The sequence below is a fragment of the Haladaptatus marinus genome (genome assembly GCF_051194195.1).
The window spans coordinates 223319-278833 of record NZ_JBLZNK010000005.1; the positions used below are offsets into that span (position 1 = coordinate 223319).

At 53.8% G+C, this 55515-nt stretch carries 61 protein-coding genes and 3 pseudogenes (2 of these 64 only partly in view); 27 read left to right on the forward strand and 37 right to left on the reverse strand.

Annotation, left to right across the window (positions count from 1 at the left end):
* The 6 genes in view from ACN2TU_RS18360 to ACN2TU_RS18385 are tightly spaced (at most 48 nt apart) and all read right to left on the reverse strand, a layout consistent with a single transcriptional unit that may run on beyond the window.
* On the reverse strand, positions 1-265 hold the 5' portion of the coding sequence (locus ACN2TU_RS18360) for a gluconate 2-dehydrogenase subunit 3 family protein (protein ID WP_435157386.1). It extends 257 nt beyond the left edge of the window; 265 of the gene's 522 nt are visible here — the first part of the coding sequence; its start codon is at positions 263-265; its stop codon lies beyond the left edge, outside the window.
* Between the two features lie 20 nt (positions 266-285).
* Positions 286-2346, reverse strand: a complete 2061-nt coding sequence (locus ACN2TU_RS18365; RefSeq protein ID WP_435157388.1) for an ArnT family glycosyltransferase — start codon at positions 2344-2346, stop codon at positions 286-288.
* 3 nt (positions 2347-2349) lie between these two features.
* On the reverse strand, positions 2350-3480 hold the full coding sequence (locus ACN2TU_RS18370) for an ABC transporter ATP-binding protein (protein WP_435157390.1): 1131 nt from the start codon (positions 3478-3480) through the stop codon (positions 2350-2352).
* Positions 3470-5077, reverse strand: a complete 1608-nt coding sequence (locus ACN2TU_RS18375) for an ABC transporter permease (RefSeq protein ID WP_435157392.1) — start codon at positions 5075-5077, stop codon at positions 3470-3472. The genes ACN2TU_RS18370 and ACN2TU_RS18375 overlap by 11 nt, the downstream gene beginning before the upstream one ends.
* The gene (locus tag ACN2TU_RS18380) at positions 5077-6225 is read right to left on the reverse strand and encodes an extracellular solute-binding protein (protein WP_435157394.1); all 1149 of its coding nucleotides are present in this window, start codon (positions 6223-6225) and stop codon (positions 5077-5079) included. The genes ACN2TU_RS18375 and ACN2TU_RS18380 overlap by 1 nt, the downstream gene beginning before the upstream one ends.
* Positions 6226-6273: 48 nt before the next feature.
* The gene (locus ACN2TU_RS18385; protein ID WP_435157396.1) at positions 6274-7428 is read right to left on the reverse strand and encodes an alpha-1 4-glucan-protein synthase; all 1155 of its coding nucleotides are present in this window, start codon (positions 7426-7428) and stop codon (positions 6274-6276) included.
* Between the two features lie 348 nt (positions 7429-7776).
* On the opposite strand from ACN2TU_RS18385, the gene ACN2TU_RS18390 reads away from it, so the two are divergent.
* Entirely contained in the window at positions 7777-8076 is a 300-nt protein-coding gene (locus ACN2TU_RS18390; protein ID WP_435157826.1) for an SWIM zinc finger family protein, read from the forward strand.
* Between the two features lie 227 nt (positions 8077-8303).
* Positions 8304-9032, forward strand: a complete 729-nt coding sequence (locus ACN2TU_RS18395; RefSeq protein ID WP_435157398.1) for a cupin domain-containing protein — start codon at positions 8304-8306, stop codon at positions 9030-9032.
* A 221-nt stretch (positions 9033-9253) separates the two neighbouring features.
* Here ACN2TU_RS18395 and ACN2TU_RS18400 read toward each other — a convergent pair whose 3' ends face one another.
* The 3 genes from ACN2TU_RS18400 to ACN2TU_RS18410 all read right to left on the reverse strand — a co-directional run bounded on the left by ACN2TU_RS18400 (position 9254) and on the right by ACN2TU_RS18410 (position 10443).
* Positions 9254-9628: a DUF411 domain-containing protein gene (locus tag ACN2TU_RS18400; protein WP_435157399.1), complete on the reverse strand. Its 375-nt coding sequence runs from the start codon at positions 9626-9628 to the stop codon at positions 9254-9256.
* Positions 9629-9813: 185 nt separating this feature from the next.
* Positions 9814-10089 (reverse strand): DUF7521 family protein, encoded by a 276-nt coding sequence (locus tag ACN2TU_RS18405; protein ID WP_435157400.1) that lies wholly within the window; start codon positions 10087-10089, stop codon positions 9814-9816.
* A gap of 3 nt (positions 10090-10092) precedes the next feature.
* Positions 10093-10443 carry an ArsR/SmtB family transcription factor gene (locus tag ACN2TU_RS18410; RefSeq protein WP_435157402.1) on the reverse strand — a complete coding sequence of 117 codons (351 nt, stop codon included), beginning with the start codon at positions 10441-10443 and terminating at the stop codon, positions 10093-10095.
* Positions 10444-10557: 114 nt separating this feature from the next.
* Between ACN2TU_RS18410 and ACN2TU_RS18415 the strand changes: the two genes are divergently transcribed.
* A complete protein-coding gene (locus ACN2TU_RS18415) occupies positions 10558-11124 on the forward strand; it encodes a DoxX family protein (RefSeq protein WP_435157404.1) in 567 nt (188 codons plus the stop codon).
* 37 nt (positions 11125-11161) lie between these two features.
* Positions 11162-11554, forward strand: a complete 393-nt coding sequence (locus ACN2TU_RS18420) for an SHOCT domain-containing protein (protein WP_435157405.1) — start codon at positions 11162-11164, stop codon at positions 11552-11554.
* A 389-nt stretch (positions 11555-11943) separates the two neighbouring features.
* Here the strand turns inward: ACN2TU_RS18420 and ACN2TU_RS18425 are convergent, their stop codons facing one another.
* On the reverse strand, positions 11944-12723 hold the full coding sequence (locus ACN2TU_RS18425) for an enoyl-CoA hydratase-related protein (RefSeq protein ID WP_435157407.1): 780 nt from the start codon (positions 12721-12723) through the stop codon (positions 11944-11946).
* 79 nt (positions 12724-12802) lie between these two features.
* Here ACN2TU_RS18425 and ACN2TU_RS18430 point away from each other — a divergent pair, with 79 nt between their 5' ends.
* Positions 12803-13069 carry a hypothetical protein gene (locus ACN2TU_RS18430; RefSeq protein ID WP_435157409.1) on the forward strand — a complete coding sequence of 89 codons (267 nt, stop codon included), beginning with the start codon at positions 12803-12805 and terminating at the stop codon, positions 13067-13069.
* A gap of 240 nt (positions 13070-13309) precedes the next feature.
* On the opposite strand, the gene ACN2TU_RS18435 is transcribed toward ACN2TU_RS18430, so the two are convergent.
* The 9 genes and pseudogenes from ACN2TU_RS18435 to ACN2TU_RS18475 all read right to left on the reverse strand — a co-directional run.
* Positions 13310-13768: an SRPBCC family protein gene (locus ACN2TU_RS18435; protein ID WP_435157410.1), complete on the reverse strand. Its 459-nt coding sequence runs from the start codon at positions 13766-13768 to the stop codon at positions 13310-13312.
* Positions 13769-14161: 393 nt separating this feature from the next.
* On the reverse strand, positions 14162-14437 hold the full coding sequence (locus tag ACN2TU_RS18440) for a hypothetical protein (protein ID WP_435157411.1): 276 nt from the start codon (positions 14435-14437) through the stop codon (positions 14162-14164).
* Positions 14438-14720: 283 nt separating this feature from the next.
* Positions 14721-16220: a multicopper oxidase family protein gene (locus tag ACN2TU_RS18445; protein WP_435157413.1), complete on the reverse strand. Its 1500-nt coding sequence runs from the start codon at positions 16218-16220 to the stop codon at positions 14721-14723.
* Positions 16221-16485: 265 nt separating this feature from the next.
* Complete coding sequence (locus ACN2TU_RS18450; protein ID WP_435157414.1) at positions 16486-17682, reverse strand: LVIVD repeat-containing protein; 1197 nt, start codon at positions 17680-17682, stop codon at positions 16486-16488.
* 2 nt (positions 17683-17684) lie between these two features.
* Positions 17685-18914 (reverse strand): LVIVD repeat-containing protein, encoded by a 1230-nt coding sequence (locus tag ACN2TU_RS18455; protein ID WP_435157415.1) that lies wholly within the window; start codon positions 18912-18914, stop codon positions 17685-17687.
* Positions 18915-18979: 65 nt separating this feature from the next.
* Positions 18980-20227, reverse strand: a complete 1248-nt coding sequence (locus tag ACN2TU_RS18460; RefSeq protein ID WP_435157416.1) for an LVIVD repeat-containing protein — start codon at positions 20225-20227, stop codon at positions 18980-18982.
* A 522-nt stretch (positions 20228-20749) separates the two neighbouring features.
* A complete protein-coding gene (locus tag ACN2TU_RS18465; protein ID WP_435157418.1) occupies positions 20750-21298 on the reverse strand; it encodes a DUF2238 domain-containing protein in 549 nt (182 codons plus the stop codon).
* 557 nt (positions 21299-21855) lie between these two features.
* Positions 21856-22278, reverse strand: coding sequence for a DUF8008 family protein (locus tag ACN2TU_RS18470; protein ID WP_435157420.1), 423 nt, complete (start codon positions 22276-22278; stop codon positions 21856-21858).
* A 712-nt stretch (positions 22279-22990) separates the two neighbouring features.
* A pseudogene (locus tag ACN2TU_RS18475) lies at positions 22991-23074 on the reverse strand (FAD-dependent thymidylate synthase); the annotation flags it as partial.
* A 381-nt stretch (positions 23075-23455) separates the two neighbouring features.
* Between ACN2TU_RS18475 and ACN2TU_RS18480 the strand changes: the two are divergent.
* Positions 23456-23674: a zinc ribbon domain-containing protein gene (locus tag ACN2TU_RS18480; RefSeq protein WP_435157422.1), complete on the forward strand. Its 219-nt coding sequence runs from the start codon at positions 23456-23458 to the stop codon at positions 23672-23674.
* Positions 23675-24335: 661 nt separating this feature from the next.
* On the opposite strand, the gene ACN2TU_RS18485 is transcribed toward ACN2TU_RS18480, so the two are convergent.
* Entirely contained in the window at positions 24336-24587 is a 252-nt protein-coding gene (locus tag ACN2TU_RS18485) for a hypothetical protein (RefSeq protein WP_435157423.1), read from the reverse strand.
* A 384-nt stretch (positions 24588-24971) separates the two neighbouring features.
* Between ACN2TU_RS18485 and ACN2TU_RS18490 the strand changes: the two genes are divergently transcribed.
* The 4 genes and pseudogenes from ACN2TU_RS18490 (at position 24972) to ACN2TU_RS18505 (ending at position 26601) form a co-directional block, all read left to right on the forward strand.
* Complete coding sequence (locus ACN2TU_RS18490) at positions 24972-25220, forward strand: DUF8118 domain-containing protein (RefSeq protein WP_435157424.1); 249 nt, start codon at positions 24972-24974, stop codon at positions 25218-25220.
* Between the two features lie 20 nt (positions 25221-25240).
* Positions 25241-25369 (forward strand): hypothetical protein, encoded by a 129-nt coding sequence (locus ACN2TU_RS18495; RefSeq protein ID WP_435157426.1) that lies wholly within the window; start codon positions 25241-25243, stop codon positions 25367-25369.
* A pseudogene (locus ACN2TU_RS18500) lies at positions 25342-25617 on the forward strand (PD-(D/E)XK nuclease family protein); the annotation flags it as partial. The gene ACN2TU_RS18495 and the pseudogene ACN2TU_RS18500, both read left to right, overlap by 28 nt.
* A gap of 342 nt (positions 25618-25959) precedes the next feature.
* The gene (locus ACN2TU_RS18505; protein ID WP_435157428.1) at positions 25960-26601 is read left to right on the forward strand and encodes a DUF7344 domain-containing protein; all 642 of its coding nucleotides are present in this window, start codon (positions 25960-25962) and stop codon (positions 26599-26601) included.
* A 118-nt stretch (positions 26602-26719) separates the two neighbouring features.
* On the opposite strand, the gene ACN2TU_RS18510 is transcribed toward ACN2TU_RS18505, so the two are convergent.
* On the reverse strand, positions 26720-27250 hold the full coding sequence (locus ACN2TU_RS18510) for a CPBP family glutamic-type intramembrane protease (RefSeq protein ID WP_435157430.1): 531 nt from the start codon (positions 27248-27250) through the stop codon (positions 26720-26722).
* 556 nt (positions 27251-27806) lie between these two features.
* On the opposite strand from ACN2TU_RS18510, the gene ACN2TU_RS18515 reads away from it, so the two are divergent.
* Complete coding sequence (locus tag ACN2TU_RS18515) at positions 27807-28328, forward strand: IS6 family transposase (RefSeq protein WP_435157431.1); 522 nt, start codon at positions 27807-27809, stop codon at positions 28326-28328.
* A gap of 108 nt (positions 28329-28436) precedes the next feature.
* Positions 28437-28991 (forward strand): amidase family protein, encoded by a 555-nt coding sequence (locus tag ACN2TU_RS18520; protein ID WP_435157432.1) that lies wholly within the window; start codon positions 28437-28439, stop codon positions 28989-28991.
* Between the two features lie 64 nt (positions 28992-29055).
* On the opposite strand, the gene ACN2TU_RS18525 is transcribed toward ACN2TU_RS18520, so the two are convergent.
* Complete coding sequence (locus ACN2TU_RS18525) at positions 29056-29931, reverse strand: glycerophosphodiester phosphodiesterase (protein ID WP_435157433.1); 876 nt, start codon at positions 29929-29931, stop codon at positions 29056-29058.
* A 479-nt stretch (positions 29932-30410) separates the two neighbouring features.
* Here ACN2TU_RS18525 and ACN2TU_RS18530 point away from each other — a divergent pair, with 479 nt between their 5' ends.
* Positions 30411-30713 (forward strand): DUF7344 domain-containing protein, encoded by a 303-nt coding sequence (locus ACN2TU_RS18530; protein ID WP_435157434.1) that lies wholly within the window; start codon positions 30411-30413, stop codon positions 30711-30713.
* An 81-nt stretch (positions 30714-30794) separates the two neighbouring features.
* Positions 30795-31184 (forward strand): SprT-like domain-containing protein, encoded by a 390-nt coding sequence (locus ACN2TU_RS18535; protein ID WP_435157827.1) that lies wholly within the window; start codon positions 30795-30797, stop codon positions 31182-31184.
* 224 nt (positions 31185-31408) lie between these two features.
* Here ACN2TU_RS18535 and psmA read toward each other — a convergent pair whose 3' ends face one another.
* Positions 31409-32143, reverse strand: a complete 735-nt coding sequence (gene psmA, locus ACN2TU_RS18540; protein ID WP_435157435.1) for an archaeal proteasome endopeptidase complex subunit alpha — start codon at positions 32141-32143, stop codon at positions 31409-31411.
* Positions 32144-34149: 2006 nt separating this feature from the next.
* On the opposite strand from psmA, the gene ACN2TU_RS18545 reads away from it, so the two are divergent.
* Positions 34150-34446, forward strand: coding sequence for a hypothetical protein (locus tag ACN2TU_RS18545; RefSeq protein ID WP_435157437.1), 297 nt, complete (start codon positions 34150-34152; stop codon positions 34444-34446).
* Between the two features lie 26 nt (positions 34447-34472).
* Here ACN2TU_RS18545 and ACN2TU_RS18550 read toward each other — a convergent pair whose 3' ends face one another.
* Together ACN2TU_RS18550 and ACN2TU_RS18555 are read right to left on the reverse strand one after the other, a co-directional pair.
* A complete protein-coding gene (locus tag ACN2TU_RS18550; protein ID WP_435157439.1) occupies positions 34473-35012 on the reverse strand; it encodes a hypothetical protein in 540 nt (179 codons plus the stop codon).
* A gap of 148 nt (positions 35013-35160) precedes the next feature.
* Complete coding sequence (locus ACN2TU_RS18555) at positions 35161-35940, reverse strand: SDR family oxidoreductase (RefSeq protein ID WP_435157441.1); 780 nt, start codon at positions 35938-35940, stop codon at positions 35161-35163.
* 252 nt (positions 35941-36192) lie between these two features.
* Here ACN2TU_RS18555 and ACN2TU_RS18560 point away from each other — a divergent pair, with 252 nt between their 5' ends.
* On the forward strand, positions 36193-36642 hold the full coding sequence (locus tag ACN2TU_RS18560) for a pyridoxamine 5'-phosphate oxidase family protein (protein ID WP_435157443.1): 450 nt from the start codon (positions 36193-36195) through the stop codon (positions 36640-36642).
* 38 nt (positions 36643-36680) lie between these two features.
* Here ACN2TU_RS18560 and ACN2TU_RS18565 read toward each other — a convergent pair.
* Positions 36681-37094, reverse strand: a pseudogene (locus tag ACN2TU_RS18565) (nitric-oxide reductase large subunit); the annotation flags it as partial.
* A gap of 61 nt (positions 37095-37155) precedes the next feature.
* Complete coding sequence (locus tag ACN2TU_RS18570; RefSeq protein ID WP_435157444.1) at positions 37156-37593, reverse strand: pyridoxamine 5'-phosphate oxidase family protein; 438 nt, start codon at positions 37591-37593, stop codon at positions 37156-37158.
* Between the two features lie 147 nt (positions 37594-37740).
* Here ACN2TU_RS18570 and ACN2TU_RS18575 point away from each other — a divergent pair, with 147 nt between their 5' ends.
* Positions 37741-38046 (forward strand): VIT1/CCC1 transporter family protein, encoded by a 306-nt coding sequence (locus ACN2TU_RS18575; RefSeq protein WP_435157445.1) that lies wholly within the window; start codon positions 37741-37743, stop codon positions 38044-38046.
* A 95-nt stretch (positions 38047-38141) separates the two neighbouring features.
* Here the strand turns inward: ACN2TU_RS18575 and ACN2TU_RS18580 are convergent, their stop codons facing one another.
* From ACN2TU_RS18580 to ACN2TU_RS18595, 4 genes are all read right to left on the reverse strand, one after another.
* Complete coding sequence (locus tag ACN2TU_RS18580) at positions 38142-39620, reverse strand: AMP phosphorylase (protein ID WP_435157446.1); 1479 nt, start codon at positions 39618-39620, stop codon at positions 38142-38144.
* Positions 39621-40099: 479 nt separating this feature from the next.
* Positions 40100-40966: a DUF6920 family protein gene (locus tag ACN2TU_RS18585; protein ID WP_435157447.1), complete on the reverse strand. Its 867-nt coding sequence runs from the start codon at positions 40964-40966 to the stop codon at positions 40100-40102.
* Positions 40963-41625 (reverse strand): DUF998 domain-containing protein, encoded by a 663-nt coding sequence (locus tag ACN2TU_RS18590; RefSeq protein WP_435157448.1) that lies wholly within the window; start codon positions 41623-41625, stop codon positions 40963-40965. The genes ACN2TU_RS18585 and ACN2TU_RS18590 overlap by 4 nt, the downstream gene beginning before the upstream one ends.
* Positions 41626-41860: 235 nt before the next feature.
* Positions 41861-42454, reverse strand: a complete 594-nt coding sequence (locus ACN2TU_RS18595; protein ID WP_435157449.1) for a DUF998 domain-containing protein — start codon at positions 42452-42454, stop codon at positions 41861-41863.
* Between the two features lie 310 nt (positions 42455-42764).
* Between ACN2TU_RS18595 and fdhF the strand changes: the two genes are divergently transcribed.
* Positions 42765-44819, forward strand: a complete 2055-nt coding sequence (gene fdhF / locus ACN2TU_RS18600) for a formate dehydrogenase subunit alpha (RefSeq protein ID WP_435157450.1) — start codon at positions 42765-42767, stop codon at positions 44817-44819.
* A gap of 231 nt (positions 44820-45050) precedes the next feature.
* On the opposite strand, the gene ACN2TU_RS18605 is transcribed toward fdhF, so the two are convergent.
* From ACN2TU_RS18605 to ACN2TU_RS18615, 3 genes are read right to left on the reverse strand one after another with little or no spacing between them, the layout of a single operon-like run.
* A complete protein-coding gene (locus tag ACN2TU_RS18605) occupies positions 45051-45611 on the reverse strand; it encodes a DsrE/DsrF/DrsH-like family protein (protein ID WP_435157451.1) in 561 nt (186 codons plus the stop codon).
* A gap of 2 nt (positions 45612-45613) precedes the next feature.
* Entirely contained in the window at positions 45614-45997 is a 384-nt protein-coding gene (locus ACN2TU_RS18610) for a DsrE family protein (RefSeq protein WP_435157452.1), read from the reverse strand.
* 6 nt (positions 45998-46003) lie between these two features.
* Entirely contained in the window at positions 46004-46246 is a 243-nt protein-coding gene (locus ACN2TU_RS18615) for a sulfurtransferase TusA family protein (RefSeq protein WP_435157453.1), read from the reverse strand.
* Between the two features lie 198 nt (positions 46247-46444).
* Between ACN2TU_RS18615 and ACN2TU_RS18620 the strand changes: the two genes are divergently transcribed.
* The 9 genes from ACN2TU_RS18620 (at position 46445) to trxA (ending at position 53855) form a co-directional block, all read left to right on the forward strand.
* Positions 46445-47635, forward strand: a complete 1191-nt coding sequence (locus ACN2TU_RS18620) for an MBL fold metallo-hydrolase (protein WP_435157455.1) — start codon at positions 46445-46447, stop codon at positions 47633-47635.
* Positions 47632-48129: a YeeE/YedE family protein gene (locus ACN2TU_RS18625; RefSeq protein ID WP_435157457.1), complete on the forward strand. Its 498-nt coding sequence runs from the start codon at positions 47632-47634 to the stop codon at positions 48127-48129. The genes ACN2TU_RS18620 and ACN2TU_RS18625 overlap by 4 nt, the downstream gene beginning before the upstream one ends.
* On the forward strand, positions 48126-48596 hold the full coding sequence (locus ACN2TU_RS18630; protein WP_435157458.1) for a DUF6691 family protein: 471 nt from the start codon (positions 48126-48128) through the stop codon (positions 48594-48596). The genes ACN2TU_RS18625 and ACN2TU_RS18630 overlap by 4 nt, the downstream gene beginning before the upstream one ends.
* A gap of 93 nt (positions 48597-48689) precedes the next feature.
* Positions 48690-48842 (forward strand): DUF7512 family protein, encoded by a 153-nt coding sequence (locus ACN2TU_RS18635; RefSeq protein ID WP_435157459.1) that lies wholly within the window; start codon positions 48690-48692, stop codon positions 48840-48842.
* Entirely contained in the window at positions 48842-49852 is a 1011-nt protein-coding gene (locus ACN2TU_RS18640; RefSeq protein ID WP_435157461.1) for a sulfite exporter TauE/SafE family protein, read from the forward strand. Before ACN2TU_RS18635 ends, ACN2TU_RS18640 begins: the two co-directional genes overlap by 1 nt.
* 392 nt (positions 49853-50244) lie before the next feature.
* On the forward strand, positions 50245-51366 hold the full coding sequence (locus tag ACN2TU_RS18645; RefSeq protein ID WP_435157463.1) for an MBL fold metallo-hydrolase: 1122 nt from the start codon (positions 50245-50247) through the stop codon (positions 51364-51366).
* Positions 51367-51386: 20 nt separating this feature from the next.
* The gene (locus ACN2TU_RS18650) at positions 51387-52664 is read left to right on the forward strand and encodes an MFS transporter (RefSeq protein ID WP_435157465.1); all 1278 of its coding nucleotides are present in this window, start codon (positions 51387-51389) and stop codon (positions 52662-52664) included.
* Positions 52665-52808: 144 nt separating this feature from the next.
* Positions 52809-53210: a helix-turn-helix domain-containing protein gene (locus ACN2TU_RS18655; protein ID WP_435157466.1), complete on the forward strand. Its 402-nt coding sequence runs from the start codon at positions 52809-52811 to the stop codon at positions 53208-53210.
* 285 nt (positions 53211-53495) lie between these two features.
* On the forward strand, positions 53496-53855 hold the full coding sequence (trxA, locus tag ACN2TU_RS18660) for a thioredoxin (RefSeq protein ID WP_435157829.1): 360 nt from the start codon (positions 53496-53498) through the stop codon (positions 53853-53855).
* Between the two features lie 122 nt (positions 53856-53977).
* Here the strand turns inward: trxA and ACN2TU_RS18665 are convergent, their stop codons facing one another.
* The 3 genes from ACN2TU_RS18665 to ACN2TU_RS18675 all read right to left on the reverse strand — a co-directional run.
* Positions 53978-54103: a CcmD family protein gene (locus ACN2TU_RS18665; protein ID WP_435157467.1), complete on the reverse strand. Its 126-nt coding sequence runs from the start codon at positions 54101-54103 to the stop codon at positions 53978-53980.
* A gap of 24 nt (positions 54104-54127) precedes the next feature.
* On the reverse strand, positions 54128-54934 hold the full coding sequence (locus ACN2TU_RS18670) for a DsbA family protein (RefSeq protein WP_435157468.1): 807 nt from the start codon (positions 54932-54934) through the stop codon (positions 54128-54130).
* Positions 54935-55015: 81 nt separating this feature from the next.
* Positions 55016-55515, reverse strand: partial view of a hypothetical protein gene (locus ACN2TU_RS18675; protein ID WP_435157469.1) — the 3' portion only. 37 nt of this gene lie beyond the right edge of the window; the window shows 500 of its 537 coding nt (coding positions 38-537); its start codon lies beyond the right edge, outside the window; it ends in the stop codon at positions 55016-55018.

The following is a 55515-nucleotide window of genomic DNA, read 5'->3' on the forward strand; positions in this document are numbered from 1 at the left end:
CGTCGAGCGTGTCGATCGCTTCGACGACCCCCCGTTCGTACTCCTTTCGTCCGTGAAATCGACCGACGACATACGTTTCGACGAACTCCGAAACACCCGAAACTCCGGACGGATAGAGCACCCGAGCGACGGCTTCGAGCGTAGCTGCATCGCGCCGTTCGAAGCCACCGTCATCCATCTCGGTCCACCGAAGCACCGCAGTGCCGCCGAGAACCGTCCCACTGGCCGCGAGCGCTGCGAGTGCGTCGCGTCGCGTGAGTTCCATCGGGAAGAGGTTAGGAAAACCTAAACTAATGGTTTTCCATCCCCCCTCTTCGCGTGAGTCGCGTTCGTCACGAATCGCGTTTCCACCGACATATCGGATCCCGTTTCGTTGGGGATGAACATCGCTTCGCCGCCACAACGTCGCGGGTCTCGACAGATTTCGACGTAGGGAGTCAGCGCGCGCACCGTTCCGTTCGAGCGTTCGACGGGCATACGTATCCGGTAATCGAATCCAGAGTCGCCGCCGTAGTGGACAAACGCCGTCACTCGAACGCTGTCTCGCATTCCCACCGGCAGAGACGTGTTTCCGACCGGTTCGACTTCGCCCTCGAGATGAGCACTTCGTCCGGTAGTGACGATTTGGAAAGCCAGCGTATCGCCGGGGTCGTCCGCTACATAATAGGCGTACCCTCGGTCGGTAGCGACGCGGAGGGAGACGTGCGTGGCACCGGGGGGAATCCCCAATTGGTTTTCGAGAGCGACCTGTCCTCCGTGGACGACTCGAACCCGTTGAAGCTTCGCGTCGACCGGAGATCCGGAATACGGATTCCATTGTCCTCGGTACCCGTATCGATAGAGTGTCCGGTCGGGAAACGAGTCGATGACCGCGAACTGGTTTTCCTGTAACGCGTAAACGACGCGACCGTCGAAGTTTGGGTTATTGCGAAGGGTTTGAAACGGGTGGTTCATCCAATCGCCGTACGGCGTCGGGAGAAACACGAGTGCATCGTCGAACGAACGGTTTTCGAACGGTTGGTAGCCACTCCCGAGTCGCGCCGAGACGGCAGTGTTCTCTCGAAGCGGGTCCGCGACGGTGACCGCCGCCGTTCCGCCGACCACTGTCGCCGAGACGAGGAGAGCGGCCGCACCGATTTGGCTGGCCCGGCGGGGATCGAATCGCTCGGAAATGAGCCTGTCGAGTACTTTCATTCCCGCGATGACCCCGTACGCGGCAAACGCTGCCGTCGGAACGAGGAGGTCGAAGTGATAGTGTGGCCCGTAATATTCGATGAGTCCGTCGTCCGGGACCGCGAGAGCGCCGAGAATGTTGAGGTTCCCCCAAAAGAAGACGTTCCCCGCGATCACAGAGCAGACCAGTCCCGCGAGTACCGCCTTTCTAGCGTCCCAGTTGCGAGAAACGAACAAAGAGGAGACTCCTCCGACGGCGAGTACGGTCCCAAGCGGCCCCGCGACGACCCACTCTCTAAACAGTGAAGCGACGACCCGCGCGTTGGCTTCGAGTGCGAGTGTCGGCGTGTACATTCGTTCGTAACCGCGAATCGCGCGATGACCGAAACCGAGGCCGTCGTGGGGAGCAAATGCCTGATAGGGGAACAGCCAGGGGGTGCCGGTTATCAGTGCGTTGTAGCCGACGGCCACCACGACCCCGCAGAGGCCGAACGTGGCAGTCGTCATCTGTCGCACTACCACGGATCGGTCTCTGCCCCTAAGCGTCCAAAGCGCGTGAACGACGAACGGCGTAGCGAAGAGCACGGCGGTATAGGGCCGCGAGAAGAAGGCGGTACCGACGCAGACGCCTGCGAGTGCGCCGTAGTCGAGACGGCCGGTGCGATCGGCCCGAAGATACGCGAACGCGAAGGCGAGGTTCCAAACGGCCGTGGGCGCATACGGGAGGAACAACGCGGATTGAATCAGAAAGAGCGGGGAGAGGGCGAAAAAGAGGGCTCCGAGAACGGCCGTCCGACGGTCGAAGACCTCGGCGACGACGCCGTAGGTCAATCCGACATTCGCGGCGGCGATGAGTGGAAGAGAGAAACGGTAGTTCCCGAGCGCTTTTCCGAGGGCGAACATCGCGGCCGGGACGGGCGCGTACTTCGGGACGAGCACCGATCCGCTCGGGGAAGCTCCGTTCGACTCGATGAAAAACCACGGCTGGAACGACGTCTCGACGGGCGGCCGAAGGGCGAGCGTGCCGTGGAGCAACATTCCTGCCTGCTGGAGATACACAGCTTCATCGTGGTTGGTCGAGTGAAACGGGAACACACTGACGACAATGGCGAAGACAGCGACGGCGACGAGGACGGAGAGCGCGCCAGCGAGACAGGTGTGCCGGTGGACCATGACTTACTCAGCGGGATACCAAGCAAGCGTGTGGTCGGCGGTGAGATCCACGTTGACACGGTTGTCGAGACTGAACTCGGTTGCGTGGTTGTGCTGACAGTGGACGATCTCGCCGGTATCGAGTTCGACCTCGTAAACGAACGACGGGCCGGTATACTGTCGATTGATTATCGTCCCATCGCCGATTCCCTCGGTTGGAACCGCCTTCAGGTCGTCCGGTCTGACGAGGACGTCGAGTCGGGCGCCGTCGTACTCGTCGGAGAGGCCGTTCAGCATCGACCCGGTGAGTCGGCCGATTCCGGTCTCAATGGTGCCGTCCTCGAAACGACCGGAGACGAACCCGGCCTGGCCGAGGAACTCGGCGACGAATCGTGATTCGGGGTGTTCGAACACGACTTCGGGACGACCAATCTGTTCGATGCATCCGTCGTGCATGACGGCGACACGGTCGCTCATCGACAACGCCTCCTCCTGGTCGTGAGTGACCGAGATGGCCGTCACACCCGCCTTCTTCAGGATGCGGCGGACCTCTTCGCGCATCTCAGTTCGCAGACGGATGTCGAGGTTCGAGAACGGTTCGTCGAGCAGTAACACCGCGGGCTCCGGGGCCAGCGAGCGAGCGAGCGCAACCCGTTGCTTTTGCCCGCCGGAGAGTTGGTCGGGCGTACGGTCCGCGTACCCGGCGAGGCTCACTAGATCGAGCAAATCGGCGATTCGTTCGTGTCGCTGATCCTCGCTGGCGTCAGTGAGGCCGAACGCGATGTTCTCCGCCACGGTGAGGTGCGGGAAGAGGGCGAAGTTCTGGAAGACGAGGCCGATGTCACGGTTCTCGGGTGCGAGAAATTGCCTCTCGTCCGCGACGGTTTCGTCATCCACACGAACCGTTCCGGCGGTCGGGCGTTCGAGACCCGCGATCAGACGCAGGGTCGTCGTCTTCCCACATCCGGACGGCCCGAGCAGCGTGAGCAACTCACCGTCCCGAACGGACAGTGAGATGCCATCGACGGCGGTTTCCGAACGGTACGACTTCGAAACATCGCCGAGTTCCAAAACCGAGGGTGGCGTCGGGTCCGCACGGTTCGAATCCCCGGTCGTCGTGACATTCGACTTCGTGTATTGTTGCTCATTCGACATTGTATCGCTCCTTTGCGAGGATTACCACCATGGAGAGGCCGGAGATGGCGACGAGAACGAGCGCCGGTATCGCTGCTTGCCCATAGTACCCTGCACCCCTGACGAGCCAAATGTAGGTTACGATCGTATCAAAGTCCGTCGGGTGGAGCATCAGCGTGGCGGGGAGTTCGCGCATCGTCGTGAGGAAGACGAGCGCGGCCCCGGCGGCGATACCCGGCGCGATCAGCGGCAGCGTCACGCGACAGAAAGCGACTGACGGTGGGTGGTCGAGCGTCCGTGCCGCCTCGATCAGCCTCGGATCGACCTGCAGTACCGACGATCGGACGGTGCCGACCGCTTGCGGCAGAAACCGGACGACGTAGGCGAACAGGAGTACTGGAATCGACTGATATAACGCTGAAACTTCCTGTGAAGCTGAAACGAGCGCGAATCCCAGGACGATACCCGGAACGGCGTACCCGACGTACGTCGCACGGTTCGCCAATTTGGCGATTCGGGCGTCGCTCCGTGCGGAGAGATATCCCACGGGCAGCGCCCCGACGACACAGGCGATCGCGGCCGCACCCGCAACGACCACCGTATTGAATGCGAACGTCCACTCGAAGGTGAAGCCACCGCCGTAAGTCGACTCCGGACGGAACAGCCACATGACGAGGATTCCCAGCGGCACGACGAGCGTCATGAAGGCAACCGCCGCACAGAAGACGACTGCGGGCAATTTCCAGACGCCGAGTTCGAAGGTTCCCGATCGGCCACCACTTCCGATTCTCGTTTCACCGGCGTCGCCGAGCTGCGATTCGAGCGCGAGCACCGCGACGGTGACGACGACCAACTGCAACGACAGCAGTGCAGCAACCTCCGGGTTGAAGGCGTTCGACTCGACGAAGATAGCCTGCGTGAACACCTCGAATCGCATTATAGCGGGCGTTCCGAAGTCGGAGAGCGCGTACAGGGCGACCAGCAACGCACCTGCGCTGATGCCCGGGACGAGCTGCGGAAGAACGACCCGTCGAAACGCCGACAGACGTCCATGATTTAACGTCCGGGCTGCCTCCACGAGTTGGCCGTCTAGTGACATCAACGCCGCCCGTGTCGTCAGGAAAACGTACGGATAGACGAACAGCGTGAGCACGAGCGTCGCCCCCGGGAATCCGTATATCTCCGTAATTCGGGTGACGCCGAGCGGTGCGAGGACGTTCTTGAGAACTCCGTGAGGTCCGAACGCAGAGACGAACGCGAACGCGCCGATGTAGCTCGGAATCACAAGCGGAAGTGCCGCGGTTACAGTCCAAAAGCGACGGAACGGGAGGTCGCTTCCCGCTGTTAGAACCGCGAGTGGAACTCCGAGGAGGAGCGAACCGGCGGTGACGCTCGCGACGAGCGCAACACTGTTGAGGAGGATATCTAGATTTCCTCCGCTCACGAGCGTCGAAACGGCTTCGTTCGCCCCGACACGGCTCGCTCGAGCGAACACCCAGAGCATTGGGGAGAGAACGGCCGCGGCGATGGCACCGGCGACGAGGACGAGCGCAGTCGAGGGACCCTCCTCGTCGTCCTCGAACCCGTCGGTCGCCGCGATGTACTCTCGAATCGCCATCAGAGAACGCCGACCTCCCGCATGAGTCCGAGCGTCGGCTCGAGATCCGAAAGTTTCCGGAGGTCGATGCTGGGGGGTGCCAGTTCGTCGATACCGGGAAGGCCACCGACAGGCGGGACGCCCGGAATCATCGGATAGGCGTACGTTCTCGTCGCGAAGAACTCCTGTGCTTCGACCGAGAGCAAGTGGCGTACGAAGTCGATAGCCAACTGCTTTTTCTCGGTTCCTTGAAGGATTTCAGCACCGGCGACGTTGACGAGTGCTCCCGCGTCGTTCTTCGTGAACGCGAGATCGACGGACGCGTTCTTTCGGGACGCTTTCGCGCGAAGGACATAGTAGTGGTTGGCGAATCCGACGTCGACCTCCCCGTCCGCAACCGCGTTGGAGACGAACCACTCGTCTCGATATCTGCTCACGCCCTGATTTTTCACCCCTCTGAGCCACTGCTTCGTCTTTTTCGGCCCGTCGATGAGACGCATCGCGGTGACGAACGCCTGAAACGCCTCGTATGTCGGTGCCCATCCGAGCGTGTTTTTGAACCGCTCGTCGCGGGCGAACGCAAAGATGTCGTCCGGCAACTCCGACGCGGAATACTTCTTCGTATTGTACGGAACGCTCCGGGCTCGGCCAGCGACGCCGACCCACGTGTCGTTCTGACCGTGGAACTCCTTCGGAACCGCCTTCGTCGCCTCGTTCGGCAGCTTCACCGTGGCACCCTTATCGGCGACGAAGCCGAGCGACCCGGCATCGACGGCGAGGAACACGTCCGCGGGGCTACTGCCTCCATCTGATTCCTCCGCGATGCGCTGGGCGAGGTCACTCGACGATTCGATACGGTGGTCGACCTCGAAATCTGGATAATGAGACTCGAGTAGTTCGATAAGTTTGAGATACAACCCACCTTCGCCACCGCCGAGATACAGCGTAAGCGTCCCCGAAAGATCGGGGAGGTCTTTTATCGTGGTACCCGATAGTTCGGGACGGCTCTCGACGAGCGGACCAGAACCCCGGAAGTCGGATAGCGACACTTGTTTGGGCTTCTTGGATTCGCTACCGGAGAGAAATCCTGTACATCCAGTAAGGGATCCGAGCGCCGTCACCCCACTCAATTGCAAGAAATGTCGACGTTCGACGGCGGGTCGTTTCATATAGTAGTTTAGGTAGGCCTAAATAGTATATAGCTGTCGATTTTCGGTTTAATCGTCCGCGAGGAGGCGACGTCGATCGTCGGCGAGTTCGGCGAGACAGTCGAGCCAATCCAACATAAACTCCCCGATCTGATTGAGGAATGCACCGTTATTGTACGTGCTCCAATCGCCGTCCGCAAGCACACCCGCCATCGCGGCAAACACCTCGGCGTAACTGTCCGCACCGGTGCCGACGTCGTCGATGAGGCGCCAGAGGTGTTCGTTGAGTTCGAGGCCGGGAGCCTCGTTTACGAGGTCGTCGAACGTCGGGCGTGATGCCTTGTTGTGCTCGCATAAGGGGTATCCGGTAAGTATCTCCTTGTCGAGAACGCTTGCCGCGTGCTTCAGAAAGACACCGCTCCAGATATCGTCAAACCGACCGACGTTCCACGGGTTATCGTCCATCGGGAGCTGATAGAACGCTGGAATGATCTCACGTTTGAACGCGAGATTCATAGAGCACACCGTCAGATACTGGTTCCTCTCTGCGACGAAGTTACCATCGTAATCGGCGGCAGCGATCCGCGTTTGTGCCTGGCCCTGCAGATCGCCGTCCATCAATATTCTGACTGCATCAAGGTCCGGAACATTTGTCCAGAGGCCCTGTGAGGCGACGACGTCGTTGACGTATTTCGTTCCCACCGTGATCGTCTCGTCCATCGCTGCGTACGGGTACCCTCGCGGGTACAAACCGTGTCGCTCTGCGTTCTGATAGAGGACGTTTACCCAACGCGAATCGGCTCTCACACATTCAACTTCACCTTCGAAGTCGAGATTGGTCATATGGGTGCCGAAGTAGTCGAAGTCGGGGTGCGGGAGGGTGTCATCGTCGATGAACAGTCCGTAGGAAAAGTCGTTCGCCCACATGTACAACAATCCGAAACTCGTCTGCGCATGGCTCGCCTCGGGGATAAGGTGAAAGTATTCCACAATTTCGTTTTCTTCGAACCAGCGGCGGCGACGAGTTTCATCGAATACCTCGCCTTCGACAGCTGCATCGTTGAGCATCGTTCGCATTTCTTCGAGCGGACAGTGGTCCTCGGTGATGAGTACGACATGCAATCGGTCGAGAGCGAAATCGTGTCTCCTCGCATTTTGAAAATACGAACGGAGACACTCGAAATCCCGAATGGTAGGTACGATCAGACAGACGTCGGGGGTCATCGAACAACTTCGTGTCTTTAGGCGAGCCTAAAAACACTGTCGCTTTGAATCCGGATGAGGGTGATAAAGAGCCGAAGCACCGCTCTCTCAGAGTGCATGTACAGGAGTGTTAGCGGGTTTAGCAGCAAATCACTTCCCACTACCGGTGGCGACAATAACAAGAACTCGACCGACAAGATGCCACTCGGAATCGATCCAAAGTGGCCCAACTGCCCATGTTGGTTCATACAGTTCAGAGTCGACGCGAAGGTCGGTCATGTGCTTGTAATATTCTTGTGCTGTTCTTACTTGGGCTAATGAGCACTTACTGAATTCATGGCCAGTCACACGAGTATACCAGTGAAGGCGATGCCATTGATGGTCATCGACGAGAGCCACGATAAGCTCGCAGCCCACCGGTACACAGTTTCCACCGACGACATGATCAAAGACCTGATGGCCTGCACCTGCCCGCATCACGTCCACCGGAACGCCTTTTGCAAACACATGGCCGCCGTCGAAAACGCAACCGACAACGGGACGTTCGATGCATTCCCGTCTGGAAAGAGCGAAGACGATGCCGACTCCGAAGACTGCGACTGTGACGGTCTCAATGGCTTCCCGTACTGGCCATGCGTGCGAACGGGACGAAAGGAACTGCCGAACTAACCACTGCTTCAGCCCGTTTTATCCATGGCGCACCGACTAACATTCTCGGAGATCACCGACCAGCGAACGTTCACGGAAAGCGCGGATGCAACGACCGACGATACCCCAAGACAGCAACGGACCTCCTTGACCGAGCACAACAGCATACGGCCAACTTCGCTGCCGACCACTTTCCAGATCCACCATCCAACAAAGAAGTAATCCGGCCACGAGTCCACCTGTACGGTATGAGCGGTGACATTCGAGTCGTCGATCCGACGGATAGAGATCGAACCGAACCGATGGCTGGCCTCGTCGAACAGACGCTGTTTCACGTTGCTGACTATCGGCTCGTATTGCTTCGGATCGACGAGAACACGCCGTGGTACGTTCGGGAAGGAGCCATCTATGGATGGGTTCGATCTGGCCAGGGACGGATCGGACACAACGAAGAACAATCGGAAGCCATTGAGGCGGGCGATTTCCTCTATGTGCCTCCTACAACTGTTCACAGGTACATCACCGGGGTTGATCAGCTGGAGATTTTGGCAGTCGTTACTGGCGATCCTGACATTACGCAGGTTGCTGCATCGATGATTACTGACGAGGACGCCGAACCAGCTATTGTCGGTTCCGATGACCTTGTACCAACTGCCGAGAGTCCGAACCTGAACCGAGAGACACCATTTCCCGAAGCTGCGGTCCTCATGATGCGTGTCCAAGCGGCTGGGGGGGCCGCTGCTGGCTGGCACAACCATGGAGATAACGTCTATTTTGGTTATGCTGTCGATGGACCGAGCGAAACCGAGTACGGTCCAGTGGGCGAGAACAGTGCACGGATCGAGATCGGCGAGAGTTTCCACGTCCCGCCGAGGTTGATCCACCGCGATACCAACCCGACAGATACTGCCCACACAGGGATCATCTGGCTCTGCGGTGGCGAACCTTGGGTCGTGAACGTCGAGGGTTCGGAGTAACGCCATTTACGCTCGATTGCGAGATGAGTTGGAGATAAAGGGCAGAATCTACCTTCTGTGTTCAGCACGCGCTTCAGAGTTGCTATCGGTCATGGACATTGCTTCGACAGCGGTATCCATGAGCATACCGAGAGTATGACTCGCACTTACTTGATGCGGTAGGGATTCTGGTCGTCTTCTGTCCTAAAGTAGCTTGACCAGTTGCTCACTCGATATAGATCCTAGATTTCGGCGTACACTTCACCCGTCTTCCCTCTACCGAGTGTGTACACGGTGAACGAGCCGAACTTCGCCCCACCTATTCCTGGCGACCCGGACGGCATCCTGGGTAACGCGATGCCGTCGATCGCCAGCTCTTCGTTGAGCATCGTCGCGATTACCTCGGCAGGGACGTGTCCCTCGACGACGTATTTGTCGAGAACGAGCGTGTAACAGCTCTGTCGTTCCGCGGGAATGCCGTGCCGACGTTTGAGGGTAGTTACGTCCTCGATTTCGGTCACTCTGAGCGTCGTATCGAGGAACTCCTGCAGGTACGACGCATACTGTCCGCAACGACTCCAGCCAACCGGCGATCCCGAGTGCGACTGTCGTCCCACCGACCCAGAGTAGTCCACGACGAGTCACATCACGTTTCATATGCCCTTCACTTTATCAGCGAGTATCTACTGTACATCGAGAAGGGATTCGAGCAGGACGGGGAGTGCTGACTTTCGGTTTCAACACAGAGGCTGAGAAGGTAACTACGCAATAAATCGCTCACTTGATTCGATGAATTGGGTCTTCAGGGATTCGGCGCATAGAGCGCGTACAAGATAGACAGCATTCCCCCTGCCGCGACCAGTGCAGCTACGAACCCCGCTTGGAAGATAGTTACCTGTAAAAGCTCGAAGAGGGCACCTTCGAGGAGCCCGCCGAGACCAATTAGTGCGAATCCAAGGGCAACGTAGAGCATCAGCTGTGTTCCATGGCGTTGGTAGCCGCGATAGGCTTGATACGCAATGACCAGGGCCAACGCGGTCGTGAACAGTTTGGCGATAACGAATAGTGTGTGTTCCATGGGTCAGTCCTCGCGAATTTTCTCGAAGATGGAGGTGATACGGTCAGCGGGATCGGGTCGGTGGTCGATTTGTACGTCGAATCCCTCACCTTGGAGGAGGACCTCGATCCGTTCGAGTCGTGCTTCGTACTCATGGTAGTGGCGACCAGCAGGATCGACGTGAGTGTACTCTTCGAGGAGTCCTTGCTCGACAAGGATATTGACGCGACGAGAGGCGGTTGGACGTGACATATCGCATTCCTCGCTGAGTTCTTTTGCCGACAGTCGCTCTGTCTTCGTCGCCACGAGGATGTTGCGGGCGTACTCGTCGTCAAGGGTGGCGAAGACAGCAGGTGGGCTCAGCTCCTCAGTCACACATGCATACTCGTCCTAGTGGGTTAAAATAGTCTCCCAGTTTTCTGACTCAGAACACTGGCTCGCTATTATATCGTCTCTGCTCACGTACGATTAGTTGAAGGTGAACTAACAATGTCTACAATCAACCCTGGCGTCAACCAATTAGAGAGCAAGATCGGCGGAATGACCATCGGTGGACGCGTCCACAGCCTGAGCGCGTGGTTCGTCCTCGCACTGCGGCTCATGATGGGCTATGCGTTCGCGTACTCGGGATTCACGAAGATCGTCGCCGCCGAACCGTTCTCGGCCGGTGGGTACCTGGCAAACGTCGCGGCGACCAACGGCAACCCCCTCGCGGGAATGTTCGCGTGGATGGGTTCAACACCGTGGTTCGTCGAGTTCGCCAACGTGGCCGTCCCGTGGGGCGAGCTGTTCATCGGCCTCGGGCTGCTCGTCGGCGCATTCGTCCGTCTCGCGGCGTTCTTCGGCGCGCTCATGATGCTCATGTTCTACTTCGGGAACTGGGACATCGCCCACGGCGTCATCAACGGCGACTTCGCGTACATGCTCGTGTTCCTCGCCGTCGCCGCGTTCGCGGCTGGCCGCATCCTCGGGCTCGACACGTACATCGAACAGTACAAGATCGGCGGTCAGGCGCTCGTCGAGCGCTACCCTGCCCTCGAATACATCCTCGGCTAATCACGCCGAGGCACCGATTACCTAGGAAAACATTTTTATGCAAAATACAATTCGAACCCGCAGTACTCGATCACTGGGCATCATCGTCGTCGGCGCACTAACGCTCGCAGTCGTCGGCGGAATGGGCCTCACGCACGCAGCCGTCCCGGACGCAATGATGTGGGACTGGCACGACGGAATGTGGGACGACGGCCACATGGCTGGCTGGGGTCTATGGGGCTGGACGATGATGTTGTTTGGCCTCCTCTGGATGGCGCTCATCATCGGTCTCCCCGTCTCCCCCGTCTACCTCGTCTACCGGGTCGCGACCCGCAGTGGGCATGGTAGCAGCGATGGCGACCCAGCACTCGAAGTCCTCCGCGAGCAGTACGCTCGTGGGGAGATCGACGATGACGAGTTCGAGCGGCGACAGGCTCGCCTCGCGAAGTAGTCCTCGGTCGCGTCTTCCCACCTCATCGGTCGGGCACAATGTCACTCAAGTTCATGCCTGCCTTCGCCGTGACTATATTGGTGCTGTTTCTATCCTCACCAATATTGTGGGGTGGCGAACTCGTTCATCACCCCCTCCCCGGTGGAACCCAGTTCTCAAGCACACGGTGAAGAGTAGCCTTCAACCGCCCGAGGGAGTCGAACCCTCGCGATGACCGTCACGGGTTTCGTAAGACGATTAGTCACCGTCCCAAACGTCAAGGTCGATGTAGACGCTTGCGTCGGGTGTTCCCGTTGTTCTGCTCCGAAGGGTGTCTCGTATGGGTTCCACGCCACGCCGTGTTTCTCACTGAACTCCTCGAGAAGCATAAGGCAGCAGCGCTCGCTAAATCACTTACCAGGCCACTCAGGCTCACGCTTATTGAGGAACGCATCGATGCCCTCATTCGCGTCGCCTGTGGTACACAGGGAGGCGAACTGCTCGTTCGAGTACTCGAGGGCAGCGTCATAGTCTAGATCGTTCATCACGTAATAGGCCTGCTTGCCCATCTGAACGGCGACCGGACTCTTCTCTGCGATCGACTCCGCGAGCGCAATTGCCTCTTCTCGGAGATTTTCCTTGGGGACGACGCGATTAACGAGTCCCCAAGAAAGTGCGGTCTCGGCATCGATGAGCTCGCCCGTCAGCAGGAGTTCGAGACACTGTTTCTGCGTGAGCGAGCGCATCAACGGCACGGCAGGCCCCATACAGAATAACCCCACGTTGGGGGCGGTAGCACCGAGTTTGGTTCCGTCCGCGAGCACCGCAAGATCGCACGCGGCAACGAGTCCGATTCCGTTCGCGGCGGCGTGACCATGGGCTGCCGCGATGACAGGCGTCCTCATGTGCACGAGCGTCTGAAATGGCTTCTCCATCTGTCCGACCCATTTTTTATACTCCCGTTGGGTATCAAAATCTCCGTGCTCAGTCAGGTCAATTCCCGCTGAAAACGCGTTCCCAGCACCTTCGATGATTACGACCCGAACGTCATCGTTCTCGTCGAGTTCCCGAAGAGCGTCATCGAGATCATGGGCTAATCCCGTGCTGAACGTGTTCATCGCCTCCGGGCGGTTAAGCGTGATCGTCGAAATACGTTCTTCGATGTCTACCGTGACGGTCTCGTAAGCCATATGAGGAACCACACGTCGGAAGAAAATAATCGTTCAGGGCTCTGAGGGCAGTGAGGACTACACGCAAGCGACACGGAGTGTGGCGGCGTTAGAGCGAGCGGCTGATCTCGGGTTGGCGCGGTCGCCTGGTCAGAGCGTGTCGTACGTGGTGGTGGATGATGCAAAGCAGTCTCACGAGCGGTTGATGTTGGCAAGTGAGGAGCTTGGTGAGTATGATGTCGGGTTCTATCGGGAGTTGTTGGTTCGTGCAGCAGCGAGTGTTTTATCGCCGCTGGGGTGGCGTGAGTCGGACATTGAGCAATTTCTCTCGAGTCATGACGCAATCAGCCTTAACTCGTTTCTCTGACGATAACACGTTTAGAGGAGGGATTTGGAGCACACTTGTGCCTCCATAGAACCAAAAATCACAGCCCTACTTAAATCATGAATTAGTGATAGGTTTCAGCAGTCGTGCTGAATACAGGGCGCAAGGGGGTCACGTCATAGACACCGATTTATTAGACAGATGAGGGAAGACCCGTTTCCTGTAGTTCTATGTCTGTCCGGTCGGCATGACCATCAGTTCGGTCACGTTCACGTGTTCGGTTCAGACAGCACGCACTTCGTTGGTTTCAAGGATGGTCTTCAGATTCTCGCCTTCCTCTTTCATGTGTGTCCGGACGGCATCGAATTCTCGCCGGTTAAGCCACGCACCGATTGGGCCGGTTCGTACCTTGATCCGTTGAGTGAGATCACAGCCGTTCTCGTGGGGTTCGATCGTAAAACTGATCGACGGCATAAGCATCCCGACCAGTCGTGAGGTGGGTTTAAAATCGATGTATCGGTCGGGAATTACCTCCGTGAACTGTACCGTCTTCTTTTGTTTCTTCCCCGCGATTCGTTCCTCGAAGTAGGCGATCGCCCCCTGTTCTAACCCGTCTCCAGTACTCCATCGGAACACAATATGATCGGGATGCCACCGTTGGTAGTTCACATCCATCGTTTCGAAGAAGTGGTAGACCTCCTCCGGAGATGCGTTTACTCGAGTAGTTTCCTCTAAGATCATCTCTGTCTCTATAATTGTCTACGCAGACGATAGCTGTTTGTTCAAGAAGTGGGTAGTTTCCCGTATCGTCCTACGATGATGGACTCGTCCTCTCTATCTAGCACGTCATTTCTAACAGATGACTTGTGGGTAACATTCAACCGCTGGCTCGTCAGCTCGGACACCTCGGTACGTTCTCAATTAAACCGTCGTCGACCGTCGGTAGAGAGAGTAGTCAATTACACCGTTGTAATAGAGGTGATCGCGGACGCGACCCTCCCTCGTTTCGCAGAAATAGCCACACTCCACTGTACTCAACACACTAGTACCACCATGTGTCACCGGCAAGCGGTATGAATCTCGTGTGGTGGCATGGTTCGAGTGGGGGGTTCTGCGACCCCCGTGATTACAACGCTATACTCCGCGCCCTCCGTTTCCTCCCGCGTTGGCTTCGTGGGCTCGCATCCACCCGGCTACGTCGGGATGGGCGAACGTGATCTCGATATGATGCCCACCGACGCCCATCGCGTCATCGACCGACAACGTTCGAGACTCCTTGTAGGTCACGCCGGGTACACGCTCGGCCATCTCCTCCATCACCCGATAGCCGTCGTTTGTGTACGCACAGCCGTAGTGTGTCACGACCTCTAGATAGCCCAGCCGTGCAACCATCACGTCCGTTCTTCGCATGCTCAAGCACGTCAAGGTATTTGTCCTCGACTTGCTGACTCTCGGCGCGTTTCTCGCGGAAGTTCACGAGCTCAGTGTTTTGTTCCGAGCGCTGGACCGTCTCGAAGAGCTGGCGGCCTGCATTGGTTGCTTCCGCAACCAGATTCGGCGAATCGTTGTCAACGCTCTCCTCTGTCTCGTAATCTCGCACGAGATTGAACAGATACTAGTGGATTCTCGTGGTTCGATACCTACGAAGAGATGTCTCGCAAAGTGAGGTCGATAAAACAAAAATGAAGTTCAGTTATTGATTTTTACCTCGACTGGAATTCCCCTGACCGTTGTTTTTCTGCCCCTTGTTCTTACTTGCGTTTCCGGTCACAACCTCAAAAGGACGCATCATTGCATGGTCTTCGTGTTCGAGGATGTGACAATGCCAAGGGAACTGGCCCGTAAAGTTGCCAAATCGGACGAGAATCCGTATCGTCTCGTCCGGGTTGACCCGAACGACATCCTTTCCTACTCGTTCATTTGGAGCAGGGTCGTCAGTTCCGTTCGGACCACGTCCAATGACACTGAATTCGACTAAATGGAGATGAATGGGGTGCGTGTGATGGGTCTTGTTTTCGAGTTCCCATATCTCGGTTGTTCCAAGCTGAGGTTTCACAATTGTTTCATTGTGGAAACGCGAGTTGTTCAGCAAATGTAAGGCGAGTCCATGTTCATCTCTGGTCATGTTCAGGGTCATGTGCCGAGTCTTCTTAGCGGCCTGTTCATTGGCCCCTGACCCACCGAGAAGATCCAGGTTGGTCGGATCTGTACTGGTATCCGTTTGCCCCTCATCAGACTCCGAGACCCGAATTTGGAGGAGTTCCCCGAGGTCGCTTCCCTCGGTTTTACCCTCGAAGGGGAACTCGGCATCGTTGGTGACAGTGAACGTTTCACCCGCATACTCGGAGAAGTCGACAACGATGTCTGCACGTTCGAATGGGGACAGGAGGAGTGAATCGAGCTCGTGTGCTGGACCAATCGGGACTACCGATTCGAAGAATCCATGGCCAGCCCCGGTCTGGTACAGAGTAGGGACGCCTGTGCCAGATTCATTACTAAGGCGGAGATTAAACGTACGACCGTTCGACTGGTTTATACACCGGAAGCGATATCGCCGCGGCTCGACCTCTAGATACGGCCATACGGATCCGTTGACAACGGCCGTATCGCCAGCGAAATTCGGCACAAAGGACTCCGGATAGTGTAACGACCCGTCCTCGTTAAACGTCCGGTCTTGGAGCATGAGCGGAATTTCGTACTCGCCACTGGGTAAGTTGAGCTTTTCCTCCGTTCGACTTCGGATGAAGTAGAACCCCGCCAGTCCTGCGTAGACGTTGAGACGACTGATACCGAGTGCGTGGTCATGGTAGGTCGACGTCAATTTGGATTGGCGGTTTGGAATGTCATGCAAGTGTTTGACAAATCGAGGGCCAGTGATCCCATCCGGGGATTTCCACATTTCGGCCTGTCCGTCACTTTCGGGCTCAATGTTGAGTCCGTGGAAGTGCGTTACCGTTCGAACTTCTGGAACCGGGCCATCGTAGCGATGATAATCATCCGGTTTCGTCCCATGAATCCGGTCGTCCACACTCAGGAGGTGGTCTGATGGAAGCGGACTATTGTCGAAGCGAACTTTCAGCCGCTTGTTCCGCCGTCCCTCGATGATTGGGCCAGGATAGGTACTGTCGAACCCCCAGAGCGAAGTATCGGGGAGATCCGGGTGGAGACTCTGGGTGAACTCTGTTACCGACACCTCGTGATAATCCGCTCCCTTTCGTTTTCCATCTGGTTCTCTTACTGTGGGGATCGGCAATGGCTGCACATATTTTTCGAGGGAAGGAGATGTCTGTGCGACTGCCGTTCCAATACCCTGTGGAATACTCCCTGCAGTTCCTAGTATTGTGCCCGCTTTCAACAATCGGCGCCTTGTTATTTCATTCATTATTAAATTATTGTGTATTCTAATTCCGAATGTACCTCCCAAGGGATGATTAGATCCCACTGCAATCACGGCCGTATCACTGGCCGTGATCTGGTTTGAGGAATCTGATACCGCTACCGATGTCACTTACCACGACAAACCCACGCGCACGAACTGCTGTCCAAAATGACGATCCCTCCGGATCGTAGCGATACCGTTGCTCGGGGGTCGATGGATCAGTGATATCGAACACTGTTGCACCACCGTCGTACCACGAGGTGTACAGCCGATTTGCCGTGACATCGAAGTTGTGCGATGTCTTCCCGAAGATGCCTTCGTTGACATCCGGTGGCTCAACCTCCGCGACCTGTTCTGGTGCATCGAAGTCAGTTACATCGAAGACCTTGATACCGCCCGACTCAACGATGTACGTCTCGGCACCGACATAGACGTGATCACCGTCTGGCGATGGTTGAACATAGTGGGCATTGCCGGGTAGGCCATAGATGCGATCGTTGACGTTTCCGCTGGATCCTTGATCAGCACCTGGTGCCTCACCGAATGCGCTGACCTCCACGGGATTCGCTGGATCGCTCACATCGAGGACGCGCGTCCCAGCATCCCAGTACGCGAGGTAGGCATAGCCATCCTGAGCGTAAACGTCATGGACGAAGTTCGTCGGCGAATCGAGTTCAGGATGTGCATCTTCGACTCTCCATTCAGAGAGAAGGGTCGGGTCAGTTGGGTCGCTAATATCTACGATGAGAAGCGCACTATCATCGAACGGCGCCTCCTTGCAAATATAGGCGACGTCACCCACGAGGTGGGCGTTGTGAACTCCAGCTGGGAGTACTTGGAACGTGCCTTGGTACTGGGGGTCAGTCGGATCACTGACGTCGTAGAAGTGTGTCCCAACCTCACTGTCTGGGACTGTGTTCCCGCCGTCACCATCGTGATCGTGTTCCTCGCTTCCCTGGCTACATACCGCAAGAATATCGTTTTCCACTTTCACGTCTGCGATACCGACGCCCGGTGCGTGCATATCGACGACTTTCTCAGGTCGATTCGGATTTCGCCAGTCAATAACCGCGAAGCCATCGCCGGTAGCGACGTACACCCACGTGTTTTGTGTAACGACTTCTTGCGCACCCGCAACATCCACTTCGCTGAATAGGCGCATAGTGTCTGTCTTGGAGGCTTGATTCCGGCCCTTTGCGCTTGCTGAGCTGGCGCTGGCGAAGGTCGCTGTTCCTGCTCCGAGGTACTTCAAAACTGTTCGTCGAGACGGAGTCATTATTACTGGCCCTCCATTCCTGGTTCATTCGGTCGCTCACTACCATCGAACGCTGGCGGTTCTCCCCTTCCGCGATCTGCGTGTAAGAAGACAACACCTCCGCCAATGTCGCCAGCGACGGTGAAACCACGGCTGCGAACGGCCGTCCAGAATGACGATCCTTCAGCAGCGTAATGGCCGAGTTCGGTTGGCTCACTAGGGTCGGTGATATCATGGACTGTGACCCCACCGTTGTACCACGATGCGTGCAATCGGTTGTTGGTCACGTCGAAATTGTGTGACGTCCGGAAGACATCGATTTCGGGAGGCTCGATCCGTGCCACCTGTTCCGGCATTTCGTAGTCGGAAACATCGAACACCCTGATTCCACCGTAGTCATCGTTGTCCGGATTCTCGACAAAGTCCCCAGGGAATGTCTCTGCTCCGACGTACACGTATTGGCCATCACGTGATGGCTGGACGTAGTGAGCGTTTCCAGGCAGCGTGAGATACCGTTCAGATCGAGTGGAATCTGGCAGTGGTGTGTCGGCTCCAGGGGCGTCGCCAAACTGTGAGACTAATGTTGGGTTCGCTGGGTCGCTAACGTCGGCAATGACGACGCCTGCGTCCCAGAACACTTGATACAGGAGGTCATCTTGTACATAGATATCGTGACATGGGTTGACGCCAGCCGCTGCAAAATCGGGGAAGTGGTTCGAAAGTCGGAACTCTCCGACCTTTTCCGGGCTCATTGGATCGCTAACGTCGACAATGTCAGTCCGGGCTTCACTAAAGGGCGCCCCGTCGGATTCATTGATCGTCAAATAGGCGTACCCATCAGCCAAGAAGTTATTATGAACGGAATGGCCCGCATTATGGAACGCCACCTCTTGTGGATCAGCTGGGTCACTAATATCCACCAGCGTAACTCCTGGACCACCATTGCTCGCTAAACTTGCGAGGTCACCATCGACTTTGATATCGAGGATGCCTCCTGCCGGGTCGTTCGCGTCGAGGGTTGCGGCAAGTTCGGGTCGGCGTGGATTGCGTCCGTCGACAACCGCCATCCCGGATCCAGTTGCTACATAGACGTAATTTTTCTGTGTGACAACCTCCAGCGTCCCGTTTACGGCCTGTTCGCTGAACAGACGCAGTCCTTCGGAATGGTTTTCGCTACCACCACCCGGGGAGGGATGTGCACTGGCAGTTCCGAGAATACCAGACGCTGCAAGACCGCTGGCTGCTTTCAGCATGGTACGTCGCGTTGACTGTATCGTTGGCTTTCGTGTCATTGTTTTAAGATAATGCTCGAAAATCGTTACTTTGAGCGGGCTGGTGTCACTTTGAACACGTAGAGACCAGTCTGCATGTCACTCGTGACGACGAGATCGCGCGCTTCGCTGTAATCGGCTCCCCAGGCCATTGGCGGCTCACCGACGAAGTCGGCACCGTCAGCCTGGTCTGCCTTGTCATCGGTTCGGTACTGATCCGTCGGCGTCGGGTCTATTGGATCACTGACATCATAGACAACAGTGCCTTCGTGATAGTCGCCGCTGACCAGCAACGAGTTGCTGCCTTTCGAAATGACCGTGTGGTTGTGGGTGGTCCAGTCGAACAGCTCTTCACTTTCGTCCATCACTTGGGCATTCGGTGAGTGAGTGAACCCGATATGCTGTGGGTTTTCGATGGATCCGTCTCCCCAGCCAATGTCGAGAATGTGTTTGCCGCCGGGAATTCCAAATCCAACCTCGTCGCCGAGGATGACGAGATCACGCTCGGGATCGTGGCTCGCGTAGTGACAACTCTCGAATCCAGCTGTGCCGATTTCAGTGTAATTCGGGCGTCCCGCATAATCGAATCGCCCGGCTTCTGTCGGACTCAGTGGATCGCTGATGTCCATCGCGACATAGCCAGTGAATCCACCCCCGATGAACGCACAGTGGAGGAGGTCACGGCCAGCGTCTACAACAATGTCGTGACAGTCGCCGCCGACATGAACCATTGCTGCCTCTTCTACGTTCGAGGGATCGCTGGTATCCCAAGCGCCGACTCCATCATGTTCCGTCGTGTACAGTACGTCACCTTCCGGATGTGCATCGACGTTGTGCGTCGAGCCAGCAGGGATACGATCTATCTGGACAGGATTCTCGGGTGTTCCCTCCTCGTAGCCGTAGTCAATAACGTCGACGCCGTTCTCTTCTCCGTTTTCTCGACCCCGATAGTAGAGCCCGTTTCGGCGGTCGAATTCAACATCTGCGTGGGTGACATCATCAGTCGTCGGAAACTCGTGTACTTCAGTGGGATTCGTTGGATTACTGATATCGACGAGGAATGAGCCACCGGGAGAGGAGAAGTGACCAACGAGCGCGTACTGGCCGTCCGCCCGAATGTCTTCCTCCGCGTAGCCACCACCGGGATCCGACAATAGTGAATGACCCATCTTGCGGATGCGTCCTTTTTTGGGTGGCCCCGTCCAGTCGGGCTTCGCGCTTGCGGCACTTGTACTTCCAAATGTTGCGGCTGCACCGAGGAGTTTTAGCAACGTTCGCCGTTTATTGTTTGCCATTATCTAACTTCCCGGATTAACGATTATCTTATTCACATTTATCATTTTCTAGGTTAAAGTGATATAAAATGACATTACTTGAATATCCAAACAATTTGTTTAAAGTCTCTCACACCAGTATTCGACTCTTCAGCGCTTGATCGCACTGGCTGGATGTGAAGAAGCGATCTTTCGTAACCGGAACTAGACTGTGAGCAACGTACTGGACTGAACTTTTTGTTACTAAGAGGGTAGAGAAATACACGCAGTGGCGAACAGTTCGGCTACGAAGTCGATCGCAACTTCCAACTGAAACCTATATTCCCACCGACGCTGTCGCCAGCACTTCCTCACATCCCACCGTCTCCTCCACAACCGCAAACCAAGACCTACTTACCAGTAGTCGATAGTTGTTTCCGACGGTTTGTGTCGTGATGTTTTGATTCGTGTTCGATGTGTGGCCCTCTCGGGCAGGTGTTCTGACGGGGAAATCTACGTCTCAGCTGACGACGCTGTTTATCCTGGTCGTGGAGGGTACGAGACCTAGTCGGTGTGTCGATAGAAGTTTTGAAGAAGATCGTCTCCAAGTACGAGAACAATGATTGCGCCGAGAAGATTGAACACGAAGTCTAGAAGGATGTCCGACTTGCCGTAAGAGACAAGTATCGGTTCGAGACCGAAGCGGTCGGCGACCGTATGGATGGTGTACTCCATTAGTTCCCAAAGACTGCCTATGCCAACAACGACAGAGAGCACACACGGACGTGGGTCAAGACCATAGCGGCGAGCGGCGGCGTAGACGAAACCACTGAGGAGTGTCGAGGAGTGGGTGTGGGTGAGGTGATCCCACCACCACACTTCGTCGTACGCACCGAGCATCCCTACAGAGTGGGTGAGCATCGCGGCACTCGAATATATTCGTTGCCACGGTCTGAACGAAACGTCGTACCGATGTTCAATGATATTTGGGAGATAAGTCGCTGCGATCGCGAGGACAGCATTTACGACTGCACCCGGATTCCGTCGACGGAGTCCTACTACGAACACGGTGAAAATCGCGTATCGAATTCCCCGTTCGATTTCCTTGGCCATCAACGTCTGCGTACTCTCAGTCACAAATAACGATCATGAGTTATAACGGCTGTTCCCGACAAATAGGTTCGTGCCGCACCATCCCGTCGAATTTTGGGTTCGATCCTCCCGATGGGTGTACGGACAACAAACCTGACAATTAGATTGGGGAACGTCCCGGTCAAAATATCTGTGTGGAGGTGATCTATCGACTCTTCAGGTTGCACGTGGCTCGCGATTTAATCGTCAAGATGGTACTTCTGTGGAGTGTGACTCTAAAGGAACTACGACAGTATCATTCAAGGACTCGAGAGTATTAATTGTCCTAATTTGGCAGAATTTCCATTTAGGCACTAATTCGATCTCCCTTCTCTCCGACCACAAACACGGTGGCCGGCCCCATCTCTCCCCCTCCCGCTGGCTTCTAGCCGATAACCGCCGATACAACTGCCATACTCACAAGTAGCCGTCCGACGTCAGTCCCGAACTGTGTCAATTCGGGGCGTCCACGACCGCGTTTGTTTGGGTGATCGTGTTAGATGTGTGTCCCTCTCGGGCGTGATGTGGTCCCGACCACGCTACTCTCCGGCAACCCCGTCTGTGGTCGGGCTGTCGTCCGTTTTGTTGCTCGTCACTTCTCCGGGAAGCTCAACGTCGGCTTTCAGGACGAGACGCGTCTCTTGGTAGCTCAGCCCGTCTTTCGATCGTTGGCGTTTGATCTTCCCGAGACGTCTATTCGAGAGTTCGTGCACCGCGTCCATCGTTCGGCGAGCGAGTTCCTGGCTGTACTTCTTGCTCACGCCGGACTCCTTGAGTCGAATCCATTCAGCGAGCTCTGACGCGTCTAAGTAAGTACGGATCTCGCCACTCCCCTTCGACCAAAGTGAATACCGACCGGCCTCATCGCGCTTGCGCCATGCTTTGCCTGCAAGCTCGTCGGGTTTGCGATTCGTGACGGACGCGAGCAATCCGTTCTGGATAGACGACGAAGAGTACGCCAATAATGATAAAGAGAATTCCAAAGAGACTCATGCTGATTTATTCTTCCTCATAATTCAGTAATTGACGCAACTACGTATTTTGCCGTGTTCTAGTAGTCCTTTCTCCACCATCAAGCACCACATAACAATACTCGACGCATCCAATAGAAAAACAGCGAGCGTCGCACTACACCAGTCAGGTCGCCATGTCCTGCGACGCTCGAGCATCGTCAACGAACAAAACGCCGCGTCTGATGCCAGACGTCCAATGCGTGGTTCAGCTGGCACGACCACGCATACCGTTTCACGAGAACGGGTTGCTTGTTGGTAGAAGCACCATCGACACCGCGTCGATGGCGGCCACTTTGTGGCCCCGGTGGTTCGATTTCACCCCCGTTCGTCAAAGACTATGTGCTTAGCTCTCTTATTGCTCGTCGGTTTGTGAGTACTGCTCGATAGTAATATTCATTCTGGTTCCAATGAATCTCCGCTACGGTTCGACCGCCTGTAGTTTATCGAACTGCGTCACGAATCACTCGGTATGTCATCCACGTCTTACCGGTGTATTTGTGGTGCGACCCTCAGGTTCAAACAGGATCTCTCCAGGGAACAGGGGGAGGTCTATCCGACGTGGGAGTGTAAAGACTGTGGAACGCCGGTTCCTGGACAAACCGCCGAGAAATTGAAACACCAGCATCCATCGTGATCAGGCGTATTGCTGCCAAATCGGAGGATTGACTTTCGTCCCGATCGGCAGTACAATGCGAGCAACCTCTGACGGCATTCCAAGCTCGAGTAGCCCCTGGTAATTTTGCATCCATTTAGAACAGAGAGGATTATTATGTCTGTCGGCTAATACCTAAATTAATGATTCCGCTTCAAGGTGTTGGTGGTCTCGAACTGGTAGTTGTGGTTTTCACTATCATATTCTATCTTTGTGCCCTTTTCGCAACCCTTGGTGGATTTGGATACTTCATTCTCCGAGTCCGTTCTGGTGGCAGTGTTAACGAACGACTCAACCGCATGGAACGAAAAATCGGGCGACTCGAAGCACAAGTTGAGCACCTCCAAGACGAACGCGGCGAGCTGAGCGAATACCAAGAAAATGCCGGTAGTGCTGATGATGGAGCTGACCCGTAAAAAGATCACAAGATATTCCACACGAAGTATTTATCTTGCCTGTGCGAAGTGGTAACGTATGACTTCTGACACCGACGATTCTCCCGGTTGTCCAAAATGCGGCCACACAGAAGCGACTACGGATTCGCTATCAACGACCGGTGGTGGATTAAGCAAGATGTTCGACATTCAGACCAAGAGCTTCACTGTCGTCTCGTGTGACAACTGTGGCTATTCCGAACTGTATAAGAACGTCCGCAATCGTGGAAGTGACGTGGTGGACGTCTTTTTCGGCTGACTCGGTGACCGTGGTCTTTGATCAAAGTAACCTCGTAGAAACGAGAAGAGATACCCATGAGTCTAGCTGCTTCCATACTGAAGTAGGGAGGAAGTGGAGTGGAGCGAGGGAGTAGATCAGGGTGATGGCGCCAGATCCGGGTGATGTCAAAGCACTCTCACTACATGCTACCATTTGACATGGGATGTTAAATACTTTGTGGTAATCTAAAAATAAAGAGAGAACACATCTTTCAAGAATACTCATTCACCAAGAATACCGTATGAATACTGGTGCCTCCTAGTAGGTCGTCTCACAATATCAAGGCGTGAATCTCGTCTCTCGCTGTCGTTGCGTACAACACGTCCTTTGTCACCGCAAGATCCACGATTGCACCATCGCTACCTTCAGACGAGAGATCGAACCGCCATTTGGAACAGTTCTCGTTGCCGTCACTCGTTCTACTGAACTCTACGGACAACGGAGTCAGAATGAGACAGTGAACTCTAGTCTCAAGTGAAAGTGCAGAGCGTTTGTTCACGCCATCGGTGAAAGCAGTTCCCTGAACTCATCATCGATTGTCCCACTCACAACCTTGCCCGAACTCCCTGATCGTTAGATATAGGAAAACCATCACAGGGATGCTTGCTCTCTCCCGACGGCTATATACGAAAAGTCCCACTTACTCTACCATCTTTTCTCTATAGTCGGAATTGTCATCCATATTGTCGGAAGCATAAAGGCTCCTGAACGTCCCAACGAGCATCAACAAGAACCCAAGCACTATCGCGGCAAAACTGACAGTGGTGGTGCCAGCGGTGATTCCAGCATAGATGAGAACTCCGAAGCAAATCACCAGTACTGGAAGAATAGCTTTTTCTGGTAGTAGATTGGCGTTTCGTGCGTTTTTTTTGTCGTCTGGTCGTTCCGTCACTGTTAATCAGCCTATTTCGTCGCTGCCGCCCCCATCGTGTTAAGTATTACCATACATCCCGATAAATATCAGAGTTTACTTTAGAGATAATAGAACAGAATAAGTTTAATATTGGCAATTTGTCTATAATATTTGGCTGGTTAACGACATTTTTGGGCGTGTAGAAACGCGTCAGGTGTACTAGCACCCAGCATCGGTCTTCCGAAATCCCGAGAAGACCATGAGTACAAACCCATCCGCAGCCCTTGAAATTAGAGAGACGGCACAGAAACGCACACAGACCGAACAATTTGCCTTCGACATTGAAGCCCCCGACTCATCGACGTCACCAACGAAAGCCACGAAAACCCCGCAGAGCACCAATACGTTGTGACGGTGGACGACGTGACCGAAGATGCAATGGCGTATACCTGTCCGCATCACGTCCACCGCAATGCCTTCTGCAAACACATGGCCGCCGTCAAAACTTCGATGGACGACGGCACCCTTGAGGTGTTCCCATCGGAAGACGAGCGTATCAGTGGCCCGTACACCGGCTACGACAAGTACGGCACCGTCGATAACAAATACTGGACGTGTGAAGGCTGTGGCGCGGAAGCCACCCGGAAAGGCGCACTCACCGACTGCTGCTAACTCCCTTATTTCTTTCATTTATGGCACGCCAAACGACGCTGTCCAATGTTACCCAGCGAACGCTCACCGAAAGCGCGGATACGACCGAACGCACAGACAAGGCACCGACGACTGAGCGCGCCCTTCTCGACCGAGCGCAAGCGCACTAAACCGCCGCCTTGATCGACCACAGTTCGGCTCATTCGCGATCACTCCACGCCGCCTTGCAGCAAAACGTCGAGAACAAGCTGAAGATCGACTTGCCTTTCTCCAACTGATCACCGAGACAGACCTCAAGTGGAAAGAGGCCGCCTATGCTGTCGAAAATATCCTCGCATGCTGGGAATTTCGTGGTCGTATCGATGCCATTCTCGAGTACGATGCGTACGCAACCGATACCATCCGAACAGCGATCGACCTGAAGCACGCGTATCGTCCACAAGAGAATATTGTGATGAAATCATAATAATATTTCATTGAATGAATTGATAGTGGTTGTCTAGGTAATTGCCGGACTGCTTTGACTACTACTGGTGATACGGCTTATCTATTGGATTCGAAATATGCGATACGACTATTGTACCATGCGTGAAATCAGGTACTCTAAGTATATGGTATAAATAATGGTTTTATTTATTTTAGTCTCTTAGCCACAATATCTGGTGCTACTGGTGTCTTCACTACGGAATTCGACATTTAACGCTGCACTACGAGAAATCGATAACTACATAATCTAGTTATCGTTGAATTCAGGAAAGTCATGAGCGCATCCCCCAACACGGCCGATTCCGCTGGTGACATCGCCCTGCAATCAGAAGACACTGTAGATCCCCACCCATTGTCGAAGGATACGATCTTTCATCTATTGCAAGTAGAGCGACGTCGGTTAGTCTTACAGTACCTTCAGGATCGGACCGACACCGTTCCAATACGGGATCTTGCTGAACAGGTGGCTGCGTGGGAGAATGAGACGACTGTCGAGCAGCTGTCCTCCACAGAGCGCCAGCGCACCTACATTGCCCTATATCAATCCCACCTTCAGAAATTCGACACGGAAGGCATCATTGAATATAACAAGGATCGGGGAACCATCCGACGGACTTCTCGTGCTGACCAACTTGAGCCATATCTTCCCGAAACGGTCCAGCAGTGTTCAACCGGTTCTTCTGAGACAGACCTATCCGAGAGACGTGCGTTGAATCAGCGATGGGAACTGTATTACCTCGGTGGATCGCTTTTCAACACGAGTTTACTGGGCGCTAAATTGCTTCATCTTCCGCTTGTCTCACATCTGCCGTCTCGATGGATCCTCTCGATAATTCTGCTTGTATTCTCCCTTATTACGGCAGGTCACTACTACGCTAGGTCAGCTCTTTTTGAGTCTGACTCCACTACTGGTTAGTTGTCTCCTTATCAAATATAATATATGGCCGTGCGGTACAGGATTCCCGGTGAGTAAGCGGAGGGCAAACCCCGATGACCGTAGCTCTACCCGAAGACGGTCACACCCGCGGTTACTCTCATTCGATCCCTGCGATCGGCTCCGGACTACGGCGCATGACTAGATATACCGATCCCGCCGCGAGGATGTACACGAGGGACATCAGTACACCGAGGCGCGTCTGGTTCGCCCCTCCGACCATCCCGAAGAAGAATTCGCCGCTTGTCGTATTGAGCACGGCGTGCCAGACGGCGGCCAGGAACCACACGTCGGTGCGGTAGAAGAGCCACAATAAGAGGAACTGGAACCCGATGTTCCCGCCGATGCCCAGCGCCAACGGTAGATCGCCACTGAGCATGAGCGGCAGGTGCCAGAATACACGCATGGCTGACAGGATTGCGAAGGTCTCGACGAAGGAGTAGCGGCCGAGCAATCGCGGGGCGGCGAAGGCCATCCACCCCGTCTCTTCACCGATGCCGACGAGGAGCAGCATGAACAGGAAGACAACCGAAAGCTCGGGCCACACGGATAGCTGGGACGCAGTCGGGAGCGGTGCACCCAGGGCGTAGTTGGCCAACACCGCGAACACGATGATCACGATAGGGGCCACGACTGCCAGGACATACCACCCCAGCCGAGTGCGGAGAGTTGAGAGCTGTTGCCACCACTCCCGCAGACCGGTCCTCCCCATGATAGCTGCGGTGATCAAGGCGGCCACCAAAGGTCCGAGCGGTAGATTCCCCGGTTCTGAAGCGTCGAACCCCAGCGCGTGGACGGCGTAAGGTACCCACCCGAAGGCACAGGCGAGGACGTAGAAGACGACGATAGGGTGTCTCCTGAGCGGACTGACGATAGCGTTCATTACATTGCCTCCTCGCTTATTGCCGTTCGTACGGGTTCTCCACGACGCTTCGCGGGGATTCGAATGATAGTCCAGTGTCCGAGGGATACGATCACCGCCACGATCACGACTGCGAGTGTCAGGAGGGTTCCCGACTCACAATGCGGTGTTCGTTCCCATCGTTGCGGTATCGAAGTATTCTCGGGGGTTTGATCCATGGTTATTTCCTTGCGATTCTTGTCTTTCCATGCCTGTTCCCTTCCTAAAGATACGCTACAGGGGCACTGTCTAGATAAGGACGAGCAGGTTGAAGAGTTAGTGATTCATGCTACTCTCAAACCTGCTCAAAAAGAGTTTAGAGACGGCTACGCTTGAATGTTGGGAGCGTGAGCGGACGGCGACGCCGACGCGGGTCGCGGTGGATGAAACCGCTGTCAAAATTAACGGCGAATGGTCTTGGGTGTACGCTGCAATAGACTCAGAAACAAAGCTGCTGCTCGATGTCAAGGTGTTTGATCGGCATGGGACCGATCAAGCGGCTGCGTTTCTCGGCCAACTAGCCGGGAAACACGATCTCTCGGACGCCGTGTTTCTCGTTGATGGCTATGGATATCGGACTGCCCTCTTCCGAATTGGGTTGAGCGGTCGACTCGACTACACAGAGCGAAACCTGATTGAAAAGTGGTTTCACACGCTCAAACAGCGGATCGACCGCTTTCATACGTCGTGGGTGGGCAGTCGACCGAGCGTTCAGCGGTGGCTTGAGCAGTTTGTGCATTACTATAACCGTCAGAGACCGCATCAATCGCTTAAAAACCGAACACCTGTCGAGGAGGAGCTTAACTAGACAGTGCCACAACAGGAATAATTAAACTTTACTGATATTAAAATATGCTTGTCAACCGAATCGTTCGAGGGACCATAGCTCAACCCAGGTTAGGGCGTAACCATTAGGATGTCTGTGCTGAATACACCCCTCTGTATTCAGCACGCCATTTGTATCATCTATCTCAACGACTTCATCGCAGAGCGCGATAATATCCCGTACGAGGACGCCCAAGACATCCTCGAAGAAGGTGCGTACCACGAGGATCTCGGGCTCTTTGAGGCTATCGCGTCAGTGACGGAGGATCCTAAGGACGCGCTCGACTTTTGGCGGAGTACCTTGGGTCAAGAGACCTTCCGTCGTGATGTCTTAGATACGTTCGCTGCCAACGACCTTGACGCGCTCGTCTTCCCTGACGTTCAGGTAGTGCCGCCGCTGATCCCAGACCTAGGTGAGAAATACACGACAGCAGACTTCCCAGCGAACACACCCTTAGGAGTGCAGACGCAGTGTCCAGCAGTGTCAGTTCCCGGTGAATTAACCAAGGACAGACTCCCGGTTGGTGTTGAACTTCTCGGGAAACCTTATCACGAACACGAACTTGTTGAGATGGCGTACGCATACAAGCAGGTCGCGGATACACGCAAGCCTCCTGAAGTGACACCCTCGCTCTCCAGTGAGTGAAGTCGCTTGAACACCTAGCCATCGGAAGACAACGAAGAGTGTCTGAAATAATCGGTTTGGTATACTATTTATTTTTCTGACTCAGTGATTTGGGATGTGTAGTCTTAGTAGCGAAGGTAGCCATATGCGGATAATCTGCGATCAGTCCATCTACGTGCAGCTCAAGTGGTTCTTGTGCCTCTCTCCAACTATCGACCGTCCAAACATTCACTTCCCGACCTTCCTCGTGAGCGGTTTTTACAAGATCACGATCAAGAACTCCGGTAGATGGATTGACTGCTTTAGCATCTAGTTCGCGAGCAATCTCCAGATTTTCGTCTTTATTACTTCCGAAAATCGGCGCCACATCGACGTTGGGATCTACATCTTGAACTGCTCTGAGCGCGTCCGGATCGAACGAGGATACATAGTACTCCCCTGGGTATCGCGATGCAATGGGTAGTGTCCGTTCGGCAAACTCTTCCCAGGAAAGGGGACCTGGATCTTTGAATTCAATATTCATCATGACACTCGGTCTAGTTGCATCAAGTGTTTCAGCAAGCGTTGGAATTGTTTCGCCGGACTCGAGAACTTCTGCTTGCAACACTATTTCAGATGGGGTTTCCCCAACGAGACCTTCTTTATTTGTGAGATTATCGAGCGCCGCATCGTGAAAAACGATAATTTCTCCATCACTTGTTGCTTCAACATCAATTTCAATCCGGTCTGTTCCTAAGCGTGATGCACCCTCGACAGCGGCAATCGTATTTTGCGGAAATACGTCTCTGAATCCGCGATGTGCCGTTATATGGAACTTATCTCGTGCACTTTGGGTAACGTTCTGCTTTTCGCGTGTTGTCCCTGTGCCACTCAACAATGAGGCACCAAGTGCCATACCAATGGTTCCAACAACATTTCGTCGTGATATTCGGTTCACAACACGCTTGTGGTATCGTGCCATCAATTAATTTAAGAATTAATCAGTAATAAATATTTATATCAAATTGTGTATTTATAACTAAGAATATTATTTCCTAAGTTAGTAATATTAATTTAATGAAAATATTATATATTCTAAGCAAGTAAGAGAATGGTAGTTCGATCACAGCGGAGCCGAGATACACATTATCATCATTAACTGATTTACCAAATATTCTTCAATGAATACATAGTGTTTGCATGGTATCCAAGGTCGTATAGCTTTGGATGTTTCCTTGTTGTTGAGTATAGTCGTTGAAATTGGTGAATATCACCCGCAGCCCTTGAAGCTGCCAAGACGGCACAGAACCGCGCACAGGCCGACCAATTCACATCCGGGTTTGCCACCGTGGCGCATCCCTCACACACGTACCACCCGTGTTCAACCTTACTTTTGAAAGTACCAACACTGTTCGGCTCTTTCGATATCTTTCCTGAGCCCCTACCCAGACGAGCGAACTCATGGCAAACCATATCGAAGCCGCTGTAGCCCCTTACCACCGTCGGGTTCTCCTTGCGCAGGTACGAGATCACGGCTCATTATCCCTCTCCGAGCTTACGGAGGCTATGGTGAGAGAGATAGCTAGTACTGAACAATGCCAATTAGAGACTGTCAACAAAAAACGGGTTCGGGCCCGGTTATACCACATTGATATTCCACTCTTTGCCGATCTCGGATTACTCTTATATGATAAGAAATCCCAGTGGGTTTCGCCGACAGCAGCTCTTTACAGCCTTAATCCCACTCTCCTATCGATCGGGTAATGCTGCGGTGATACTTTCGGACTCATTGACGTCACCGCCGAGCACTTCCCTGAACTGCCGGTCAAAACTATCGACTGGGAGATTTCACACCGAGCACAACGACAGGCGGGCGTCACGAAGTACGACCCGACAACAGAGGCAATCACGATCGCGCTGACCTGGAAGGCCTACGACCAACATGGATGGGAGCAATTCAATGCGACCGTTCGACACGAACTCATTCACGCCTGGCAGTATCACGAGTTCGGCGACTCGGATTACGGAGCGACGTTCACCCGCTGGACAGACACCCTTGACACCTCACGACATTGCGAACGCTTCACTACACCAAAGTGGTGGCTTGTCTGCGAGGACTGCGGCGGTCGGATTGCTCGGTATCGACGGTCGAAAACCGTCCGTAACCCGAAGCAGTACTGCTGTAGCAAGTGTGTGGGCCGATTCGAGTCGAGAAGGGCAGTGATCGCTGAATGACTTTCGTTTAAGTAGTTCTCGCGACAAGGGGGTAGATTTTCGCGGACTGCTCTCTAGTGCGTGAGTTATTCCTATCGCTTTTGCTTTGGATCGGGGGCATACTCTAGTTAGTATTCCATACTAACCACGAACAATCTTCGAGAATCTTCTCTAACATGGGTGTCCAAAATCCGTGGTAAACGCCTTGAGAGGAATTGCACCTCCAGATGGTCTACTATCTGGATTCACTCATCAGACGGTGAAAGCCCACGAAGGTGTTCTGCAACTGTTTCCTCATTTACCATCTCGTACCGCTCTGAATCAGTGTCGATGGTTGCAACACTGACGTCCGTTGCTGAGAGCTCATCGTCTTTCACGCTTTCAAGAGCCCGAAGAACTGCCTGAATGCCATCATCAATCGATAGATCGGCCCTATACTGCTCTTCGAGCGTGGCTTGCAGGTCATCACTCTTCGCACCAATTGTAGTTGCCCTCCATTCGGACGCTGTCCCAGCCGGAGTTACTTGGAAGAGTCGGGGTTCGTCCTTCTCGATGCCACCAATAAGAAGACCGACACCAAATGGCCGTGTGCCTCCTTTCTGCGTATATTCTTGAATATCATCACAAACTGCAGTGGTGAGCGTATCGACACCAATTGGTTGATCATAGCGCCAGTGCTCAACTTGTGCATGCTGACGTGCTTTGTCGACTAGTTGGCGAGCGTCAGCAGCATGGCCCGCAGATGCAACCCCAATGTGCGTGTCGGCTTTATGGAGCTTTTCGACTGACGATGATTCCATTAGCGGTGATCGGATATTGATTTCGGCTGCGAGCACCACACCATCAGTCGTCCGAATTCCGAGACAGGCACTGCCCCGTTTGACCGCTTCGCGAGCGTATTCAACTTGGTAGAGTCGACCGTCCGGGGAGAATATTGACGTGCCTCGATCGTATGCCTGCTGTTGGTTTTGTCCTTGCATAGTGTTGTATAGAGCGCTTGGCTCTCGTTGCTACCCATTGGTGTGGGGATTGTAAAGGAGTTTTGTTGACTTGACGAGAATAGTGATAAAAAAGACACTGTTTTTCACATCCTCGACGGTTCGTTGCGCCGCTGTTGCGAGGTACTATTATCTGACCGGTGGACAGTCGGACTGCAGTCATGAAGAGAGCAATTAGAAACTGGACACTCCGTGTTTCTGGCATCCATCAACCATCTAACCACTCTCGCCCACACCTACACCCAACCCACTAGCCCATCACCCCAACAAACTTTCCTACCAGGTGGACAGTCGGCCAGACAGAAATAGTGCCCACCCTGACGTCAACCACCCCGTCTTTCAAGTGAAATCCAACATCACAGACAACCAGCACCAACCAGTCTGACAGTCCACTACTACCACACCACATTCCCGGAGTAAATCAGCTGTGCACTACCAGGAGACGCTCTCTCCTTCCGCAATCATTCTCGCTCTCACAGACAATTCCACTAGCTTACTACCAATGACAGTCCTTCCGGTCGTCACCGGATATGACCATCACCCGCTGGTGCCGGGATGACAGTCCCACGGGCTGTAACACTCCCAACGTCTGTTCTGCTGGTCGGGAACGGACAGTCTAGAGTTGGTACAAAGCAACTCTGGGTTGGCTGCGCTCATCTCCCGTGGACAGTCTCGCAGTGCCTTACTGCTAATCACTCGTTCATTGAAACCTCGGTGTCTCCTCTAGTGGCACCCCCACTATAGCACCTGTGTTGGCACCCAGATCTGCGTGAAGAGTGGGCACCCCAACCAATGCAGTCACTGACACCCCTCTCTCGTCACTCATCGGATTTCTTCGCTCTGTTCCGGAAGAGGGACTGTCAGAACTCGTCGCTCTTGGTGACTGTCCTGTGCTGTCTCACAGCCTTGGTGTCTCGTACTTCGTCACTCGATTTCTGGGGTGAACTACTCCTCGAGATCCTCCCGTCCTGGTGGCTGTCGTCCTCTCGTAACACTGCACGTCCTTCCCGTCGGTACTGCTGGCTAGCTCGCTCCTCGTCGCACTGCTCACCCCTTGTTGTCAGCCATCCTTTACACTCTAACACTGTCCGTGGCTGTCCCGCTCTCATTGACTGTCCACTGTTCTCAGTTTAGCTGTCTCTCCATCGTCTGTTGTCAGCACCACCTTCGGTAAGCTAGGTCGGTCTCGGTTTCGGTCTTCTATTCGCACTGTTGGACTGTCCCATCTCGGGTTATTCTGTATTCTGTGGCTACTGTTTCTGCATGGGACTGTCTCCTGTTCTCAACCATATGATAATCGTTGATGTGCTTTATTGAACTGTCCCTTGGCTGCACTCATCTGGGATGTTTCCTCGTGCTTCCCGGGGCGTACTTTGTTCTAGTTCTCCCTTTGCTAGCCATCGGGATACAGTACCTTTCGTAGTGCACTCTCTCACAGAAATGTCCTCATATATACATACCAGACATCGGTTGATGTTCCTGTCTCTGTTCGTCTGTGTATTTATGGGGGACTGTCGCCTTTGCTTGTGACTTCTTCCTTTTCTATTCTGCTAATATAATTGGACATCAGTTGTTGCTACACGCGTGGTGGGGTGCCCACTTACTACGCCCCTCTTGGGGTGCCCACTTACTACGCCCCTCTTGGGGTGCCCTCTGCACTCGCTTTCTTACCTCTCTTGTGCTCGCTCCCATCTGTTGTTCTCTAACTCATCGTTTCTTTCTTTGTTCAGCTATTGGTGTCGGGAGGAGTGAGTATAACTATATCAATGGATATTATTATAATTCTTCGAACTCAATATAACTCCATGTCAGAACAGAGTTCTCCATCCAGTACAGAGGATCGTCTATCGTTTGAAACTATCCAGTAGTCACTCAGTGAACCGCGCCGTGACCTACTCACTGCATTTCTTGAAACTGATAACTCTACGCTGAATACGGCCCAACTTCGGGAACACTCAGCAGTTCCACGAGGAAGTGCTATTCACCATTTGGAACGACTCACTGAGTGGGGACTTGTCGTAGAGAAAGAACAGCGGGAGTATCACGGTCGAGGTGGGTCACACGCTCGTGCATGGGCACTCACTGAACGTGGTACTGAGTTCTGTGACGACTATCTTGACACCCCGGAAAGTGCCTTTGTTTCGCCGGAGGATGCAGTGGCGTTGGATGAGCGTCTGTCAACTCTCGAAAATGATGTAGAACAAATGAAAGCTGTGATAGTAAAGATTGCCGTCCACACTGGAACGCTCACTGAAGACCAGGCGGAGAATCTGCTGAAAGAGTAGCTGTTCACCTCGGAATCAGCACAGCATTATCCAAACATTCCGGTAATGTCGTCCGCGAGGTCGTCGCCGTAATTGCCAGACTCGTCGGTTGTTTCCTCTTGATCCACGGCTTCTGTTTGGACGTCTTCAACAGGGTGTGAAGTGTCTTCTTTCCTCTCGTCTCGATTGTCTGCAGTACCCATGATGAGATCCGTGATCGGTGTCTGTTTATCATCCTCGTATAGCCGAAGATCCATTGGTGTCTCTGTCTCCGGTGGCACCACAACTACATCCCACTCCACGTTGTGGAGATCACCGTCCATCTCGTACTCGGGGATGATTGGTGGCTTCACGTTCCGGTCACCACCCGTTGGATAGGCACTCGCGTCGGTGAAGATACCCGCCGCAGAGTCAAACCGGGCGTGAACCGTCCCATCCCCGTCTCGAAGCACGTACTTCACCCATCCTACGGTGAGCGGCGTCGTGTTCATTCCAGCATAAATGACGAGAACGACAGCCGAAAGAACTTCCGCAGGGACGCCGACGTATAAGGTGATTCGTGATAGCCCGGAGAGATCCTTTTCCATGTAAACTCCGTAACCGAATTAGCGGTGGAACCTGCTACTGGATTCGAGAGGCGTATTCTCGGGTGCAAACCACATCGTTCTTTTTTAGTAATGATAGCTTGTTGGTTGTTTTGCGTGTGAAGCCTTACTGCTTCTGGCAAAGATGGTGTCAGGCTGTATTTAAAAGACCACCATCCACAACAATCGATTCGCCAGTAACATAACTCGAAAGATCACTCGCGAGGTATAGCGCGGTTTTTGCAATCTCGTCCGGTGTTCCAAAGCGACGTAAGGGAATCACCTGTTCCATCTGCTCTCCTGTTTCGGTTCCGATAATTGGGACATCTTCTTTGGTCATCGTCGTTTCAATTACACCTGGGTGAATTGTATTCACTCGAATACCCTTTGAACCGAGTTCGGCGGCCAACGAGTACGTGAGCAGGCGGATCCCCCCTTTCGACGCACAGTACGGAGAAAGTTCGCTATATCCGAGGATTCCTGCAATACTCGAGATATTTATGATACTGCCGCCCCCGGTATCGCTCATTCGAGTAGCTGCCGCTTGTGATCCATAGAACACGCCATTCAGATTTATATCGATCAACTGTTGGTACTCCTCGAGGTCAATTTCACCAATCGGTTGTTGCGGCCCGACAATACCGGCGTTGTTCACCATCACGTTTAGACTGCCGAACTCGGTCTGCGCTCGCTCAACTACCGTTGCAACATCCGCTGGATCACTGACATCGCATGTCTCGAATACTGCCGTCGAATCCGTTTGTTCGTTAATTTGTATGTGTGTTGGTGTGCCACTCTCGCGTGGTTTTTCCTTGAGGTCTGCGACGACGACGTTGGCACTATTTTCGGCAAACAGAAGTGCGATTGCGCGTCCGATTCCACTGGCCCCACCCGTGATAACCGCTGTGTTGTCAGCTAATAGTTCACCCATAAGTAGTAGAGTAGGTGACCCAACCCCGTCATGATTTCTCCAATGATTCTGACATACTCGCTATAGAAAAGAGGGTGCAACGTCTGGAAACTCTAATTTGATCGGGATTCACTGTTTCCCTGGATCAAATTCAAACAATCCTGGGCTTCTTCTCGTCAGTTAGAACTTCCAAAGATGGGTGAGATGCATCATTTGAAATATTCCTGTAAAGATGACCGATTTGTTTTCTATTGTCGACCCGTATCGTTCACTATGCAAGACCTTCGCTGGGTGCAAATGACCGAAGAAGAACTGAGCGAGTTCCTCGGAAGGGGTGGCACGGGCATTATTTCGTTTACAACGGAGGCCACTGATCCACCGTTCACAATCCCGGTGTCGTATGGGTACGATGCAGATTCCGCGACCTTCTACTACCGTCTTTCCTTCCCTCCAGAGAGTGGGAAAGAGGATTTCATTGATAATCCCGTCGCCTTCGTCACATATGATCAGGTAGACGAGAAATACCGAAGCGTCGTCGCAACTGGCCACTTAGAGGAAGTAACGGACATGCCATATAATTCGGCCGCGATCCAACGAATGTGGTCGATCCAGATTCCGATGGTTGACATATTCGATCAACCGCCGGAGAACATCTCATTCCGTCACTTCCGCCTTGTCCCGGATACAGTAGCAGGACGGAAGGAAGTCAAATCCCAACCCTGAACCGAGTGGATAGGACATTATTCCCTCATTCTATTAGGTTCGACGGACTTGTAGAGGAAGACGCCGATGCCAACAGCCGCGATGAGAAGCACCATGCTGATGACGCTCCAAATCATCGTTGATCCGGTCGGCATATTCCCTGCTGCGGGTTTGTACGGCCATTCGTTCGTAAATCTGTGATCGCTGCCGGGTCGGTCAGTGTGAGAGATTCATGCAGTCCAGAGAGCGAAATCCGCGAACTGCCGTGCGTCTTCCTCGGAGTCGATGAAGTTGGCTGGAACGCCGCGGTTGAGAGCACCATTATGATAACGATCGACGTAGATGTCGCGCACTTGCTGGTGGGCGTATGCCTCTGCAGCCGAGTACTGTACCGTTTCTGTTCCTCACTCAAACGACTCGTCGAGATCGTCACGGACGAGACTGTCGACACTGTTTTGCTCGGTAGACGAGATCATCGAGGTTATCCGAGGGTGCATATTTGAGTATTATTCCAAAGAGTTCTTAGGCCTCAGTTTATGGCTCTTTCCGACTCGTCAGTTGGTCGGGATCCAGGTGGAAAAAGCGGAATGAAACCTCCCTTGGATGGCGATCGAACACGTCGACGATCGGAATGTCGACGTGCCGTATTCCTTGCACGATGTCCGAGTCGATGTCAGCTTCCGCCACTTCTTTCAGTCGTCCTGTAACGCCGACGCTACACCACCCCTCTTCCGTCTTGTCATACGTGACGAACGAGATAGGACGATCGATCACCTCTTCTTTCTTGCTGTTTGGGCCGGAAGCGAGTCTGAAGTAAAAGCGGGTGGAAGTCGCGTCATATCCGTACGATACCGGTAGTGTGTACGGTGATTCTTCGGTGCCAGCCGAGAACGAAATAACGCCAGTTCCTCCAGTCATGAGAAACTCGTTTCGTTCTTCCTCGTCCATCTGGATGGTTGTGATATCCCCCATACGATGAACAACCACCTAGTAGTGGAAAAAGATATGGTTGATTATGATACATACGCAAATATGGTCTTTTTCGCCGAAGGCTGATCCGAACCACTCCGATAGACGGATTTTTGCACTTTGATAGATCAATTATTCGGGGATGATATCGTGGTAGTCATCTACGGTGCCAACGACGGAATCATTACGACCTTTGCCTTCGTCCCCGGCGTTGCCGGTGCTGCACTCTATCTTGCTATTGTACTGATTCTCGGAACCACGAACCTGCTCGCCGATGGATTCTCGATGGGTGCAAGTAACTATCTCAGTCAACCCTCAACGCTCGAATACGAGCGATCCGAACACGGTGTCAAGGAAGGTCGGCCGCCAATATTCACTGCTGTGACTACGTTTCTGGCATTTGTGCTCACTGGGTGGACGCTGCTCCTCCCATATCTTCTCGCAGTTGAGTTCTAGAAGCGAGGGGCAACGTGGGTTCTACTGTTTATCTCGTTCAGGTGGTCAGTCGTGGATAGATGACCTCAATCGGATGATTTCTTGATGACGGACATTCACATCTGCTCTATCAACGCTTCATTGGGTGGGAGGACGCGAACGGGCTTCTCATCGTCAACGAACAATAGTGCCTGCTCCAGTTTCTCTTCTTTCTCCGCGTAAATCGTGAACAGATCGTCACCGCTTTGCAGTTCATCACCGACCCGGCAGTGGAGCGAGACGCCCGCCTGTAGGTCTTTCGGAGCACCTGCTCGTCGCGCGAGTTCGTTTACCTGTCGATTGTCGATGTGCGTAACGACCCCGTTTTGATTGGCTGGGATCCTCGAATCGTACGTCCCTGGATCGAGACTTTCCAAAGAGATGTCCGGATCACCGTTCTGGGTGCTGATGATCTCTCGGAATTTCGAGTCTGCCTGCCCGGTTTCGATGAGGTCTGCTGCTGTTTTATCGACACCCGCAGCGTCAAGGAGTACTTGCGCGAGGCGCTCACTTTTCACCCGAAGGTTCCGAGGGCCAGCACCCTCCAGTACGGAGAGCACGTCACGAGCTTCGAGGACTGGTCCAATCCCACGTCCAATCGGTTGTTCTCCTCGAGTAATCGCGCAATCGATTTTCAGCCCGAGATTCTTCCCAACGCGACTGAAATCTTCGGCCATCTCGCGTGCTTCGGGAAGACTCTCTACTTTTGCTCCCTCTCCGTAGGGAATATCGATGACAACGTGTGTTGCTCCGGCGCTCTTCTTTTTGGAGAGAACGGATGCGATGACCTGCCCTGGTGGATCGAGCGAAAGCGGCGTCTCCGCACGAATGATTTTGTCGTCGACGGGCGACAGGTTCACAGCACCACCCCAGACCATGCAACCATTTGTCTCATCGACAATCGCTTTGATTTCTTTAACGGAGAACTCGACGTCACAGAATACCTCCATCGTATCTGCAGTACCCGCTGCGGAGGTCACCGCACGGGAAGACGTCTTTGGGATTGTGAGTCCCGCTGCAGCGACAATGGGAACCACAATCGGCGTAACGCGGTTGCCAGCGACACCCCCGATCGAGTGTTTGTCGACGATCGAACCGCCTCCCCACTCGATAGTCTCGCCGACGTTCACCATGCAGGTCGTGAGACACATCATCTCTTCACGAGAGAGGCCGTTGGCGTAGACACCAGAGACGAACGCGCTCAACTCGACATCGTTCAAGCGATCTTGATTGATATCACGAACGATGGCATCGATCTCGTTCATCTCGAGTTCGATATCGTTGAGTTTCTTCGTCAGGTACGCAACGGAGTCAGGTCGCGGCGCAATCGACACCTCTACGTCTCCTGTGATATGTCCCAGTGGCTGTGTTACACCGAGTACTCCCGAATGGACGAGTTCATCCGTGATCTCTACAATTCCGGTGATAACGCGGTCGCCATGTCGAATCCAAATCCGATCGAGTGGATGGACACCCAACTCGCTTGCATCGGTCGAATTGAGCAGCACTGTCGGTGTTTGTGTCCCGATATCTATCTCCTCGGTGGTAAATTCCATACGAACTATTCAGCCTCGGCCATAATAGAACGACACTCTCGTCGAAGATCAGTTTGTAAACACCAGGCTGTGGAAAGCGAGTGCTTGTTTGGAGTACTCGCGGGGAATAGTTACGCGACAGAACCTCGTTCTTCTGTTATTCCCGATTGAATCGACCATCTGTTCATGTGTAACTGGCCCATCTTCACGAGGATCTTCTCGAATGTTCGCAACGACAATGTCCGATCCTTCTTTGGCGTACCGATTTGCTATCACTGGGCTGCTTCCACTTGCCGCACCTGTTACGACCGCTGTTCCCTCCTAAGTAGCCATCCATACAGCACAAGCGGTGTCCGTCTGTGTCAGTGATTCTACGAGCTTTTCACTCGATGTTCGAGAGCCTCAAGGGAGGTGACCTTGACTAATACGCTCCTTGCCCGATTCTTACAGAAGTTGACGAGTTCAGTATTCTGTTCCAAGCACTGTCTTTCTCTGATTCGCTAATGGTTGGTTCTCTCGTTAGCTCTTTTGTGATCGATTTCCTCAATGCTTGCTCGCCAGTAGGTTACGTCTTTGTTCGGCAAGTTCCATTCTACCTCAGCGTCAAGTGGGATGCGTAGTCCATTTCTAACCTGATAATTGTCAAAGTATCCAGTCCAAGGTTGGTATGAGCGATCCTCCTGTCGATACCGATGGTCTGTATGTACTTTCTCGACCTCGTTCTGATCATTGAAATGGAACACGAGGGATGCGTTGGCCCCCGCGTCTTCAATGGTCGCTCGGGCAGATTGCTGACCTATTGCTTCCCATTTTACACCCTGACTGGGTAGAAGGGCAGTTGGGAACCAAACGCTCTCGGCCAAGTACCGGAGCAGTTCTCCAGAGTTCATCTTTGGATTTGGTCCTGCCTTTGCAACAGGCACTGTGGACATGACTTTTGCGCGCAAGGTACCTTCGCCTTGTTGGTACATATCGAGAGCCCGGGCTGAGATGAACGGAAACATTTCGATGTGAGCATCCCAGACGAATCCAGGCGGATTCACTGTGAAGTGCTGCGTTGCTTCAAAAGGTTTCCACGAATCTTTCGCCTCGCCTAGCCGGAACTCACCCCGCTGTCGTAAGTAAACGAAATCAACGTATGGTTGTCCCTCTGTCAGTACATTGTCGAAGTATCGTTGAACTGGAACAGGCAATTCTTTTAGATTATCTCCTGCGAAGACTTGGTCTCGTATCGGACTTGCCGTCTTCCGTAATTCGTCAACCCAGTTATTGACAGTATTCTCAAATTGGCACTTACTTGCAAGAATGATGGCACTGGTGCTGATGAGTGAGACACCAAGCACCTTGACTGCAGTATTGCGTTTCATTGTGTCTGTAATTCCGAATGGCCGTCACCTAATAGATATCCTCCAAATGTTGGAACCCAGAGGAGAAGTGGATATGCCACCCACCGTTCGACACCACCGGATCCAAGAACTGCTAGCGGACTCGGTTCCCTAAGGACGAGACCATAGAAGAAGACACTCGCGAGAACCAACAAGGACACACCACCAAACAAGACACAAAGATATGAGAATGGACGAGTAACTACCCGAGAGGAAAGAACGACGGTGATTCCGCCGCTGAAGAATGTGAGGAGTGCAAAGAGGCCGTGCCAAGGAGTGATATTGCCAGGAAATACTCCAACACCAAACACCCCAATTCCGAACACTGCCAATGGGACGGTTAGAATACGACGGCCCCATGCTCGATGAATGAAGTAGGTCGCTATCAGAAGGAGGGCTCCCGTCACCAACATCGTACTATTAAAAATGGTCGCAGATGGCTGGTGTATGATTGGATTCGGTGGTTGAGTAGACCCGAGGTCGCTGATGTCTTGTCGCGTTGAGTAATCTGGGTAAAGAACTTCTCCCGTGATTATTCCCATAAATGCGATTCCACCAGCAAGGATCATACTTACACCTGCTACTGACGCGTCAGCAAGTCCGACCGCGGATGACCTCTCTCGATCTCGGTCGTCATTCATGGCATCCAACACAACAATCAACCTGATAAAATAGGTGAGTGATTACTTTTGCTGTATCCTTTTCATAATGGTAGAGTCTCACGAGGTGGTTACTAGTAACAGTACTGCATTTTCAGACACATTTTGTTTATTAATCAGTAACGAAGATCACAATACCGAGAACCCTGTTCGAGTGTTGTTTGCTCCTCAAACAGCCTCCTGTATCCTACAAGAGCCGCATTGTTCATCGGTTATACTATTCTGAGGTATTATTAGAAGTGGTCAAGAGTGGATTTACCTCTCGAAGATACCAAACATACGCCACAAGGAACATTATTCGTTGGAATACACCAGCGAAGTTGTTCAGTACCATCATGGAGACCGGCATAACTACTGTTGCACTGAGAGCGACTAAATCAAGCCAGCGAATTTCCAGATGTGCTTTTCGCCGTCGTAGAATGATTGCTAGAACACCAAATGTAAAACAGAATCCGATTAACGTGGCAGCAATCGAGTGAAATACGTCCTCAATTGGATCATAAGTCATGGCCACATCCCATGATTTCGTGGAGAATACGGCTGCAGCGATCATGAAGACGCCGAATCCAGCGTGGAACACAGCCCCCCACCGTCCCCAAACAGAACGCCGCTCAGCTACTAACCAGATGACACCCAGTCCAAACAGAAGAAATCCGAGTCGTGCCACCCACGCTACCGCGACACCTTGAGCGGCAGACTCACTAGTCGTATGGGTGATCCAGGAGTACCCCTTCGGCATGAAGAGAGGTGCAACTGCGAGCGCGAGAGCAGAGGCCAAAAGGCAGACGGCTATGCCAATTCCCGTGCGCATACGTTCATCCCTCATAGACGCTGTCTCACTGAATAGCTACTATGAACTAACTCTGTATGTACAGTGATAGGCAACACCAGTGTGGAGAAAACCACTCTGCCAAATAATATTATTCCCCCAAATAATAATCGGATAATAACATTCTTCTGACAGCCTTAATAATGTAAAAATTTTTATATTATCTTAACTTTCTGTGTCTGTTCGGAGATAGTGAGAGCAAAAATATGAGAAAAACGACGTCAACTGCTGTCGCAAGCTCCTCGTAAATTTCCACATAGAACAATAGTCGCGGCCAACCAGTATAATAACCATGACCGATTCCGAGAAACGATCGTTTCGATCACAGCCAAGCGTCTGCCCGTTTTGCGGTGTCGGATGTGGGATTGAGTATCACCCGAGTTCAGGAACCGCAAGAGGCTGGCCCGCCCCGGTAAACCGACGTGGTGAAATCTGTCCAAAAGGTGCAGCAGCATTCGACGCTGTTGACGACGACGAACGCCTGACAGAACCGCTCGTACGTGACGGCGGACGACTCGTCAAATCGTCGTGGAAGGAAGCGTTTCGACGAATCGTTGAAGCATATTCTACTTTTCTCCACGAGGACGGTGCCGACGCATTGGCTTTTTTCGCTTCTTCGAACTGTACAAATGAAGAGAACTATCTTCTCCAGAAAGTCGCCAGATTACTCGGGACAAACAATATTGACAACTGCGCTCGGCTATGTCACTCCTCGACGGTAGCCGCGATGCAAGCTCGCTTCGGTCTCGGTGCAATGACAAACACGCTCGAAGATCTCAAAGATGCCGATGTGTACTTTATTATTGGTGCTAACCCGGCCGAACAGCATCCGATTATCTTTCGTTCGTACCTGTTACCTGCAATTCGGAATGGAACCGACCTCGTACACATCGATCCGAGACAGAATGACACCACTAGACCCGCCTCCCTGCACCTTCCAGTACGTCCTGGCTACGATATTCCATTACTCAATAGCATCGCCGCGACAATCGTAGATGAGGGGCTCCACGATGAGGCATTCGTGCACGACCGAACAAGCGGTTTCGATGAGTTTCGTTCATTTCTCGAAGAGGTTGATATCGAAGAGAATGCAGCTCTTTCGGGAGTCGATGCTGATGATCTACGCCGAGCGGCGCACCTCTACGGAGAAGCCGAGCGTGCAGCTATTATTACAGGAATGGGAATGAGCCAGCACCATTGTGGAACGGATAACGTTCACGCGCTGTTGAATCTCGCCCTGTTGACCGGAAACATCGGCAAACCCGGAGTAGGCGTGAACCCGTTGCGAGGACAGAACAACGTCCAAGGAGCAAGCGACGTCGGTGCCCTCCCAGATGTACTGCCGGGCTACCAGTCGGTTCTCGACGACGAGGCGCGAGCACGGATCGCAGACGAATGGGGCGTGGAACCGCCATCGACGCCCGGGCTGACGGAGGTCGAACTGACGCACCGCTTCGGTGACGATATCCGTGGAGCGTACGTGTTCGGGGAAAACCCGATCGTTACCGAACCGAACGCCAATCGCGTCGCCGACGCGTTCGATTCCCTTGAGTTCCTCGTTGTTCACGACATCTTTCGCACGGAGACCGCCGAGTACGCTGATGTCGTGCTCCCTGGGAGCACGTGGGCGGAGAAAGCCGGCACCGTGACAAACACCGATCGACAGGTGATGCGGATGCGGACGAATGCCGACCTGCCGGGAAATGCGCGACGCGACCTTGATATCATTCGCGAACTCGGGTCACGGCTCACCGACCTCGAATTCAACTACGACGAACCGGCTGCTGTCTTCGAGGAGATCACGCGTGTCTCACCGATCTACGCCGGAATGACCTACGACGGCATCGGCACTGCGAGCCAACGATGGCCGTATCCGAAAGACGCCTCGTCTGGTGTTGGCATTCTCCACGTGGATGAGTACGAGTCTGGAGACGAAAGGGCGACGTTGGTTCCAATTGAACACGTCAACCCCGTCGACTCCATCGACGACGATGAACTAGTTCTTACAACCGGTCGCGTCCTTCAGCACTTCAACAGTGGCGCAGTTACCCGCCGATCGGGGGTATTGATGCGAATGCGAAGCGAGGACGTTCTACAAATCCACCCGGACGACGCTTTCGATCGCGGAATTAGCGATGGCGATACTGTTCAGGTTGAGAACGATCGTGGTAGCGTAACTATTCAAGTAGATGTCACACCAGCTATTCGCCGAGGAACTGTATTTGCGACGTTCCATTACGCTGACCCGCTTATCAATACACTAGTGCCGGACGAACTCGATTCGGTTGCGAAGATTCCGGAGTACAAACACACCGCCACTCGCGTTACTCTCGTGACAGATTCGTGAATGGTAATAAGGAAAACCAGGTCACCAAGTACGTTCAACGCTCTTCCGATTTCCAGACGTAATATGTTAAAATTATAGAAACCCCAAACAGCGGGCGTGTAAGGAAATCCAACATCACGTTAAGTACAAAGCCAAGGAATACGGGATCGAGGATAGACATGGTTACTCTCGTATATACGAGCCAGCGATGCAGTCACTCGGAGTGTGGATAAACACGAGGAAAGTAGTCGGTCAGATGAGGAGTTGTATATCAGCGTCTGCCATGTCCTGTATTGCGGTAGCCGCTCCAACGCCAGTAGTGACCCCATCATAGAAGTCGTCCTCATCGTAGTCCATCAGATCGATGGTCATCTGGCACGCCTGAAATTCCACGCCCATATCGAGCGAAGTCTGGATGAGTTCTTCGATGGTCGCCGTGTCGTTGTCGTCGATTTTCTTCTCCATCATCGCGGTCGTCAATCGATCCATCCCGGGGAGCGTACCGACGACGTTCGGCATGGGCATACTCGGGTTCCCGACGGCACTCAGCTTCAACTGCTTCGAGCGCTCCTCGTGAAGGATATCGAGCCCCCAGAAGGTGTGAAAGACCGTGACCTCGTACCCGAACGCGGCGGCAGTGCTCGCGAGGATGAGCGGCGGATACGCCATGTCGAGTGTACCCTTCGTAGCGATGATGGACATCTTCGGTTGGCTATCCTCCTGGGTGAGCTGGTTTTCCAACTCTTCGACACGCGCCTCGAGTTCGGCTCGAGAGGGTGCGTCACCGGTCGTGTTCGGTGTGTCAGTACTCATTGCTAGAACGTGAACACCTGATTCGCATCTTCGACTTCTTCGAGGAACGTCGCCGCGCCCGCGAATTTAGTGGTGACGGCCTCGTCTATCGCGTCTTTATCCCACTCGAGCATGTCGAGGGTCGTCGTGCAAGCGACTGTCGTGACGAGGTCACCGCCGTCGGCGACGAACGCCACGAGCAGGTCGTAGGGGTTCGGCATCCCCGCATCGAGCAGCGTTTGGATTTCGGTGACATCCTTTTCACCTTCGAGGAGATGTGTCAATCCGTCGAAGGTGAAATAGACGAACACCTCGGTGTCCGACGCAAGGGCTGTGTGTCCGAGATTCATCGCCATTGCAAGACTTTTCGGATTGTCGTTGTCGACAATAATTCCTATCTTCTCCATAGTGATTCACTCCGTTTTGCGGACGTAGTGTTTGTACACGTCCTCTCCCTCGATTTGGTCGAGAAGTTCCACGCCATCGGTTGTGTCAGCCCAACCGCTGAGGTCGCTCATGCTCCCCGGGTCGGTGGCGAGGACTTCGAGGATGGCCCCTTGGTCGAGTTGGTCGATGGACTGTTTGGTCTTGACGACGGGCATCGGGCAGTTTTGACCCTTCACGTCGAGTGTTTCAGTGGTTTCGTACTCTGTCATAGTATTGCCTTCAATATCCAATACTGGTACCGCGATTTAAAAATGTGTCGTTTGTATTGTCCAGCCCATACACTACCATATCCGATTACAACCCCATATACGCATAAAACAGCTTTTGAGCCAGCTCTCCGGGACTAGTATTGTGTAGTATTGTAACTACTATCCGAACATTTATTTGGTAGCGGACGGTAGATGAGAATGACAATGACGAAAGTGGAAAACTCCACCACCGACAAACCGGTTGCATCGATCACACCAACGGGCTTGAAAGAGCACATCGATGCCGGTGAGAACGTATTCATCCTCGACACGCGTTCGGAAGGTGACTTTGAGGAATGGCATATTAACGGGGAGTCTGTCGACATCGTGAACTACCCGTACTTCGAACTGCTCGATGGGATTCCGACGGATCTCCACGACGAGCTCCCGAAGGACCAGCGTATTACCGTTCTCTGCGCGAAGGGGGGTTCGAGCGAGATGATCGCAGAGCAACTCGAAAAGGAGGGGTACGACGCGGAACACCTCGAGCACGGCATGAAGGGCTGGGCACGTATCTACGAGTACGCGGAACTCGATGTGAACGACGAGACAACCATCGCACAGTACCGGAGGCCGTCGAGCGGCTGTCTTGCCTATCTCGTCGTCTCCGATGGCGAGGCTGCTGTTGTTGACCCACTCCGTGCGTTCGCCGACGAGTATATCCAGGATGTACGTACGCTCGGAGGTGAACTGAAGTATGCGCTGGACACACACATCCACGCCGACCACATCTCGGGAATCCGTACTGTCGCCACCCGTACCGACGCCACGACAGTGCTTCCCGAAGCGGCCGCGGCGCGTGGGGTCGAGTACGATGAACCCTACGAGACAGTCGCGGACGACGAGCGTCTCACCCTCGGTGACGTGGAGATAGAAGTCATCCACACCCCCGGCCACACCAGCGGGATGACCGCATACAGAATTAACGACATCCTGTTGACCGGTGACGGTCTCTTTACGGAGAGCGTCGCCCGCCCTGACCTCGAAGACCCCGAGGCGGCGAAGGACGCCGCACGCACACTTTACGAGAGTCTCACCGAGAAGGTTCTCTCGCTGCCCGATGAGACGGTTATCGCACCTGCACACTTTAGCGACGCCGCAACGCCGAACGACGATGGCACGTACACAGCGAAATTGGGCGACCTCACGGAGCGTATGGACGCGCTCACGATGGATGAAGACGAGTTCGTTGAATTCATCGTCGCGGACATGCCGCCGCATCCGGCAAACTACGAGGACATCATCGCCGCTAATCTCGGCCAGCAGGCACCGGACGAACAGGAAGCGTTCGAGTTAGAACTCGGGCCGAACAACTGTGCCGCCAGTGGAGAAGCGTTAACCAACGAATGATTGACGCCCTTACACCGCCGCTCGTACTCGGCGAGCTCTTCCCACGGGGAGTAACACCGTACCTCCTCGGTGGCCTACTCGTCGGGCTGGGCGCAGCGATTATCTACCTGGCGACGGGAATCATCGCGGGAGCTAGCACGTTCCTTGAGTCCACACTCTCGTACGTCTCTGATGTCCCACGGTTCAACCGCTTCGAGTACATCACATCGAGGAGTTGGCGAGTCGTGTTCACCGCGGGTATCGTCAGTGGTGCGGTAGTCTACGGACTCGTGTTCCATCCCGGAATCTGGACGACCGATGTCCAGTGGTGGCGGCTGCTCGGCGGTGGCTTCCTCGTTGGAGTCGGTACCCGCCTCGGAAAAGGATGCACGTCCGGGCACGGCGTTTGTGGAGTCGGCTCGATGTCGAACACGTCGTTGGTGAGCGTTATGACTTTCATCACGGTCGCTATCGGGACTGCCCAACTCGTACAAGCATTGGGGGTGTCACCATGAGCGGCGTCGAACGCAATCGGCTCGTCCTCCCGGTTATATACATCGGCGGGCTTGTGTTTGGCTTCGGCCTCGCCGTCAGCGGGATGGCAAAGCCCGAGATCGTTCTGGACTTCCTCCAGTTCAACGACTTTGGCCTCCTCTTCGTGATGGGAGGTGCGGCAGCCGTCACCGGAATCACGTTCGCGGTCGCGACACGATACCTCAACCGTGCGCCGCTGACCGCCCGTGAGTACACTCGCCGCTTCAAGGAGTTCGACCGAAACGTCCTACTCGGCGGTGCAATATTCGGCGTCGGGTGGGGTCTCTCCGGCATCTGTCCAGGTGCCGCCTACGCCAGCTTCGGGATCGGTAACTACCCCATCCTCTGGGCGATCGCTGGGATGTTTCTCGGTGCCTACGCTCAGGGATTCGTACGCTCGTATCGCACGGACGACGCTAACGTCACGAGCGACACATCCACTAACTGAACAACATGTTCCAACAACATCCATTGACAAACGTACGACAGGAGTATTGTATAGTGATGAATGAGTCGAGCAATATCGAGGAGTGCAAATAATATGTTTGGACTCGAAACACTGAGCAGTTCCGCACACGCAGTGGTCACAGTGGGACTCGTCCTCACGGAGGCAATCGCGTTGTATGTTGGCTACGGTGCATTCAGCAGTGTTGCTGGTACGACCGTCCTCGATATGGTCGGAGGTGAGCAGTGATGGAAATGTTCGGGATGAGCCTCATGCTGATCAGCGTGTTCGTCGGGTTCGGGCTACTCATTGGAACCCTGTTCGGGTTCTTTGGAATGGGCGGGTCGTTCCTCGTCACGCCCGCATTGCTCGTCATGGGCTATCCATCGACGGTTGCAGTCGGGAGTGGTTTGGCGTTCGTCTTCGGGACGAGCGTCATCGGTGCACTCCGTCACCGTAACCACGGACAGGTCGACTACAAGCTGGCAGCCATCATGACAGTAGCGATGACGATCGGTATCGAGGGCGGGAAACGCGTCGTCTTCTACCTCGAGGCAACCGGGATGTCCGACCTCATCATCAGCGTTGCGTATGTCGGCCTCCTCGCCCTGGTTGGCTTACTCACCCTGCGCGACGCGTGGACGAGCGGGGATGACACTGACGATACGGATAGCCTTGAACTCGCTGACCGCGTCCAGTCGATCCACATTCCACCGATGGTAACACTACGCGGTAACATCCGTGTGTCCGCGACTATCATCTTCGCAATCGGACTCAGCATCGGCGTATTATCCGGATTCCTTGGCGTCGGCGGAGGATTCTTGCTGATGCCCGCGATGATGTACGGGCTCGGTGTCCCAGCCGCGATCGCAGTCGGGACGGACATCCTCCAAATTACGATCTCCGGCGCGTTCGGTGCGTTCGTCTACGCACAGGCTGGGTCGGTGGCGTTGCCCGTCGTCGGAGCACTGCTCGCGGGAAGCGCGCTCGGTGCCCGTGTTGGTGCAGGGGCGACGAAACTCGTCGATGACGATGAAATCAAGGGGTACTTTGCCGCAATGCTACTCGCAGGAAGTCTTGCCGTCGCTGCCAAGAAACTCGGTACAGCGTATGGAATCGACGTGCTCAACACGGTGAGTATGGTGCTCATCTTCGGTGCTGCGATTCTCGTCAGCGGTGCGGTCGTCCTCGCAGCCGTCTGTCGACTGCGGAACGATAGCACCGGGAGGTTGTGCCAGCTGACGACGACGACGACGTAAACCACCTCGAAGTCACGCCCCGAACCGCTCGACCTGTTCAGCCCGCCCGATGGCGTTCCACGTCTGAAACAGAACCGCCACGCCGAACGTGAGGCCACAGGAACCATTTTTTAGAACAGCACTACATTAGATTCAGATTTTTCAAGTCCGTTCGACCTCGTCGCATCGTATATGTTACCAATCACTACTGCCAGTATTGAGTATATAGTGAAATAGTCCCAAAATCGTCAAACACAACATACGAACTTTTGAGTGGCATCACAATATCCCCATGTATCCGATTTCATAGCCACAGAATGGATACGAGTGGAGTCTTTAGAAAGGAAGACGTCTGATAACCCTCGTTCGAATCCAACGAATATAAGAAGGGGCAGACCATAGTGTTGTATGTAATGAGCAATACCAACTATGCTCCGTCGGAAGTTGCACAGCAGGTTCAGAACGATGACGAGACCCTCTTTGTTCTCGACGTCCGGCGAGAGGAGGATTACGAGGAGTGGCAGATTCCCGACAGCAGGAACCTGCCGATTTACGACGAACTCCTGAAGTACGACTACTCCACGCTGGAAAATCACCTCGATGAACTCCCGGAGGACGAAGAGATAGCCGTCGTCTGTGTTGCTGGCGTCACGTCCGCACGCGCCGCCGAGTTCCTCCGCAAACACGGCTACGACGCCGAATCTATCGACGACGGCATGAACGGCTGGGGACGCGTCCACCGCCAATACCACATCGACGCGGCCGATGGCGTCGTTCAGATCGTCCGTCCGGGAACGGGCTGTATCTCGTACCTCGTCCACGACGGCGACGAGGCTGTCGTCGTTGATCCGACGCAGTACGTCGATGAATACTTGCAGATAGCCGACGACCGCGACCTCAACATCGTCGGTGTCACCGACACCCACGCCCACGCAGACCACGTTTCTGGTGCACGTCGTCTCGCTGGTGAACTAGACGTTCCCTACTATCTCCATGACGAAGACACCGGCGAGCTCGACGGCGTAACCGAGATTGCGGACGGCGATACGATCCAGGTCGGCGACCGCAAACTCGACGTCCATCACACACCCGGACACACGCCCGGCAGTGTTTCCTTCGAGTATGGAGACGTCCTGCTCTCCGGGGACACGCTATTCCTCCGGAGCGTCGGTCGTCCCGACCTCGAGGACAGCTCCGAGGATGCTGTCCGTACAGCTGCGAGCCGACTGTTCGACAGTCTCGACGACCTAACCGACCTCGACGACGAGACGGTCGTCCTTCCGGGCCACTTCAGTGACGAGGACGTGCGACCGCTCGCGACTCAACTCGGTGAGCTTCAAGCGAATTCGATCAACGAGCTCCTCAGCTACGTCGAAGACGACGATGAGAGTGCGTTCGTCGAAACTATTGTCGAAAGTCTCGCCGACGAACCTGCGAACTACAACGAGATAAAACAGATCAATTGGGGTAAAAAACAGCCAGACGGTGACGTCGAGTCGCTGGAACTCGGCCCGAATAACTGCGCCGCGAACTAACGACCTCGGACGGGTTTAGGATGTCATACACACAGGGTATTCGACGAAACTGGTCGCAATTTGCGCTCCAGTTGGTTACCGTGTTCGCCGTCGGGTTGACCATCGGAGCCGAGCGAAACGTCGTGCCGGTTCTCGGCCGGGACGTTCTCGGTGTCGAATCGATGCTCGTCATCGGTTCGTTCGTGGTGAGCTTTGGTTTCGTCAAGGCGTTGCTCAACCTTTATGGTGGGAAGTGGTCGGAATCGTATGGCCGCAAACCGATCCTTATTGCCGGGTGGCTCGTCGCACTGCCGATTCCCGTCATCCTCATCTATGCACCGAACTGGTGGTGGATCTCGATCGGCAACGTTCTCCTCGGAATAAATCAGGGCCTGACGTGGAGTATGAGCGTGAACGCGAAGATCGACCTTGCCGGAAGTGACGTACGCGGCTTCGCTGTCGGGCTAGACGAAGCTTTCGGGTACGGTGGCGTCGCCGTTGGGACGTGGCTCACGGGCGTCATCGCCGCACAGTACGGACTTCGTCCCACACCATTCTACTTCCTCTCGGGAGTCATTGTGGTCGCACTCATTATTTCGCTCTTCTTGATCGAAGAGACACTCCCCTATGCGGAGACAGAAGCCAAAGACGCGGTCAACGATACAACCGCCGAACTATCATTTTGGTCGATACTGAAACGCACTACGTGGGGCGATAAAACGTTGTTCGCGGCGTCTCAGGCGGGGAGTGTCGAGAAATTCGTCGACGCGCTCGTCTGGATCGCATACCCGCTCTACCTAACGACTGCCGGATTAACGATTGTAGAAGTCGGAGTCATCGTCGGTGTCTATGGTGGTGTCTGGGGCATTCTCCAACTCTATACCGGGAAACTGGCGGATGACGTCGGGCGACGACCTCCCGTTATCATCGGGATGTTTGTCGCTGGGATCGGTGTCCTTTCGACAGTATTGATCGAGGGGTACTGGCTCTGGCTATTGAGCGCCGGTGTGACAGGCCTTGGAATGGCACTGCTTTACCCGAATTTGATTACGATCGTTGGCGACGCTGCCCATCCGTCATGGCGAGCGACCGGTCTCGGTGTGTATCGAATGTGGCGCGACGCAGGCTACGGAGTCGGGGCGATTCTCATTGGCGTGACAGCAGATTTCGTCTCGATTCAGGCTGCCTTCTATGGTGTTGCCGCCGCTATGTTTGTGTCTGGCGGCATTGCGTTTGCTTGGATGCAAGAAACCCATCCCGAACGCACCACGGGGGAGACCACCAAATCTCGAACTGCGAGTTCGATAGATGAAGGCTGAAAGTCTTTATGAGGTGATCACAACGTTCGAACCGACGCGGAATCACGTAATCCAGCGGCACCGCTGCAAATGAGAGTGGCGTAGAATTGTGTGAACCATACACAATTCTTTTAACAACGCAACCCCTACCTAGGGGTGATACCGATGCCGAATTCGATGTCCGAACAACTTCAGCAGGACATGGAGTGTGAGGGGTTATTCGACTGTTTCCACGGTCTCAAGGAACTCGATGCGGAGTGCTTCCAAGTTCTCGTGAACGCGGAGAAGCCACTGACGGTTGATGAGATTGCCAAGGAGGTTGACCGGGAACGCTCGACTGCCTACCGCGCTGTCCAGCGCCTGCTTCAAACCGGTGTTATCCAGAAAGAACAGGTCAATTATGACCACGGTGGCTACTATCACGTATACTTACCGACTGATTCTGTAGAGATTACGAGGAACATGCAGCGGATGCTCAACGAATGGTACGCCAAGATGGGCCAACTCATCCAGGAGTTCGAGATGAAGTACGAACAGACCAGTGAGTCATCACCTCTTGAAGGATAACCAACAATGCCGAACAGTCGAATCAACCGGTTCTCTTCAACAATTTTCCATCGCGGAGTATTCACTCGTCCATCTCGGCTGTGACCGAGAAATCCTGAACAGAATGCTCCTAAATAGCACGCCTTCTACCGTTTGGAGGACGGTGCACATCGAAAAATGGCGGACGCCATCCGACTACCGTTTGTCGCGTCAATCGACACTACCGCACCGAACAATTAGTCTCGACAGCAAGTATTGTACACTATTCCCAAAACTATTAACTACTATCGGCGCGTACTACCGATGATGACCACTGAAATGCCATCCGATACGAGTGCTACTTCCCCCGACAAGCCGGTACGAATTAACGGTACGGCAGAGCTAGATGAGTTCGTCGCTAACGGTGACGTCATCCTTGCGGATTTCTACGCCGACTGGTGTGGCCCGTGCCGAATGCTCGAACCCATCGTCAAAAGGTTGGCTTCCGACACCGACGCGACTGTCGCGAAGGTCGACGTCGACACCAATCCGCAACTCGCCAACTCGTTTGGTGTCCGTGGCGTCCCGACACTCGTCTTGTTTGCCGATGGTGAGCAAGTCGAGAAAATCGTCGGCGTCCAGTCCGAAGAACAACTCCGCTCGCTGATCGAATCTCACACCAACTAATTCGAGACGGGTTTCGATCCAACTGTCATTTTAGTACGAGAGAAGGGATATTCCAGAACGGCGATTCTTTTACCTGTATCTAGATAATGTGGGAGGCATAATTAGACTATTTATTTTAGATTTCAACTCAATTTGTAAAAGTCCGTAACTCTTCGTGATAGCCGTATCATCCGACGCTGAAGATACGCAATATAGCCGAATAGGGCCACGAATAGCACCGTGTAGCCAGCCATGAGTAGTGGTTCCATATCGAGTGTTACATACAATTGATTTCATGCATTATTGATCTTCCTTAATGATTTTTTAAAGAGTGAATACGGCTGTGCGCCAACAAGTTTGCCTGCTTTCGTCGACTCACGATCAAAGATAATGAAAGCAGGTGTTCCTCGAATACCATTCTTTTCAGATGTCTTTATATCGGCATCGATACTTGCAATCACAGCATCTCTATTCTTTTTCATACAAGATTCAACCACAGTAGCATCAACGCCCTGAACTCTATCTGTTATCTCCAATAGATTAGACCGCTGGGCCCAACCGGAGTTTTCCTTTCCTTGTTTGTCAAACATTGTCGAATGCCATCGTTTGAATGCATCAGGTTTCCTGTCACGTACTGTCCGCCATACACATTTTGCCATCCGAGCTGCCGTTTCTGATGCTTGGCCAATGTAGGGTTTCTCAAGCACCACGATTCTGACGTTTCCTGGCTTCACATAGTTGTCGAGGAGTTTGGGAAGCGTATTTTGTTCGAATTTTTGGCAAAATGGGCACTGATAGTCACTCCAATAGTACATATCGAGTGGTGCATCCGACGACCCGATAACTGGATTACCTTGCAAATCGATACCGAATTTTGTTGTCTTCTCTGTCGCGTACAGCAGCGAGGTTCCGTTGCCGTTTGAACTGTGCCTACTGGTGGTGTTGCTCCCGGTATCTGAATCGTTGCTGGACGATTGCAGAATGCTCGTGCAGCCAGCTATCGTAGATAGGGATCCAGCCACGGTTCCAAGAAATAGACGCCGGGATCTTGGCCCGTTAGCATCACGCATTGTAGTCCCTCTCGCCTGCTCCTGTTTCATAGTGCCGTTCGATTGTTTTCTGGATTAGACGCTGATTTCTATGAGTTCGTTTGTGCGAAGAGTGGTGCATTGTGGAACCTTTTATATGTTGAGTCCACATTCACGAGGGTCGCCTGCACGGGCAAGGAATGCAAGGAGGAGAATGATACCACCAACCCTGAGTAAATCACCATGGAACGGCATTGCGGCCATGGCACCAGCAAACCCAAGGAACCCAAGCAATCCAGCACCGCAACTGGCACACCCCGATGCAATTAGCCCCGGTAGTACTCCTATCAAATCGGGTAGGCTGGATATGTCAGTCACGCTTAATTGCGCTACGATGTTGACTATGGCAACACCAGTTAGCACTGCGTACGAGATTATAAGGGCGAGACCGAACCACCCATTGGTCGCCAATACATTTTCAGTCAACAGAATCATCGTGTCATCGAACCACTGCAATCCCGAACCGAGCATTTGTATCGACATCTCCGGAAAGGTCGAAAGTATCAGAAAAACATAAGTCACAATTGCAATGAGGATGGCACTGATAACTCGCGAAATCGAGGTTATTGGATATGCAAGTGCGCTCTGTAGAT

What these genes read in the sequence shown, in the direction of transcription:
- ACN2TU_RS18495 (WP_435157426.1), top strand. Translation starts at nt 25,241, where the DNA reads ATGGCACGCCAAACGACGCTGTCCAATGTTACCCAGCGAACGCTCACC.
- ACN2TU_RS18620 (WP_435157455.1), top strand. Translation starts at nt 46,445, where the DNA reads ATGACAATGACGAAAGTGGAAAACTCCACCACCGACAAACCGGTTGCA.
- ACN2TU_RS18640 (WP_435157461.1), top strand. Translation starts at nt 48,842, where the DNA reads ATGGAAATGTTCGGGATGAGCCTCATGCTGATCAGCGTGTTCGTCGGG.
- ACN2TU_RS18425 (WP_435157407.1), bottom strand. Translation starts at nt 12,723, where the DNA reads ATGGCTTACGAGACCGTCACGGTAGACATCGAAGAACGTATTTCGACG.
- ACN2TU_RS18390 (WP_435157826.1), top strand. Translation starts at nt 7,777, where the DNA reads ATGCCATTGATGGTCATCGACGAGAGCCACGATAAGCTCGCAGCCCAC.
- trxA (WP_435157829.1), top strand. Translation starts at nt 53,496, where the DNA reads ATGACCACTGAAATGCCATCCGATACGAGTGCTACTTCCCCCGACAAG.
- ACN2TU_RS18395 (WP_435157398.1), top strand. Translation starts at nt 8,304, where the DNA reads ATGAGCGGTGACATTCGAGTCGTCGATCCGACGGATAGAGATCGAACC.
- ACN2TU_RS18370 (WP_435157390.1), bottom strand. Translation starts at nt 3,480, where the DNA reads ATGTCGAATGAGCAACAATACACGAAGTCGAATGTCACGACGACCGGG.
- ACN2TU_RS18440 (WP_435157411.1), bottom strand. Translation starts at nt 14,437, where the DNA reads ATGCGAAGAACGGACGTGATGGTTGCACGGCTGGGCTATCTAGAGGTC.
- ACN2TU_RS18650 (WP_435157465.1), top strand. Translation starts at nt 51,387, where the DNA reads ATGTCATACACACAGGGTATTCGACGAAACTGGTCGCAATTTGCGCTC.
- ACN2TU_RS18435 (WP_435157410.1), bottom strand. Translation starts at nt 13,768, where the DNA reads ATGATCTTAGAGGAAACTACTCGAGTAAACGCATCTCCGGAGGAGGTC.
- ACN2TU_RS18380 (WP_435157394.1), bottom strand. Translation starts at nt 6,225, where the DNA reads ATGAAACGACCCGCCGTCGAACGTCGACATTTCTTGCAATTGAGTGGG.
- ACN2TU_RS18635 (WP_435157459.1), top strand. Translation starts at nt 48,690, where the DNA reads ATGTTTGGACTCGAAACACTGAGCAGTTCCGCACACGCAGTGGTCACA.
- ACN2TU_RS18590 (WP_435157448.1), bottom strand. Translation starts at nt 41,625, where the DNA reads ATGAATGACGACCGAGATCGAGAGAGGTCATCCGCGGTCGGACTTGCT.
- ACN2TU_RS18605 (WP_435157451.1), bottom strand. Translation starts at nt 45,611, where the DNA reads ATGAGTACTGACACACCGAACACGACCGGTGACGCACCCTCTCGAGCC.
- ACN2TU_RS18670 (WP_435157468.1), bottom strand. Translation starts at nt 54,934, where the DNA reads ATGAAACAGGAGCAGGCGAGAGGGACTACAATGCGTGATGCTAACGGG.
- fdhF (WP_435157450.1), top strand. Translation starts at nt 42,765, where the DNA reads ATGACCGATTCCGAGAAACGATCGTTTCGATCACAGCCAAGCGTCTGC.
- ACN2TU_RS18415 (WP_435157404.1), top strand. Translation starts at nt 10,558, where the DNA reads ATGTCTACAATCAACCCTGGCGTCAACCAATTAGAGAGCAAGATCGGC.
- ACN2TU_RS18525 (WP_435157433.1), bottom strand. Translation starts at nt 29,931, where the DNA reads ATGGCACGATACCACAAGCGTGTTGTGAACCGAATATCACGACGAAAT.
- ACN2TU_RS18615 (WP_435157453.1), bottom strand. Translation starts at nt 46,246, where the DNA reads ATGACAGAGTACGAAACCACTGAAACACTCGACGTGAAGGGTCAAAAC.
- ACN2TU_RS18555 (WP_435157441.1), bottom strand. Translation starts at nt 35,940, where the DNA reads ATGGGTGAACTATTAGCTGACAACACAGCGGTTATCACGGGTGGGGCC.
- ACN2TU_RS18365 (WP_435157388.1), bottom strand. Translation starts at nt 2,346, where the DNA reads ATGGTCCACCGGCACACCTGTCTCGCTGGCGCGCTCTCCGTCCTCGTC.
- ACN2TU_RS18420 (WP_435157405.1), top strand. Translation starts at nt 11,162, where the DNA reads ATGCAAAATACAATTCGAACCCGCAGTACTCGATCACTGGGCATCATC.
- ACN2TU_RS18665 (WP_435157467.1), bottom strand. Translation starts at nt 54,103, where the DNA reads ATGGAACCACTACTCATGGCTGGCTACACGGTGCTATTCGTGGCCCTA.
- ACN2TU_RS18655 (WP_435157466.1), top strand. Translation starts at nt 52,809, where the DNA reads ATGCCGAATTCGATGTCCGAACAACTTCAGCAGGACATGGAGTGTGAG.
- ACN2TU_RS18405 (WP_435157400.1), bottom strand. Translation starts at nt 10,089, where the DNA reads ATGGAACACACACTATTCGTTATCGCCAAACTGTTCACGACCGCGTTG.
- ACN2TU_RS18375 (WP_435157392.1), bottom strand. Translation starts at nt 5,077, where the DNA reads ATGGCGATTCGAGAGTACATCGCGGCGACCGACGGGTTCGAGGACGAC.
- ACN2TU_RS18645 (WP_435157463.1), top strand. Translation starts at nt 50,245, where the DNA reads ATGAGCAATACCAACTATGCTCCGTCGGAAGTTGCACAGCAGGTTCAG.
- ACN2TU_RS18450 (WP_435157414.1), bottom strand. Translation starts at nt 17,682, where the DNA reads ATGACTCCGTCTCGACGAACAGTTTTGAAGTACCTCGGAGCAGGAACA.
- ACN2TU_RS18550 (WP_435157439.1), bottom strand. Translation starts at nt 35,012, where the DNA reads ATGGAAAAGGATCTCTCCGGGCTATCACGAATCACCTTATACGTCGGC.
- ACN2TU_RS18595 (WP_435157449.1), bottom strand. Translation starts at nt 42,454, where the DNA reads ATGCGCACGGGAATTGGCATAGCCGTCTGCCTTTTGGCCTCTGCTCTC.
- ACN2TU_RS18630 (WP_435157458.1), top strand. Translation starts at nt 48,126, where the DNA reads ATGAGCGGCGTCGAACGCAATCGGCTCGTCCTCCCGGTTATATACATC.
- ACN2TU_RS18530 (WP_435157434.1), top strand. Translation starts at nt 30,411, where the DNA reads ATGGCAAACCATATCGAAGCCGCTGTAGCCCCTTACCACCGTCGGGTT.
- ACN2TU_RS18570 (WP_435157444.1), bottom strand. Translation starts at nt 37,593, where the DNA reads ATGGGGGATATCACAACCATCCAGATGGACGAGGAAGAACGAAACGAG.
- ACN2TU_RS18505 (WP_435157428.1), top strand. Translation starts at nt 25,960, where the DNA reads ATGAGCGCATCCCCCAACACGGCCGATTCCGCTGGTGACATCGCCCTG.
- ACN2TU_RS18465 (WP_435157418.1), bottom strand. Translation starts at nt 21,298, where the DNA reads ATGGCCAAGGAAATCGAACGGGGAATTCGATACGCGATTTTCACCGTG.
- ACN2TU_RS18460 (WP_435157416.1), bottom strand. Translation starts at nt 20,227, where the DNA reads ATGGCAAACAATAAACGGCGAACGTTGCTAAAACTCCTCGGTGCAGCC.
- ACN2TU_RS18585 (WP_435157447.1), bottom strand. Translation starts at nt 40,966, where the DNA reads ATGAAACGCAATACTGCAGTCAAGGTGCTTGGTGTCTCACTCATCAGC.
- psmA (WP_435157435.1), bottom strand. Translation starts at nt 32,143, where the DNA reads ATGCAAGGACAAAACCAACAGCAGGCATACGATCGAGGCACGTCAATA.
- ACN2TU_RS18520 (WP_435157432.1), top strand. Translation starts at nt 28,437, where the DNA reads ATGTCTGTGCTGAATACACCCCTCTGTATTCAGCACGCCATTTGTATC.
- ACN2TU_RS18560 (WP_435157443.1), top strand. Translation starts at nt 36,193, where the DNA reads ATGCAAGACCTTCGCTGGGTGCAAATGACCGAAGAAGAACTGAGCGAG.
- ACN2TU_RS18480 (WP_435157422.1), top strand. Translation starts at nt 23,456, where the DNA reads ATGACTTCTGACACCGACGATTCTCCCGGTTGTCCAAAATGCGGCCAC.
- ACN2TU_RS18580 (WP_435157446.1), bottom strand. Translation starts at nt 39,620, where the DNA reads ATGGAATTTACCACCGAGGAGATAGATATCGGGACACAAACACCGACA.
- ACN2TU_RS18515 (WP_435157431.1), top strand. Translation starts at nt 27,807, where the DNA reads ATGCTACTCTCAAACCTGCTCAAAAAGAGTTTAGAGACGGCTACGCTT.
- ACN2TU_RS18625 (WP_435157457.1), top strand. Translation starts at nt 47,632, where the DNA reads ATGATTGACGCCCTTACACCGCCGCTCGTACTCGGCGAGCTCTTCCCA.
- ACN2TU_RS18385 (WP_435157396.1), bottom strand. Translation starts at nt 7,428, where the DNA reads ATGACCCCCGACGTCTGTCTGATCGTACCTACCATTCGGGATTTCGAG.
- ACN2TU_RS18610 (WP_435157452.1), bottom strand. Translation starts at nt 45,997, where the DNA reads ATGGAGAAGATAGGAATTATTGTCGACAACGACAATCCGAAAAGTCTT.
- ACN2TU_RS18455 (WP_435157415.1), bottom strand. Translation starts at nt 18,914, where the DNA reads ATGCTGAAAGCAGCCAGCGGTCTTGCAGCGTCTGGTATTCTCGGAACT.